Annotated in this window: 54 protein-coding genes, 1 tRNA gene, 2 pseudogenes and 1 riboswitch (1 of these 58 running past the window's edge); of the genes and pseudogenes, 28 read left to right on the forward strand and 29 right to left on the reverse strand. The window is 61.0% G+C overall.

Annotation, left to right across the window (positions count from 1 at the left end):
- Positions 1 to 18 precede the first annotated feature (18 nt).
- The 3 genes from BLT00_RS26075 to BLT00_RS26085 form a co-directional block, all read right to left on the reverse strand.
- Positions 19 to 660 (reverse strand): class I SAM-dependent methyltransferase, encoded by a 642-nt coding sequence (locus BLT00_RS26075; RefSeq protein ID WP_063322507.1) that lies wholly within the window; start codon positions 658 to 660, stop codon positions 19 to 21.
- A gap of 68 nt (positions 661 to 728) precedes the next feature.
- Positions 729 to 2378, reverse strand: coding sequence for a phosphoethanolamine transferase (locus tag BLT00_RS26080; protein ID WP_092148563.1), 1650 nt, complete (start codon positions 2376 to 2378; stop codon positions 729 to 731).
- Positions 2379 to 2721: 343 nt separating this feature from the next.
- On the reverse strand, positions 2722 to 4089 hold the full coding sequence (locus BLT00_RS26085) for a glutamine synthetase family protein (RefSeq protein WP_170862030.1): 1368 nt from the start codon (positions 4087 to 4089) through the stop codon (positions 2722 to 2724).
- A 536-nt stretch (positions 4090 to 4625) separates the two neighbouring features.
- Here BLT00_RS26085 and BLT00_RS26090 point away from each other — a divergent pair.
- Positions 4626 to 5558, forward strand: a complete 933-nt coding sequence (locus tag BLT00_RS26090) for a LysR family transcriptional regulator (RefSeq protein WP_092148569.1) — start codon at positions 4626 to 4628, stop codon at positions 5556 to 5558.
- A gap of 3 nt (positions 5559 to 5561) precedes the next feature.
- On the opposite strand, the gene BLT00_RS26095 is transcribed toward BLT00_RS26090, so the two are convergent.
- The 6 genes from BLT00_RS26095 to BLT00_RS26120 form a co-directional block, all read right to left on the reverse strand.
- Entirely contained in the window at positions 5562 to 5927 is a 366-nt protein-coding gene (locus tag BLT00_RS26095) for a 5-carboxymethyl-2-hydroxymuconate Delta-isomerase (RefSeq protein WP_063322511.1), read from the reverse strand.
- A gap of 103 nt (positions 5928 to 6030) precedes the next feature.
- A complete protein-coding gene (locus BLT00_RS26100) occupies positions 6031 to 6954 on the reverse strand; it encodes a LysR family transcriptional regulator (RefSeq protein WP_092148572.1) in 924 nt (307 codons plus the stop codon).
- Positions 6955 to 7182: 228 nt separating this feature from the next.
- Positions 7183 to 9270 carry a DUF6311 domain-containing protein gene (locus BLT00_RS26105; RefSeq protein WP_092148574.1) on the reverse strand — a complete coding sequence of 696 codons (2088 nt, stop codon included), beginning with the start codon at positions 9268 to 9270 and terminating at the stop codon, positions 7183 to 7185.
- Positions 9267 to 9602: a GtrA family protein gene (locus BLT00_RS26110; RefSeq protein WP_063325150.1), complete on the reverse strand. Its 336-nt coding sequence runs from the start codon at positions 9600 to 9602 to the stop codon at positions 9267 to 9269. Before BLT00_RS26110 ends, BLT00_RS26105 begins: the two co-directional genes overlap by 4 nt.
- A 44-nt stretch (positions 9603 to 9646) precedes the next feature.
- A complete protein-coding gene (locus BLT00_RS26115; protein WP_092148577.1) occupies positions 9647 to 10357 on the reverse strand; it encodes a class I SAM-dependent methyltransferase in 711 nt (236 codons plus the stop codon).
- 2 nt (positions 10358 to 10359) lie between these two features.
- Complete coding sequence (locus BLT00_RS26120) at positions 10360 to 11328, reverse strand: glycosyltransferase family 2 protein (RefSeq protein WP_063322515.1); 969 nt, start codon at positions 11326 to 11328, stop codon at positions 10360 to 10362.
- Positions 11329 to 11629: 301 nt separating this feature from the next.
- Between BLT00_RS26120 and BLT00_RS26125 the strand changes: the two genes are divergently transcribed.
- The 3 genes from BLT00_RS26125 (at position 11630) to BLT00_RS26135 (ending at position 13305) form a co-directional block, all read left to right on the forward strand.
- Positions 11630 to 11821, forward strand: coding sequence for a YegP family protein (locus tag BLT00_RS26125; protein WP_092148580.1), 192 nt, complete (start codon positions 11630 to 11632; stop codon positions 11819 to 11821).
- 205 nt (positions 11822 to 12026) lie between these two features.
- On the forward strand, positions 12027 to 12833 hold the full coding sequence (locus BLT00_RS26130; RefSeq protein WP_092148583.1) for an AraC family transcriptional regulator: 807 nt from the start codon (positions 12027 to 12029) through the stop codon (positions 12831 to 12833).
- A 103-nt stretch (positions 12834 to 12936) separates the two neighbouring features.
- On the forward strand, positions 12937 to 13305 hold the full coding sequence (locus BLT00_RS26135) for a cupin domain-containing protein (RefSeq protein WP_072341306.1): 369 nt from the start codon (positions 12937 to 12939) through the stop codon (positions 13303 to 13305).
- A gap of 11 nt (positions 13306 to 13316) precedes the next feature.
- On the opposite strand, the gene BLT00_RS26140 is transcribed toward BLT00_RS26135, so the two are convergent.
- From BLT00_RS26140 to BLT00_RS32655, 3 genes and pseudogenes are all read right to left on the reverse strand, one after another.
- A complete protein-coding gene (locus BLT00_RS26140; protein WP_092148586.1) occupies positions 13317 to 14063 on the reverse strand; it encodes a phytanoyl-CoA dioxygenase family protein in 747 nt (248 codons plus the stop codon).
- 13 nt (positions 14064 to 14076) lie between these two features.
- Positions 14077 to 14865: a methyl-accepting chemotaxis protein gene (locus BLT00_RS32650; protein WP_371856975.1), complete on the reverse strand. Its 789-nt coding sequence runs from the start codon at positions 14863 to 14865 to the stop codon at positions 14077 to 14079.
- Positions 14866 to 14934: 69 nt separating this feature from the next.
- Positions 14935 to 15711: pseudogene (locus tag BLT00_RS32655) on the reverse strand (MCP four helix bundle domain-containing protein); the annotation flags it as partial.
- A 791-nt stretch (positions 15712 to 16502) separates the two neighbouring features.
- Between BLT00_RS32655 and BLT00_RS26155 the strand changes: the two are divergent.
- Both BLT00_RS26155 and BLT00_RS26160 read left to right on the forward strand, forming a co-directional pair.
- A complete protein-coding gene (locus tag BLT00_RS26155) occupies positions 16503 to 16796 on the forward strand; it encodes a type II toxin-antitoxin system TacA family antitoxin (RefSeq protein WP_092148591.1) in 294 nt (97 codons plus the stop codon).
- Positions 16754 to 17275, forward strand: coding sequence for a hypothetical protein (locus tag BLT00_RS26160; protein ID WP_092148594.1), 522 nt, complete (start codon positions 16754 to 16756; stop codon positions 17273 to 17275). The genes BLT00_RS26155 and BLT00_RS26160 overlap by 43 nt, the downstream gene beginning before the upstream one ends.
- A 240-nt stretch (positions 17276 to 17515) precedes the next feature.
- Here BLT00_RS26160 and BLT00_RS26165 read toward each other — a convergent pair.
- The 5 genes from BLT00_RS26165 to dapA all read right to left on the reverse strand — a co-directional run bounded on the left by BLT00_RS26165 (position 17516) and on the right by dapA (position 21204).
- A tRNA-Ser gene (locus BLT00_RS26165) sits at positions 17516 to 17605 on the reverse strand.
- Between the two features lie 83 nt (positions 17606 to 17688).
- Complete coding sequence (purC, locus tag BLT00_RS26170) at positions 17689 to 18402, reverse strand: phosphoribosylaminoimidazolesuccinocarboxamide synthase (protein WP_025212375.1); 714 nt, start codon at positions 18400 to 18402, stop codon at positions 17689 to 17691.
- A 27-nt stretch (positions 18403 to 18429) separates the two neighbouring features.
- Positions 18430 to 19188 (reverse strand): MBL fold metallo-hydrolase, encoded by a 759-nt coding sequence (locus BLT00_RS26175; protein WP_092148597.1) that lies wholly within the window; start codon positions 19186 to 19188, stop codon positions 18430 to 18432.
- A 4-nt stretch (positions 19189 to 19192) separates the two neighbouring features.
- The gene (gene bamC / locus BLT00_RS26180) at positions 19193 to 20308 is read right to left on the reverse strand and encodes an outer membrane protein assembly factor BamC (protein WP_092148600.1); all 1116 of its coding nucleotides are present in this window, start codon (positions 20306 to 20308) and stop codon (positions 19193 to 19195) included.
- Positions 20309 to 20325: 17 nt separating this feature from the next.
- Complete coding sequence (gene dapA, locus BLT00_RS26185; RefSeq protein WP_092148603.1) at positions 20326 to 21204, reverse strand: 4-hydroxy-tetrahydrodipicolinate synthase; 879 nt, start codon at positions 21202 to 21204, stop codon at positions 20326 to 20328.
- A 315-nt stretch (positions 21205 to 21519) separates the two neighbouring features.
- On the opposite strand from dapA, the gene BLT00_RS26190 reads away from it, so the two are divergent.
- Positions 21520 to 22080 carry a glycine cleavage system transcriptional repressor gene (locus BLT00_RS26190; RefSeq protein WP_003184325.1) on the forward strand — a complete coding sequence of 187 codons (561 nt, stop codon included), beginning with the start codon at positions 21520 to 21522 and terminating at the stop codon, positions 22078 to 22080.
- Between the two features lie 10 nt (positions 22081 to 22090).
- Complete coding sequence (locus BLT00_RS26195; protein WP_092148606.1) at positions 22091 to 22564, forward strand: peroxiredoxin; 474 nt, start codon at positions 22091 to 22093, stop codon at positions 22562 to 22564.
- A 125-nt stretch (positions 22565 to 22689) separates the two neighbouring features.
- Here BLT00_RS26195 and BLT00_RS26200 read toward each other — a convergent pair whose 3' ends face one another.
- On the reverse strand, positions 22690 to 23760 hold the full coding sequence (locus BLT00_RS26200; RefSeq protein WP_063322528.1) for an AI-2E family transporter: 1071 nt from the start codon (positions 23758 to 23760) through the stop codon (positions 22690 to 22692).
- A 29-nt stretch (positions 23761 to 23789) separates the two neighbouring features.
- Complete coding sequence (locus BLT00_RS26205; protein WP_014337032.1) at positions 23790 to 24029, reverse strand: sulfurtransferase TusA family protein; 240 nt, start codon at positions 24027 to 24029, stop codon at positions 23790 to 23792.
- 98 nt (positions 24030 to 24127) lie between these two features.
- Here BLT00_RS26205 and BLT00_RS26210 point away from each other — a divergent pair, with 98 nt between their 5' ends.
- Positions 24128 to 25561, forward strand: coding sequence for a M48 family metalloprotease (locus tag BLT00_RS26210; RefSeq protein WP_063322529.1), 1434 nt, complete (start codon positions 24128 to 24130; stop codon positions 25559 to 25561).
- Between the two features lie 61 nt (positions 25562 to 25622).
- On the opposite strand, the gene BLT00_RS26215 is transcribed toward BLT00_RS26210, so the two are convergent.
- From BLT00_RS26215 to rpoE, 4 genes are all read right to left on the reverse strand, one after another.
- On the reverse strand, positions 25623 to 27053 hold the full coding sequence (locus BLT00_RS26215) for a DegQ family serine endoprotease (RefSeq protein WP_063322530.1): 1431 nt from the start codon (positions 27051 to 27053) through the stop codon (positions 25623 to 25625).
- Between the two features lie 234 nt (positions 27054 to 27287).
- Complete coding sequence (locus BLT00_RS26220) at positions 27288 to 28235, reverse strand: MucB/RseB C-terminal domain-containing protein (RefSeq protein ID WP_092148609.1); 948 nt, start codon at positions 28233 to 28235, stop codon at positions 27288 to 27290.
- A 12-nt stretch (positions 28236 to 28247) separates the two neighbouring features.
- Positions 28248 to 28835 carry a sigma-E factor negative regulatory protein gene (locus tag BLT00_RS26225; protein WP_039010798.1) on the reverse strand — a complete coding sequence of 196 codons (588 nt, stop codon included), beginning with the start codon at positions 28833 to 28835 and terminating at the stop codon, positions 28248 to 28250.
- A 31-nt stretch (positions 28836 to 28866) separates the two neighbouring features.
- Entirely contained in the window at positions 28867 to 29448 is a 582-nt protein-coding gene (gene rpoE / locus BLT00_RS26230) for an RNA polymerase sigma factor RpoE/AlgU (RefSeq protein ID WP_003172477.1), read from the reverse strand.
- 559 nt (positions 29449 to 30007) lie between these two features.
- On the opposite strand from rpoE, the gene nadB reads away from it, so the two are divergent.
- Positions 30008 to 31624, forward strand: coding sequence for an L-aspartate oxidase (gene nadB / locus BLT00_RS26235; RefSeq protein WP_063322532.1), 1617 nt, complete (start codon positions 30008 to 30010; stop codon positions 31622 to 31624).
- Here nadB and BLT00_RS26240 read toward each other — a convergent pair.
- Entirely contained in the window at positions 31593 to 32045 is a 453-nt protein-coding gene (locus tag BLT00_RS26240; RefSeq protein ID WP_092148611.1) for a protein YgfX, read from the reverse strand. The two genes, nadB and BLT00_RS26240, sit on opposite strands and share 32 nt — an antisense overlap.
- Positions 32029 to 32283: an FAD assembly factor SdhE gene (locus BLT00_RS26245; protein ID WP_003184348.1), complete on the reverse strand. Its 255-nt coding sequence runs from the start codon at positions 32281 to 32283 to the stop codon at positions 32029 to 32031. The genes BLT00_RS26240 and BLT00_RS26245 overlap by 17 nt, the downstream gene beginning before the upstream one ends.
- Positions 32284 to 32432: 149 nt before the next feature.
- On the opposite strand from BLT00_RS26245, the gene BLT00_RS26250 reads away from it, so the two are divergent.
- Together BLT00_RS26250 and BLT00_RS26255 are read left to right on the forward strand one after the other, a co-directional pair.
- Positions 32433 to 33374, forward strand: a complete 942-nt coding sequence (locus BLT00_RS26250) for a CAF17-like 4Fe-4S cluster assembly/insertion protein YgfZ (protein ID WP_092148614.1) — start codon at positions 32433 to 32435, stop codon at positions 33372 to 33374.
- A gap of 35 nt (positions 33375 to 33409) precedes the next feature.
- Positions 33410 to 34231 (forward strand): HDOD domain-containing protein, encoded by an 822-nt coding sequence (locus BLT00_RS26255; protein WP_092148617.1) that lies wholly within the window; start codon positions 33410 to 33412, stop codon positions 34229 to 34231.
- 182 nt (positions 34232 to 34413) lie between these two features.
- On the opposite strand, the gene BLT00_RS26260 is transcribed toward BLT00_RS26255, so the two are convergent.
- Both BLT00_RS26260 and BLT00_RS26265 read right to left on the reverse strand, forming a co-directional pair.
- Positions 34414 to 35805, reverse strand: a complete 1392-nt coding sequence (locus BLT00_RS26260) for a sensor histidine kinase (RefSeq protein WP_092148620.1) — start codon at positions 35803 to 35805, stop codon at positions 34414 to 34416.
- Positions 35798 to 36469, reverse strand: coding sequence for a response regulator (locus BLT00_RS26265; RefSeq protein WP_063322537.1), 672 nt, complete (start codon positions 36467 to 36469; stop codon positions 35798 to 35800). Before BLT00_RS26265 ends, BLT00_RS26260 begins: the two co-directional genes overlap by 8 nt.
- A gap of 426 nt (positions 36470 to 36895) precedes the next feature.
- Here BLT00_RS26265 and BLT00_RS26270 point away from each other — a divergent pair, with 426 nt between their 5' ends.
- The 4 genes from BLT00_RS26270 to BLT00_RS26285 are packed head-to-tail and all read left to right on the forward strand — an operon-like array spanning position 36896 to position 40954.
- A complete protein-coding gene (locus BLT00_RS26270; protein ID WP_063322538.1) occupies positions 36896 to 37888 on the forward strand; it encodes a Bug family tripartite tricarboxylate transporter substrate binding protein in 993 nt (330 codons plus the stop codon).
- A gap of 55 nt (positions 37889 to 37943) precedes the next feature.
- Complete coding sequence (locus BLT00_RS26275) at positions 37944 to 38405, forward strand: tripartite tricarboxylate transporter TctB family protein (RefSeq protein WP_063322539.1); 462 nt, start codon at positions 37944 to 37946, stop codon at positions 38403 to 38405.
- A gap of 1 nt (position 38406) precedes the next feature.
- Positions 38407 to 39921 carry a tripartite tricarboxylate transporter permease gene (locus tag BLT00_RS26280; RefSeq protein WP_092148623.1) on the forward strand — a complete coding sequence of 505 codons (1515 nt, stop codon included), beginning with the start codon at positions 38407 to 38409 and terminating at the stop codon, positions 39919 to 39921.
- A complete protein-coding gene (locus BLT00_RS26285; RefSeq protein ID WP_092148627.1) occupies positions 39914 to 40954 on the forward strand; it encodes an AbrB family transcriptional regulator in 1041 nt (346 codons plus the stop codon). The genes BLT00_RS26280 and BLT00_RS26285 overlap by 8 nt, the downstream gene beginning before the upstream one ends.
- A gap of 250 nt (positions 40955 to 41204) precedes the next feature.
- Here the strand turns inward: BLT00_RS26285 and ung are convergent, their stop codons facing one another.
- Positions 41205 to 41897: a uracil-DNA glycosylase gene (gene ung, locus BLT00_RS26290; protein ID WP_092148630.1), complete on the reverse strand. Its 693-nt coding sequence runs from the start codon at positions 41895 to 41897 to the stop codon at positions 41205 to 41207.
- 131 nt (positions 41898 to 42028) lie between these two features.
- Here ung and BLT00_RS26295 point away from each other — a divergent pair, with 131 nt between their 5' ends.
- A complete protein-coding gene (locus BLT00_RS26295; protein WP_092148633.1) occupies positions 42029 to 43141 on the forward strand; it encodes an enoyl-CoA hydratase/isomerase family protein in 1113 nt (370 codons plus the stop codon).
- 92 nt (positions 43142 to 43233) lie between these two features.
- On the opposite strand, the gene BLT00_RS26300 is transcribed toward BLT00_RS26295, so the two are convergent.
- Positions 43234 to 43662: a hypothetical protein gene (locus BLT00_RS26300; RefSeq protein ID WP_092148636.1), complete on the reverse strand. Its 429-nt coding sequence runs from the start codon at positions 43660 to 43662 to the stop codon at positions 43234 to 43236.
- 305 nt (positions 43663 to 43967) lie between these two features.
- A riboswitch (guanidine-I (ykkC/yxkD leader) is annotated at positions 43968 to 44069 on the forward strand.
- 60 nt (positions 44070 to 44129) lie between these two features.
- Between BLT00_RS26300 and BLT00_RS26305 the strand changes: the two genes are divergently transcribed.
- The 11 genes and pseudogenes from BLT00_RS26305 to BLT00_RS26355 form a co-directional block, all read left to right on the forward strand.
- Entirely contained in the window at positions 44130 to 45197 is a 1068-nt protein-coding gene (locus tag BLT00_RS26305) for a putative urea ABC transporter substrate-binding protein (protein ID WP_092148639.1), read from the forward strand.
- A gap of 15 nt (positions 45198 to 45212) precedes the next feature.
- Positions 45213 to 46028, forward strand: coding sequence for an ABC transporter permease (locus BLT00_RS26310; RefSeq protein WP_092148642.1), 816 nt, complete (start codon positions 45213 to 45215; stop codon positions 46026 to 46028).
- Positions 46025 to 46813 (forward strand): ABC transporter ATP-binding protein, encoded by a 789-nt coding sequence (locus BLT00_RS26315; protein ID WP_092148645.1) that lies wholly within the window; start codon positions 46025 to 46027, stop codon positions 46811 to 46813. Before BLT00_RS26310 ends, BLT00_RS26315 begins: the two co-directional genes overlap by 4 nt.
- 12 nt (positions 46814 to 46825) lie before the next feature.
- Positions 46826 to 47551, forward strand: coding sequence for an urea amidolyase associated protein UAAP1 (locus BLT00_RS26320; RefSeq protein WP_063322547.1), 726 nt, complete (start codon positions 46826 to 46828; stop codon positions 47549 to 47551).
- A gap of 11 nt (positions 47552 to 47562) precedes the next feature.
- Positions 47563 to 48204: an urea amidolyase associated protein UAAP2 gene (locus BLT00_RS26325; RefSeq protein ID WP_092148648.1), complete on the forward strand. Its 642-nt coding sequence runs from the start codon at positions 47563 to 47565 to the stop codon at positions 48202 to 48204.
- Between the two features lie 222 nt (positions 48205 to 48426).
- Positions 48427 to 52107, forward strand: coding sequence for an urea carboxylase (gene uca / locus BLT00_RS26330; protein ID WP_092148651.1), 3681 nt, complete (start codon positions 48427 to 48429; stop codon positions 52105 to 52107).
- Positions 52108 to 52129: 22 nt separating this feature from the next.
- Complete coding sequence (gene atzF / locus BLT00_RS26335) at positions 52130 to 53908, forward strand: allophanate hydrolase (protein WP_092148654.1); 1779 nt, start codon at positions 52130 to 52132, stop codon at positions 53906 to 53908.
- Between the two features lie 311 nt (positions 53909 to 54219).
- Positions 54220 to 54837: pseudogene (locus tag BLT00_RS26340) on the forward strand (GGDEF domain-containing protein); the annotation flags it as partial.
- Positions 54830 to 55048 (forward strand): cysteine-rich CWC family protein, encoded by a 219-nt coding sequence (locus BLT00_RS26345; RefSeq protein WP_072347095.1) that lies wholly within the window; start codon positions 54830 to 54832, stop codon positions 55046 to 55048. The pseudogene BLT00_RS26340 and the gene BLT00_RS26345, both read left to right, overlap by 8 nt.
- Before the next feature lie 35 nt (positions 55049 to 55083).
- Positions 55084 to 55776, forward strand: a complete 693-nt coding sequence (locus BLT00_RS26350) for a pseudouridine synthase (protein WP_092148660.1) — start codon at positions 55084 to 55086, stop codon at positions 55774 to 55776.
- 310 nt (positions 55777 to 56086) lie between these two features.
- Positions 56087 to 56247, forward strand: the beginning of a protein-coding gene (locus BLT00_RS26355) for an alpha/beta fold hydrolase (protein WP_063322554.1). 724 nt of this gene lie beyond the right edge of the window; 161 of the gene's 885 nt are visible here — the first part of the coding sequence; the start codon lies at positions 56087 to 56089; its stop codon lies off the right edge, out of view.

A 56247-nucleotide genomic window follows, 5' to 3' on the forward strand; every position in this document is an offset into this window, starting at 1 on the left:
ATAGTCCTACATCAAGACTTAACCGGTCTTACGCAACGCATAAACACGCGTCAGGGCAAAACCGGGCAGGAAATCCTGGTACCAAAGCACGCTGAAACCGGCCTGGCGGAACTCGGCTTCCACATCTGCCTTGTCGGCCAGGCTCCGTCGCGGCGCCTGGCCGATCTTGAGGCGGCCTTCGATTTGCACCGAAACGATCACCGTGTCGCGACTGACCCGATGAAATTCGCGCAACAGCGCCAGGCGATGCTCGCTGGCGCTGACGTGGCGAAACAGTTGCAGACAGAGAATACAATCCACCGCGTTGGCCGACAGCCCGAGGGTGAACGCTGAACTCGGGAAGGTCTTGACCCGTTGGAGCAACGCGCCGCCATGGTGAGTGAGCGCATGTTCGAGCATGTCCGGCGACGGGTCCGCCGCCAGGATCACCCGGTTGGCGTGCTCGGCCAGCACCGGCCAGAACCGTCCCGCGCCACAGGCCACATCCAGCACCAACCCGGGCTCGCCCGCCACCTTCAGGGCATTGCGTACCATGTGCTCGTCGCGCCAGAACGCCAGGCGCAATCGTCGAGGCGTCGGCCCACAGCAGACCTGTGCATGCTCCTGGTCATGCTGCCTGGCGAACTCAAGCTCGACGGTGGATGGGGGTAGCCCGGACATACGAACGGCTCTTGGAGAAGATTGAATGACAGGTTAACCAACACTGCGTGAAAAAAAGGTCCAGGCCATCACTCTCGTGCCAGGACACCGTCAATCACCGCGCCGCGACAGCTGGCGAACAGGTCCAGGTCCCGGTTGTAGACCTGGCTGTTGACTTCCAGCAGCCCGAGCATCGAATGAAACAGGTTGTCCTGGCTCAAAGGCTTTTGCCGACTCAGTTGCAGGCAATGGGTGTCGACCGAGAAAGATTTCTGATAGCTGTCGGAAAACCAGGCAAGCATTGCCACGTGTTTCTGTTGCTCCGGGGCGAGCATGTAGGGCGTGCCATGGAGAAACAGGTTGTATTCGCCCAGGGACTCGCCATGATCCGACAGGTACAGCATGGCCGTGTCGACCTTGTCCTGGTTGGCCCGCAACAGATCGATCAGGGTCGAGAGCACATGATCGGTGTACACCAGCGTGTTGTCGTAGCTGTTGACGATGCTCTCGCGGCTGCAATTGTTCAGCGCGTTGCTTTCGCATACCGGGGTGAAATGCTCGTATTCCTTGGGATAGCGCTTGAAGTATTCCGGCCCGTGGCTGCCCATCTGGTGCAGTACCAGCACGGTGTCCTTGTCGAGTGTGTCGATGAAATGCTGCAAACCCTGGAGCAGGATTTCATCACGGCACTCACTGTTGGCGCACAGGGCCGGGTCCTTGAGATTGCTGACATCCTGCAGCGTGACCCGATCACAGGTGCCCTTGCAGCCGGATTGGTTGTCCCGCCAGATCACCTCCAGCCCGGCGTGCTTGAGCACGTCCAGCAAACCCTCTTCATTCTTGGCCTTGCTGGCGTCATAGTTCTTGCGCCCCATGTTGGAAAACATACAGGGCACAGACACGGCGGTTTCCGTGCCGCAGGAATGCACATCGGTAAAGGCGATCAGGCCGGCCTCTTTGTCCAGTGTCGGTGTGGTATCGCGGTCATAGCCGAGGATGCCGAAGTTCTCGGCCCGGGCACTCTCGCCCACCACCAGTACGGTCAGGGATTTGCGGCCGTGGGTTTGCCAGGCCGGGTTGCGGCTCGCGTCCTCGCCCAGGGTGATGAACGGCTGCTTGGCCGACGCGACCTGCTCACGCAAATAGCCGAGCGACGCACCGATGTAGTTGCTCGGCACGACCATCAAACGCAACTCGTGGTGGTTGCGAAACAACGAAGACAAACCTTGGTAGTTGGCCAAGGCGACCATGCCGATTACCGCGGCCGACGCCACGCCGACCAGCAACTTACTTAATAACTCTTTGGGCCAGCGACGATAGCTGATCGGGGTCTTGAATAACAACCAGCAAGGCAACACCCCCAATAACCCGAGGTAGATAAACAACTTCAGCGACAACAGATCACGAACTTCCGTGGCATTGGTTTCAGCAAAGTTGCGCAACATGCCCGCATCGATCAATACACCGTATTGGGCCATGAAATACGCCACGCCAGCACTGATCAGGAACAATAGCATCAGCACGGGCTTGAGCAGCGGACGGAAGGCCACGAGCGTCAACACCAGGTTGAACGCGCAGAAAATCATCAGGCCAAACGCCACGCACATCAGCAGGCCACGAGCGTCAGCCGTGGTGATCGCCAGCAAGTGTTGCCAGAGAACGAGGTTGAAACCCACTAACAAAAAGGCACTGGCGGCCAGTGTCACCCACTCGGGGCGCACCGCTTTAATGGTCAGCATGATGGTTGACGATTTCCTGAAAGTTGCTCTTTTAAAAAGAAGTGCCGCAGGAAAATGTGAAAACTTCATTTCCTACGGCAGCACAAACTTTAGGTAGCCCACCATCAATTTTTCGTGAAAAAGTTGCTATTAAATAATTATTTAAGCGGCAAGCTCGACCCAGCTTGCAGTGCTAAAGAAAAGTGATGCGTGGTGAGGGAGCTTGCTCCCGCGGGGCTGCGTAGCAGCCCCTTTTTGTGAGTGCTTCGCACTCAAGCGGGAGCAAGCTCCCTCGCCACGTTTTTTCGACTGCCCTAAGTGAGCAGTCTTTCTTTGCCAATCAGCTTGCAGCTTGAAGCTATTCTTAAGCCTGATTCAGATACCAGCGCCAGTCCTGCTCCCCGACTTCCGCCATGAATTGGCGGTATTCGGCGCGCTTGACCGCCAGATAAACGCCAAGAAACTCATCGCCAAACGCTTCCCGCGCCCAGGCCGATGCCTCAAGGGCACGCAGGGTGGTGAGCCAGTCGGTGGGCAGCAACTCGGCCGCCTGGGCGTAGCCGTTGCCTTCGACAGGTTTCCCGGGATCGCACTGTTCACGTAGGCCGCGATGAATGCCGGCCAATATCGCCGCCGCAGCCAGGTAAGGGTTGGCATCGGCACCGCAGATACGATGCTCGATGTGCCTCGACAACGCCGGGCCGCCCGGCACCCTCAGGCTCACGGTGCGATTGTCCACGCCCCAGGTCGCCGCCAGCGGTGCGTAGCTGTTGCTTTGGAATCGCCGGTAGGAGTTGGCGTTCGGACAAAACATCAACAGCGAATCGAGCAAGGTGTCGAGCATCCCACCCACCGCATGGCGCAACAGCGGCGTGCCGTCGGCGGCTTCACTGGCAAACAGATTGTGGCCATCGCGATCCGCCAGGCTGACATGCATGTGCATGCCGGAGCCCGCCAAGTGATCGAACGGCTTGGCCATGAAGCAGGCCTGCATGCCGTGCTTGTGGGCCACGCCCTTGACCAGTCGCTTGTAGCGCACCGCTTCATCCATGGCTTGCAAGGCATCGCTGCGGTGTTCAAGGGTGATCTCCACTTGTCCCGGTGCGTATTCGGAAATGGCGGTCCGGGCCGCAATGCCTTGCAGCTTGCACGCAGCGTACAGGTCGGCCAGGAACGGCTCGATCTGCTCCAGCTCGCGCAAACCGTAGACCTGGGTGGCACGCGGTCGGCCACCGTCGGCGTCCCGCGCTGGCTGTGGCCGGCCTTGGCTGTCGCGTTGCGCGTCCAGCAGATAAAACTCCAGCTCCGCCGCCATCACCGGGTAATAGCCGTCGGCCTGTAAAGCCTCGATCACCTGGCTGAGCAGATAACGCGGATCGGCGATGGTCGCCGGCATGCCCTCCTGGGGATGCATGCTGACCTGCACGGCGGCCGTAGGAATCAATCGCCACGGCATACGTTGCAAGCTGCCGCTGAGGGGGTAGGCACGGCAATCGATGTCGCCGACGTCCCACACCAGTCCGGAATTTTCCACATCATCGCCATTGACGGTGAGCCCGAGAATCGTACTGGGCAGTGGCCGGCCACTTTCGAAAACCGCCAGCAACTCGTCCCGATGCAACAACTTGCCCCGGGGCACGCCGTTGTTGTCGAGGATGAACAGCTCGAACAGTTCGATATCAGGGTTCTGCGCAAGGAACGCCTCGGCGTGTTGCACGGGAGCGAAAGAAATCTTGGCAAGGCTCATGAGAAGGCTCGTATTTCCATGTCGGACGGGCGACAAGGCACCGTCAGTCTGTGCTCGCCATTGAGCGAGCACTGCGAATGATCAACAGGTAATACGAGTATCTGGAGGACGGGCGTGACGGCAATGCCAGAGCGCCCAAAAGGCCAGCTCGGAGGGCAACGCACTGAGGGTTGGGGCCATGGCAGGCGTGAACCGGCCGACCGGATCGACCGCGGCAGATGAAGGGTATTGGAATGCCAGGGGCCAACCGTTCATGAGCGCATCACAGGAAACACATCGGACAAGCGTCCCACGCTACCCTGGGAGGTTAAACCTGGATTTGATGGAGCTTGGATCGCAGCCAACTAAACATAGGCAAACCAAACAGTCGTTGATCGACACGTCGTGTTCCCTACATTATCTGTCCCGTTCCCGACCATGAAAGCGCCTGCCTGGCATTCTCTTGGCACGATCGTTCCGTTAGGATCATCGGCCTGGTTTGCGCAAAATCCGCGCAAGGAGCACAGCGAGAGACAGAACGGATGCTGAACAGTAACTCCCTCAGAAAGCTCGACATGCAAGACCTCATGGTGTTTAGCGCCGTGTACGAGCAAAGCAGTGTCACCGGCGTGTCCGAGGCATTGTGCGTCAGTCAGTCAACCGTCAGTTATTGCCTCAAGAAACTGCGAACCTGTTTCGAAGACGAGCTATTCATCAACACCCGCACCGGCATGCGCCCCACCTATAAGGCCGAGGGCATGTACGAGCATGTGCGCGCCATTTTGCAAAGCATCAACCTGTGCCATGCCGGTACACCCACCTTCGATCCGACCCGGCAAGCCATTACCTTCAATATTTGCGCACCGGAATATTTCGAACAGTTGATCCTGCCGCAACTGCTGCAAGGCTTCGATTACGCCAATCTGCCGGTGGCGGTGAACGTGCACAAGCTCGAAGCCGACATCCCCGCCGAAGAGTTGCGCGACGGCAGCCTGGACCTGGTGATCTGCTTCGGCCCGAACTTCCACAGCAACCATGCCGATTTCAAATCCCGGCAGTTGCTGGAGGAGGACCTGGTTTGTGTCGTGGATAAACGGGCGACGCCACTTGAACCGCAACTGAGCCTTCAGTCTTTCGTACGGCGCCGACACGTGTTTCCGACGCCCTGGTCGTCAGCGACCAACATGGTGGACGGCTGGCTGTCGCAGCAGGCACAACAACGCCAGATTGCCGCCCGCGCCAACAGCTACAGTGCCGCACTGAAGATGATCACCGGCACCGACTTCATCCTGACCCTGCCCCGCCGTATCCAGAAATTGCTGGCCAACGAGGCAATCTTCAATCATCACGAAGCGCCCCAGGGCCTGCCGGGGTTCACCCTGAACATGCAGTGGAGCCTGGCCGTCGATCAGGACAGTGCCAACGCCTGGCTGCGCGAACAGATCATCAAGGCCTGCGCCGCCCGCGACACCTGAACGTCATTGACCGATCAAGGCCTTGGCATACGGGCCTCGATCGATGTCGAGGATTTCCACGCACAGTTGCACGCTAACGTCGGCCGGCCATGGCCCCAGTTCCTGGATCACGGCCAGCAGGCTATCGGCCAGTTGCTTCTTGATTTCCGTCGAGCGACCGCTTAGCAAGGCCAGCTTCACATGCACGAAACCTCGCTCGCCCAGCCCCGTGCCCACCCGGAACGTCTCGAGCTTCACGGCCCGGCTCTTGATGTCCAGCTCGGCCGCGAATTGACCAGAAGCCACCAGCGCATTGTTCAGGCGCAGCAATGCAACATCGGCCTTCAGCTCGGGCAGGTTGGCGGTGTACTCCATGTGCAGGTGAGGCATGTGTTCGACTCCGATTCGAAAATATGACAAGGGGATTTCAGCCGTCACAACCTTACCCCGACTTTAAACGTTGGGGCAGTTTTTGTTTCGCTGCGGGCCGGTGTCAGGGTTGTACCGAGAGCCCACGCTCGCCCATGAAGGCCTCCAACCGCGACCGCAACCAGCGCTCGGCCGGGTCACTGTCGACATGGCTCAGCCAGACCATGGACAAATCCAGGGTCGGGGTCTTGAAAGGAAAGGGTTCGTTGAACAATTGCCCCGAAGCTGCCATGGCGGCGGCGGTATAGTCCGGCAAGCTGGCGATCAGGTCAGTGCCGGCCAGCAATGCCGGCAATGCGCTGTATTGCGGCACCGACAGCACGACCTGGCGTGTGCGTCCGATCTCGGCCAGCCATTCATCGACAAACCCGGCGACGTTCGCGGTATGGGACACCAGCACATGAGGTCGCGCGCAATACTCGTCCAGGGTCAGCGGCGTGTCCGACGCATCGGCGCGCAACACGCGGGGCTGGATGTGTCGCAACAATTTGCGCTTGGCGTTGGCCGGCAGGCCGCGAGTCTGGCTGATGCCCACGGTGATGTCGCCCGATGCCAGCAAATCGGGGATGCGCCAGTAATCGACGTGCTGGACCACGAACACAATTTTCGGCGCCTCTTGCCGCAGGCTGCTCAACAGGGGCGGCAAGAGGCCGAACTCGACGTCGTCCGACAGGCCGATGCGAAACGTCATGGTGCTGCTGGTGGGGTCGAAATCGTGGGTCAGGCTCAAGGCCACCGACAGCGAATCGAGCGCCGGAGACAGATGCCGAATGATTTCTTCAGCCCGGGCCGTCGGCTCCATGCGGTGACCGACGCGAATGAACAACGGGTCGTTGAACATTTTGCGCAAACGATTGAGGGCCGAGCTGATGGTCGGTTGGCCCAGGAACAGTTTTTCCGCCACCCGTGTCACGTTACGCTCAAGCATCAGCGTTTCGAAAACCACCATCAGGTTGATGTCGGCCTTGCGCAATTCGTTGCGGTTCATCCACTGCCCTCCATCCCTTGATTGGCTGCAGTGTAGAAACGCCAGGGGTTGTGCGTCTATGCGCAAAAAGGTTAAGCGCCTGCGCAATACCGTCGAAGAAATTGGGAGCGGCACCCTGCTTTTGTGGCGAGGGAGCTTGCTCCCGCTGGGCTGCGAAGCGGCCCCAAGATTTTGCGGTTGCTGCGCAACCGAGCGGGAGCAAGCTCCCTCGCCACAATGAAAAAAACCCTACCTCACGATCAGCGATTTCAGCCCCAGCGCCATGACTCGCTCATCACCTCCCAGCCCCAGCGCCTTGGGGCTGATGGCATCGGGTAAATGAAAATGCACGCGCAACGACCCATCCGTGCCCATCGTTTCACGAATAGCCGGTGTCAGGGGCAGTTCAAGGGTGTTGTCTTGCAGGCGCGTGAACTGCGTCGACAACGCCGCCACACCGTTGATCGAGACGTCCACTCGCTGGCGCGTATGCAGGGGGGGCTGCACGAACGCCGCCGCGTCTATCGAGAGGACGCGCGCTTCTGGCGCAATGCGCAAGACAATCTCAGCCTCGGTCCCTTCCGACCAGATGCCCCAATCCTCGACGCGTCCCCAGCCACTGGCCAACATCGGGTTGATTCGGCTGAACACCTGGCGCTCGCCGATCTTCACCTGCACGTCCAGCGTCTCATCGGCAAACGATGGGCATTGGACACATGACTTCCAACCCGGCGCCAGCACCACGAGGCCATCGATACGGGTCAACAGGTCGGTCTGGCGATTGACGGTCTTCGCCGCCTGGAGCGCGGCGCCAGGGTCGAGGATGTACAGCGAATCCGCTGCATATTCGCCGCTGGCAAGCATCTGCGCGGCGCGTCGCTGGGCTTGTTCGATCTCCCGGGTGCCCATGCGTCCCAGGTACACGCCATCGGTTTCCAATCCATGCTTCAGGGCGTATTGGCTGGTCAGCAGCCAGTTGTCCGGCTGGTTCTGCGGCAGCAGCGTCCGGACTTTCGAATAGTGGCTGGCCGCACTGGCCCAGAATGGATCATTCATGGAGGTGGACCAACTGGAGGCGGCCGGCATCATCCGGCTCTGGCGCAGGCCTGCCCATCCAGCGCGGGTATCCAGGACTTGCACCAGCAGGGCGATGGCCAACAGACACGCCGCCGCCCGTGGTTTGTTGCCGCGGATCACCAGGAAAATGACGGCAAATACGATGGCGTAGAACGCTGGCCAGAACATCCGGCCAGACGCGCGAAAGACATTCGCCAGCTTCTCCAGGCTTCCGGGCAGCCAGTAATGCACATCCAGCACGCCGATACCGAGGGTGTTGGTCAGCGAAAACAGCGTTAACCCGAACAGCGCCCACAGCAACAACCCTCTGTGGCGCACGGCACTCACCAGACCGGTATTGCCTTGCAGCAGTGCCACAGCGGCACAGATCGCCAGGATCAGGACTCCCAGTCCCAGGTAATTGAACCCTTCATAGTCCCCGGGCCCCTCGGGCAGGTCCCGCACGATGTAGGACCAGCCACTGGGGTCGACCAGCGACAGTACATTCAAGCGGTACAGGCCATAACCACCCGATACGGTCCCGCCACCCACACTGAAATAACCGGCCTGCCAGCAACAGAACGCAACCAGCAAAAACAAACCGCTCAGCTCGATCAAGGCATCGCGTCGGGACAAGCGACCCTTGATGGCCTGGTTGGCGAGGTCGGCCAGCCAGATCAACGCCACCATGGCCAACAAGTAGGCATGCACCAACGCTGTCGCGGCCAACAGCACGCCCCAGGCCAGCCGTCGCTTCTGCAAACCAGGACGCAGCGCCAGGTACAAGGCCGCCAGAATCAGGAAATGCCCGGACAACGACAAATGCCCGCCCATGCGCAGAAACATCGGCGGCGAAAACACAAACAACCCGGCGCCCAACAGCCTGATCCACAGTGACGGCGTCAGCAGGCCGAGCAGTTTCCAGGCGAACCAGGCTTGCAGGATGAAACAGGCCAGCAACCACAGGCCAAAATACTGGAACGTCTCGGGCAGCCAGCCGCTGAAGGGCTTGAACAGGAACGCCAGCAACGGATTGGAATCGGAAAAAATGATGCCGTTGCCCAACTCCAAACCATAGGAAGGGTTCATGCCCAACGGAAAGGTCCAGGGTGAACTGCGGAAAAACGCCCAGCCCAAGTAATGGGTTGTCGTATCGCCCTCCCCCAGCCAGGCGATGTTCGTGGGGTCCAATACCCGTGGCCCGATCACCAGCAGGAATGCCAGCGCGCCCAACAGGATGGGCAATAAGCAGCCCCAGTAACGCTCACCACGAACGGTCATCGATACGTCCAGAAATTATGCAGGATGAAGGTGAACACCGGGATAATCAGCGCCACGGCGGCGATGCCCGCCAGGTAATCCAGGCCGACGCGCTGGGCGCCCCAGGCCACCAGCATCGCCAGCCCGAACCCGCCGATCGATACCACCACGAAACGGCCAAGGGTACGGCCATGCAAGCGACTGGAAAAGCTCCATAGGGTGTTGACCAGGTACGACACCACGGTCGCCACGACAAAGGCGAAACCATTGGCCAGTGGCGGGTTTGCCAGGATCAGGTGCACAAACAGCACGGCAGCCACCACATGGACTACGGTGACAACCAAACCCGTCATGGCAAAGCGCAAGGCACGGCGCAGCAACGGCGAGTGCGTCCAGGTCACGGCTTCTGCGCCAGGCAGAACACCGTCAGGCCGACCATACGATTGGCGCCCATGAACGGACGCTCCAGGCTGCACAGTGACCTCAACACGCCATTGACCAGCGGATGATGACGCGCAAGCTGCGACTTGGCCGAGGCGCCGGACGCCTTGCGCTGCAACAGGCGCAGGGCGGCGGCAATGGGAAATACCAGGGCGAAGTAATACGCACCTTGCTGGACCTGCAAACCCGCCTGCGCCACGACACTTTCCAGCTGTTTGAGGGTGTAGCGGCGCTTATGCTCGAGAAAATCATCATGCCCGCTCCAGAGAAACTGGAACGCCGGCACGGTGATCAGGAAGCGGCTGCCCGACGGCACTTTGTCGACGTAGGCCTTGAGCAGCCCCACGTCATCATCCACATGCTCCAGCACGTCCATCAGCAACACCAGGTCAGCGTCCAGCGTGTCGATGGCACGGCGGTAGCGGACCGGTTTACCGGCGGTACTGGCGTCGGAGTCGGCCGGATAACTGATGTCCACGCACCAGGCCTGGGCCGTTGCGGTATGGGTCAGCAGGTGATGGGAAAAAAAGCCCGACCCGGCCCCCACGTCCAGCAGCGTACTGGCCGAGGTGCCCTTGAGCATGTGCAGCATGGCGCGCGCTTTCGACCGGTAGTACCAATGCTGCTCGATATCGGGACCGAGGATATCGGTTTCCTTGAGGTCCATGGTCAGTCCTTGGCGTCATAGAGGCGCCGCACCAGGAAAATCGGTCGGCGCTTGGATTCGATGTAGGTGCGGCCCAGGTACTCACCCAGCACGCCGATGCCGATCAGTTGCAACCCACCCAGGAACGTGACCGCCACCATCAGCGAAGCATAGCCCGGCAGGTCCACCCCGGAAATCAGGGTTCGCAGTACGATGAAGATGGCGAACGCAAAAGACACCAGCGAGACGCAAAGCCCCAGGTACGTCCAGATACGCAGCGGTTCGGTGCTGAAGCTGGTGATGCCTTCAAGAGCAAAATTCCACAGGCGCCAGCCATTGAACTTGCTTTCACCGGCGGCCCGTTCAGGCCTGACGTAATCCACGTAGGTGGTGCGGAATCCTACCCAGGCAAACAGCCCTTTCATGAAGCGGCGAGATTCAGGCAGGGTTTGCAGGGCATCGACCACGCAGCGATCCATCAAGCGAAAATCGCCGACATTCTCCGGCAGCTTGTGGTCGGCGATCTTATTGTGCAGCCGGTAGAACCCGTTGGCGGAAACCTGCTTGGCCCAGGAGTCGGAGTCGCGGTTGATCCGATGGCCCAGCACCACTTCGGCACCGTTGCGCCAGTGGGCAATCATTTCCAGGATGACTTCGGGAGGGTCTTGCAAATCGACATCGATCGGCACCACCGCCTGGCCACGAGCGGCTTGCAGGCCGGCACTCAACGCCGCCTCCTTGCCGAAGTTGCGACTCAGGTCGACGACTCGGATGCGCGGATCGGTCTTCTGCCGTTCCAGCAGCAGCACCAATGTGTCGTCCACGCTGCCGTCGTTGACGAACACCAGCTCCAGGCTCACCAGCGACTCATGGGCAAAGACCTGGTCGATCCTGGCCATGAACACATCGATGGACTGGACTTCGTTGTAGACCGGAATGACAAGCGAAAGCGCTAGACGACCTTGCAGATCCGTTCCTGGATATTCAGTCACTTGATAGCTCTTTTTCTTATAGTGTTTTCAGTCCCATCGGCTTGCGGCCCTAGGCGTCGAAACGTATTAAGCAGGACCGAGCAGGGCAACGCAAGGATCAAACCGGAACTTCATCTGACTGCTTGTTCGTAACATGACTTTTTTCCTACAGAAAGTCGAACCCTCTTTCCAGGCTCATGCCCAGCAATATTTAATAACCAATGGAAACGAATTTCCCGTAGCCAAAACCCGCCACTTGGCTAGGCTGGCAGCCACATGTCCAACGCATGTCTTGACTGAATGAATCGCAGGGAGCGAACCGATGTATTTTGAAATCTATCGACAGACCCGAGGCACCCCGAGCACTGGAAAAGGCCTATGGCGCTGGCGCTTGAGAGCCGGCAACCACGAAACGATCGCCAGCGGCGAATCCTATGTGAACAAGAGTGACTGCCTTCACGTCATCAGGCTGATCAAGAATGTCCAGGGCGAAACGCCTGTGAAGGAGATCTGAACCGAATCATTGTGGCGAGGGAGCTGGCTCCCGCTGGGCTGCGAAGCGGCCCTATGATTTTGCGGTGGCTGCGCAACCGAGCGGGAGCAAGCTCCCTCGCCACGGGTTCAATCGCCTCAAGTGAGCTGTTTGCAGCCTGAGCTTTTTTTGCTGTAACGAAGGTTTTCAGGCAGGTAGGGTATGCGGACAAAAGGAGGCTGGTGCAATGACTCGATCAAACCATAATCGCGACTGGCTGGTGCGGGCGCCCGAATCGAGGAAAATGGAACGCATCGAGGCCTATTTCAGCGGGCATGGCTACACCACCCATCGCCACGACACCTACGCCATCGGAATCACACTTTCCGGCGTGCAGAGCTTCAACTATCGCCACAGCAAGCGCCACAGCCAGCCTGGCGGCACCATCGTCCTGCATCCGGACGAGGTGCACGATGGCGAAGCCGGGACGAGCGAGGGTTTTCGCTACCGGATGTTCTACATAGAACCGTCGGTGATCCAGCAAGTGCTGGGGGGCAAGCCATTGCCCTTCATCGAAGGAGGATTGTCCAACGACCCTCGCCTCAACATCGCGACCCGTCGACTATTGAACGGCCTGGATCATCCCCTCGATCCGCTGGAGGAAGAGGACGCCATCTACGATGTGGCCCAGGCACTCGACATCGCGGCCGGCAGCCGACCTGGGCGGCGGCTGATCGACTACCCGGCGGCGGAGCGTGCCCGCCTGTTCATCCATGATGCCCTCCACCAGACGATCACACTGGACGACCTGGTGCAGGCCAGCGGCCGGGATCGATGGAGCCTGTCCCGGGATTTCCGGGCACTGTATGGCACCAGCCCCTATCGTTACATCACCCAGCGCCGCTTGAACGAAGCCCGGCGCCTGGTATTCCATGGCATGCCGCTGAGCGAAGTAGCCCTGGCCTGTGGTTTTTTCGATCAGAGCCACATGACCCGACTGCACACCCAGGCCTTCGGTATTTCACCGGCACGCTGGCTGAAAATGCTGCGCTGAAGGCACAGGCTGGGCACGACAAAAAGCTGCACGATCATCCAATACGACACCCAGGCCCCGACAGTAAGGTACAGCTCACCACCCACCTGAGGAGCATGCCTCGATGACCCACTACGCCCCCATCAACTTCGCTCAGAAATACGCACTGTTCCACGAACAATGGGCACCGAAAGTCGTGGCCGAAATGAATGACTACCAATTCAAGATCGCCCGGCTCGAAGGCGAATTCATCTGGCACACCCACGCCGACACCGATGAAACCTTCATCGTGCTGGAGGGCCAGTTGCATATCGATTTTCGCGACGGTGCGGTGACCATAGGGCCAGGCGAAATGTACGTGGTCAAAAAAGGTGTCGAGCACAAGCCCAGCGCCGCACACGAAGTGAAACTGCTGCTGATCGAACCACGTGGTGTCCTCAATACCGGCGAACAAACCAATGAGCGAACGGCAGTCAATGATGTGTGGATCTGACTGAGCCAGGCTCAATCGTATTCAGCTTCCTGGTGATCGCCCAACAACCGCCGCTGACGAGGTGTCGCGGCGACCAAGACCACAGGATTGAACTGCCAATGCAGATAAGGTGAGAACTTCTGCGCGACCATCCGCCGACCATAGTGCACCTGAAGCATGTAACGCGTGCGGTCGGCGGTCCGGTTATCGCTACCGGCGTGCCATAACTCACTGCGCAGTATCAGCACATCGCCCGCCTGGCACAGCACGGGCTGCGCGGGGCGCCCTTGCCACTGCGTTTCGCCCTTCACGGGTGCCCGGCCGGCTTTGTGGCTGCCCGGAATGACCTGGGTCGGGCTCAAGTCGGCGTCGATGTCATCCAGGTAAAACTGCGCGGTAAAGACCTGCATCGGCAGTTCAAAGGCAGGGTCGGCCAACAGCCCTGGCGGCAATTGCATCGCCAGATAATCCAGGTGCAACGGTGCCCCGGTAAAACCGGGATGGCAGCGCCAGGCCGTTTGGCCGATGACATGGCAATCGTCGCCCAGGGCTGCCTCGGCCAGCTCGATCACCCCGGCCACATCCAGGAACGGCAGCCAGAACGGATCGCGATTGAACACACATTTGTAATGATCGATGACACCGCTGTAGTCCCAATGCTGGGGCTTCAACTGGTCGATGGCATGGCGCAGGTCGGCGATCTGTCGGGCATCCAGCACGCCGGGCATCAGGACAAAACCGTCCTGATGCAGCGCGCGGAGCTGATCGTCAGTGGACACGACACCCCCTGCGTCAGGTGCGGAAACGGCCAGTCAGTTCTGCCAGGTTTCTCGACAGGCTGGAAAGCTGTTGGCTGGCCTGCATGCTCTGGGCAGAGTTCGCTGCCGCTTCGTTGGACAAGTCGCGGATATCGGAGATGTTGCGGGCGATCTCTTCGGTGACGCTGCTTTGCTCCTCGCAAGCGCTGGCGATTTGCGCGGCCATGTCATTGATCTGCTGGATCGAACCGCCGGTACCGCTAAGCACCTGATCGACACCCGCGGCACGTTCGACGCTATCGCGGGCCTTGGTGCTGCCCACGTGCATGGCTTGTACAGCCTTGGCGACACCGCTCTGCAACCGCTCGATGCGAACCTGAATGTCCTTGGTCGAATCCTGTGTGCGCGCCGCAAGCGCCCTCACTTCATCGGCCACCACGGCAAAACCACGGCCCTGCTCACCGGCCCGCGCGGCTTCGATGGCAGCGTTCAGCGCCAACAGGTTGGTCTGTTCGGCAATGCCACGGATCACCTCGAGCACGGCGCCAATACTGGAGGTTTCCTGGGCCAATGCCTCGATCGTGCCCGAAGCGCTCTCCACTTCCTGGGCCAACTGACGGATCGATTCGATGGTACTGCTGACCACCTCGGCACCGTCACGAGACTGGCTGCTCGCCTGTTGCGCGGCGCCCGAGGCGTTCGCCGCGTTATGCGCGACTTCATGCACCGCTGCGCTCATCTGGGTCGCAGCGGTGCTGACCTGATCGAGCGCCGCATGTTCGCTGCTGATCAACCGGTCATTCGTCGCGGCCATATCGGCCATGGCGCGGGCGGCGGAATCTACTTCACCTGTCACCCGTCCAACCTCGGCGATCAACGGCTGCAACTTGTCGAGAAAGCGGTTGAAGGCGCTGCCGAGCTGGCCCAACTCATCGGCCGAGCGTACCTCCAGACGCCCTTTCAGATCGCCGCCGCCCTCGGCAATCTGCTCGACGCGGTGCAGCAGTCGACGCATAGGGCTCAGCACCACAAGTGGCAGAACGACAAGCACCAGGATGCAACCAAGCAAGCCGACCAGCAGAATCACGCCTTGATGCACGCCGACCGTCTCACCGTTTTCAATCGCTGCGTCGCCTTCGCGATGCGACGCCGCATCCTCTAGCTCACCCAGCTTGTCGATAGAGTCGCGCATGGTTTCGAAGAGGCGCTCACTGTCACCAAAACTCAGGGCACTGGCGCCCTGCGGATCGCCTACAGACAGTTCGAGGACCCGCCGCGACACCTGCATCCATTTCCCGAAGCTGTCATTGAACTGACTGACCAACGCCTGCGCCTCGGCACCGGGCTGCATCGCGGCATATTTCTGCACGCGGTCATAAGCCTGCTTCGCATTCTCGCCATGACTGGTGCTCAGCGCTTTCAAATGCTCGTTTGCATGAGCATCCAACAGGCTGCGCTCGGCGACGAAAGCCTGATAAAGATCACGGTCGGCGTTGAGCAGCAGGCTGATCGCCGGCAGATAACGCTTGGTCAAATGCGTACTGGATTCAGTCACCTGACCGATACCGCGCATGCCCGCCCACCCCATCAGCACCAGCAACACAGCCAGGAATGCGATCGGAAGGGTGATTTTCCAGCGAAAGCCCAGATCGGCAAAAAACCGCAGCATGGGGTGTCACTCCTTTCATGGGGATTAACCTACCTATCGGCAGCCATGCCTTGAGCTATAGACCATTAGTCCAATTGTTACAAAGCTTCGGGTCTGGCAGACACCGGGGTTATGCAGGTCACTGAGGGGAGTTGGCGGGATAAAAAAAGGCGGGGGGAGGCAATAGCTGCGGGAGTTTTCTGACACTTCCCGCCCACATAATTTAGGGAGTTTTCTGACTCATCATCTGATTGATGATTTTTCCAGAAGGGCTCTATAGTCCAAGCGTCGTTCGTAAGAGCGGCTTGGGTTTGGCGACGATCGGGGTTCCTCGGGATTCGTACAGAGTCTAGCGCTTGGCGGACGCAATACCTCCCGCGTCTCACTCGATCCAATGGTCTCGGCCCGCGAATGCCTGGGCTGCCAATACTCTATTGGCAAACAAAGCCGGCACCCAGATCGCTATGGGCTGTACCACTTTCGTCGCTCACCCGAACGGATGGGATCAGATGGCTGAGCCGCATCGAGCGGTTGAAAATGGTGGGGGGTCTCGGACTGGATGCGACCACCCTTGCGAAGGCTTTCAGTGCCCGGAACGCCCGTTGATACGCGGGTCGCGGAGCGGGTTTGACGGGGTTGCCAGCGGCGCAGCCCGTATAGCCAAACGATACACGCGTATAGACAATAGCTACACGCTGATATAGTGTTAACCACGAAGCCGACTCAACGGCATCGAATCTAAATCGATAGATCTTTCCAACGACTGATCACATTAAGCGAAGCACCGAGGCACCTCCAAGGCGGGAATCAACATGACCGTAAATATTGAAAAAATCGAAAGATCCAAGCCCGTCCCCATCAACATGAGGGCGGATGAAAAAAAACGGAACCTGATCGATTTGGCAGCTGCCCTGTCTGGTCGTGATCGAACCAGCTTTATCTTGGAAGCTGCTTGTCAGAAAGCAGAGGAAGTCATCCTTGATAAGCGGCTGTTCCTTCTCGATGACGTTGCATTTGACGCATTTGAACAGGCCTTGGAAGCCAATCCGATTCAAGGTAACAAATGTCTGCTTCAACTTCTCGAAAGGCCCAAACCGTGGAGCTGAGGGCTCCAGAAAAGCTGAACGACGACCACATCCTGGACGAATTCGATTCAGGCGTAGCGTCGATCAACGATTATCTTCAAAAAACGGCGCGTGAAGCCCAAGCCGCCAAGCAAGCCGTTGTGTACGTTGTCTGTCGCAAGAACACGTTGGTCGTCATGGGCTATTACACACTGTCGAGTGGATCGATTGCTCGGGAGAATGTCGTTCCGAAAAGCCGTCAGCGCAATTCCCCAAGTGTGCACCCAGTGACCTTGTTGGGACGCATGGGCGTCACTGAGGCAGCACAAGGCCGGGGCTTCGCTATCGGCTTGCTTCAAGATGCGGTTGAACGAGCAATTATCGCGTCTGAAGCCATCGGCTCTACTGCAATGATTGTCCACCCGCTTGACCAGCGTCTGTCGGACTTTTATGCCAAGCACGCAGGATTTATACCGTGCCCAGGGCTTTCACCTATTACGCTGATGTTGCCACTCCTATAGCTTTTTGACGGACCACGCCCCATCCCAAGGTCCACAGTATATCGACGGCTTAGCATGTTCATCCGCACCGCATCAGAGTGCCGGGGATCGGCGCTTTTGCGAATTGCTCATGCTGTCCAAGCGAAACAGGGCCTGTCCCCGTTTTCCCGATGGGTTCCAGTCATGCCCCGGACCAAACGCCAGAAACGAAAAAGCCCCTGAAATGTTCAACCATTTCAGGGGCTTAGTCGTATTCAATAATGGCGGAGAGATAGGGATTTGAACCCTAGGTACTGTCGCCAGTACAACGGATTTCGAATCCGTCCCGTTCGGCCACTCCGGCATCTCTCCAGTGGCGCGCATCATACCAGCACATTCGCCGGAAGCGAACCCCCGAGCGAAATTTTTTCCGTGCTATCAGATGCTTGCGTCGATTACAGCGGCACACCCAGACGCTGGGCGACTTCTTCGTAGGCTTCGATGACGTCACCGAGGCCCTGGCGGAAGCGGTCCTTGTCCATCTTCTTCTTGGTGTCCTTGTCCCAGAGGCGGCAGCCGTCCGGGCTGAACTCGTCGCCCAGGACGATGGAGCCGTCGCTGAACACGCCGAATTCAAGCTTGAAGTCCACCAGCAGCAGGCCGGCGTCGTCGAACAGCTTGGTCAGCACTTCGTTGACCTTGAGGGACAACTCCTTCATGCGGGCCAGTTGCTCGGCGGTGCCCCAACCGAATGCCACGACGTGGGATTCGTTGATGAACGGGTCGCCCTTGGCGTCGTCCTTCAGGAACAGCTCGAAGGTGTAGGGGTTGAGCTTCATGCCCTCTTCCACGCCCAGGCGCTTGACCAGGCTGCCGGCGGCGTAGTTACGCACGACGCATTCGACCGGGATCATGTCCAGCTTCTTGACCAGGCATTCGTTGTCGCCCAGCAGCTTGTCGAACTGGGTCGGCACGCCGGCGGCTTCGAGCTTCTGCATGATGAAGGCGTTGAACTTGTTGTTCACCATGCCCTTGCGGTCCAGCTGTTCGATGCGCTTGCCGTCGAACGCCGAGGTGTCGTTGCGAAACAGCAGGATCAAGCGGTCAGCGTCGTCGGTCTTGTAAACCGACTTGGCTTTGCCGCGGTAGAGTTCTTCACGTTTTTCCATGATGGGCTCCGCTTGCTAAGTAGTGGGCTAGGCGATATGTCGCCAGTCGAGCCCTGAATCTTGATCGGCCAGTTGCAGCCAGTCCGGGTCGCACCCGAGGGTGTCGACAAAACATTGCCGGGCCAGCTGCGGCAGGTTGTTCTTGCTGCTCAGATGGGCCAGGACCAGGTGTTGCAGGCCTTGCCAGCCCAACTCGGCCACCAGGAACGCTGCCTGGTGGTTGTTCAAATGCCCGTGTTCCCCGCCTACCCGCTGCTTGAGGAAGTACGGGTAGTAACCACGCGCCAACATGTCGCGGCAGTGGTTGGACTCGATCATCAACGCATCGAGGTCCCGATAACTGTCCATCACCCTGTCGCAATACGACCCCAGGTCGGTCAACAGCCCAAAGCGCCGCTCGCCGTCGCTGAACACATATTGCGTCGGTTCCCGGGCATCGTGCGCCACGCTGACCACGCTGATATCCAGGCAACCGATGCGCAGTTGCTCGCCACCGACCACGAAGCCGGCCGGCTCGATGGGCTTGCGCAGGCCTGCCAGTGTCCCACGGCTCAGGTACACCGGCAGATTGTAGCGCCGAGACAGCAAACCCACGCCATGCACGTGGTCGGCATGTTCGTGGGTCACGAGTATCGCGCTCAGTTGCGCCGGGTGCACACCCAGGCGCAACAGGCGCTTCTCGGTTTCCCGCAGGGAGAAACCACAATCGACCAACACATACGTGCCGGCGCTGGCTACCAGCGTGCCGTTCCCTTGGCTACCGCTGCCGAGAACGGAAAAACGCATCGGATCAGCCCAGGTTGTCCTGAATCACGCCCAACACCTTGCGGGCCACATCAGCCGGCGCCACGGTATTGATGTTCTTCTCGACAGTGACCTGGACGTTGTCGCCGACCTTGCTCAGGCGAACCTGATAACGCTCGGCGCGCGCCTCGATTTCTTCCTTGTCCGGCTTGCTGCCGAACAGGCCACTGAAGAAGCCAGGCTTCTCGTCTTTCTTCTCGGCCTTTTCAGCGAGGTTGATGTAGTACAGGCCCAGGCTGCGGTTGATGTCTTCAACGCGCCACTCGCCCTGCTCCAGCGCGCGACCAACGCTCGACCAGGCACGGTCCAGGTCGGAGCCGACGTTGAGCACCGGGTTGCCGCTGCCGTCTTCGCTCAGGCTGACGCGACTCGGCGCATCGAACTCCTTGGACGCCAGCATCGAGACCGAACCGCCCTGCTCCGCGTTACGACTCATGCTGGCGAGCATGTCGTCCACCAGCGCAGCGTCGAGGCCGGTATTGACCGAGCGGTTGGTGAAGGCCACGTCGGCGGTGCTGCCGGCAGGTCGCTCGGCGCTGACCACATAGACCTCACTGGTGTTGCGCTGCACGCCCGGCTCGATACGCACCCGCACGCGGGTTTCGCTGTCGGCCGCGACACCGGCGGCGCTCATGCGCTTGGCCATGGCAGCAGACAGTTCATCGGAGCGCTGCCAGGTGGTGGTGAATTCGCCAGTTTGTGGGCGCTGTTCGTCCAGGCGGAAACCGTTGTCCTGGAAGAACTGGATCGCCACTGGCCAGACTTCGGCCGGTGGATGCTGGCCCATGACCCAGCTGGAGTCGCCGCTCTTCTGCAGGGTGTAGTCGCTGGCATCGGCCACGGCCGACAGCGGCTGTGGACGTGGGACGATGTATTCGCCCTTGACGCTGTCGTCGGCGACGTTGCGCGGGATCGGCAGCAGCGGATCAAGGCGCTTGGCGACGCTGACGTCTTGCGGCAGTTGCATCGGTGCAGTCTGTTGCGCCTGCAGGTAATCGCTACCACGGTCGCGGAAGTAACCTTCCGGTCCCCAGATCCATCCGCAGCCGCTGGTGCTGGAGATAATCAAGGCAAGTGCGGAAAGTCCGGCCATTCGCTTCATGCGTTGTACTTCCTCAATTAAACCAGGACGCCGGACCGGCGCATGGCCTGCCGCAGCGGTTCGTGACAGGGGGTGCTCAGCCAGGTCAGTGGCAGGCGGATGCCTTCGTGCATCAGGCCCATTTCAACCAAGGCCCACTTCACCGGAATCGGGTTGGCCTCGATGAACAGGTCCTTGTGCAACGGCATCAGTTTTGCGTTGATTGCCCGCGCAGTCTCGGCGTCGCCCTTGAGCGCGGCCTCGCACAGGTCGGCCATTTCGCGCGGAGCAACGTTGGCGGTGACGGAGATGTTGCCCTTGCCGCCCAGCAGGATCAGCTCGACCGCTGTCGGATCATCACCGGACAGCACGATGAAGTCCTTGCTCACGCCATCGAGGATGGCCTTGGCGCGCTTCATGTCGCCGGTGGCTTCCTTGATGCCGATGATGTTCGGCACGGTGGACAGGCGGATCACGGTCTCGGCCTGCATGTCGCAGGAGGTGCGGCCGGGAACGTTATAGAGGATCTGCGGGATATCGACGGCTTCGGCAATGTGCTTGAAGTGCTGGTACAAGCCTTCCTGGGTCGGCTTGTTGTAGTACGGAACGACCAGCAGGCAAGCGTCGGCACCGGCTTCCTTGGCGTTGCGGGTCAGCTCGACGGCCTCGCGGGTCGAGTTGGCGCCGGTGCCGGCGATGACGGGGATGCGACCGTTGACCTGCTTGACCACGGCACGGATGACTTCGATGTGCTCATTGACGTCGAGGGTTGCCGACTCGCCGGTGGTACCGACAGCGACAATGGCATGGGTGCCGTTCTCAAGGTGGAAGTCCACGAGTTTGCTGAGGCTGGCCCAGTCAAGATGCCCTTGTGCATCCATGGGTGTGACCAGTGCCACCATACTGCCCGCAATCATGAAACCGCTCCTGCCGGAAAAAGAGAGCGGTAATGGTACTGGCGCCAAGATGCTTGTACAAGCGAACTACCATTCCCCTTGGCGATGGTTTTCGCTACCCTTCAGGCTTTGATCGGTACCGACAAGCTCATATGCCGGTTTCCAGCCTCCGTTTTCGTCGCCGCAAGCCCCGATCCCGGGTTTGTCCCGGTGCGTTCCAGCTGTCGTGGAATGCAGCGCAACCCCGGGCACAAGGCTTGAGCCGTTCGTTTTTCCGGGCCTGGCGCTGTATCGAGCGGCAAAAGTACCGACCGCTCATCGCTTTAGGAATGCTGCATGTCCACCCCCACAGTCCGCGAACAATTCCTTGTTATCAGTGCCCTTGGCGCCAACCCCATGGAGCTGACTAACGTCCTGTGCCGCGCCAGCCATGAAAATCGCTGCGCCGTCGTGACCTCACGTCTGACCCGTCACGGCGAATGCAGTGCGCTCGTGCTCGAGATCTCCGGCAGCTGGGACGCCCTGGCTCGCCTGGAAGGCAGCCTGCCGGTGCTGGCCAAGAAGCATGCCTTCACCGTCAACGTGGTGCGTAGCGCCGCGCTGGAGAACCGTCCCCAGGCCCTGCCCTACGTGGCCTATGTGAGCTCGGCCTACCGTCCGGACATCATCAACGAGCTGTGCCAGTTCTTCATGGACCATCACGTCGAGCTGGAAAACCTGACCTGCGACACCTACCAGGCCCCGCAGACCGGCGGCACCATGCTCAATGCCACGTTCACCGTGACCCTGCCGGCCGGCACCCAGATCAGTTGGCTGCGCGATCAGTTCCTGGATTTCGCCGATGCGATGAACCTCGATGCCCTGATCGAACCGTGGCGCCCACAAAACCCAATGTAAGGAAGCGTTCATGGCCGTTGCAGTCGACCAGCCGGTTAGCGATTTCCAGGCACCCGCCACCAGCGGACAGACCATCAGCCTCGCCGCCCTCAAGGGCAAACAGGTGGTGATCTACTTCTACCCCAAGGACAGCACCCCGGGCTGCACCACCGAAGGCCAGGGTTTTCGGGACCAGTATGCGCAGTTCCAGGCCGCCAACACCGAAGTGTTCGGCGTCTCCCGGGACAGCCTCAAGTCCCACGAGAATTTCAAGTGCAAGCAGGAGTTCCCGTTCGAGCTGATCAGCGACAAGGACGAGGCCGTCTGCCAGCTGTTCGACGTGATCAAGCTGAAAAAACTCTATGGCAAGGAATACCTGGGCGTTGATCGCAGCACCTTCCTGATCGACAAGAACGGCGTGCTGCGCCAGGAATGGCGTGGCGTGAAGGTGCCGGGGCATGTGGATGCGGTGTTGGCGGCGGCTCAGGCCCTCGACAAGGGCTGAAATTCTCGCTGCCTGTACTGGCGCCATCGCGAGCAAGCTCCCACATGGGATCTGTGATGTTCAATAGAACCCTGTGGGAGCGAGCTTGCTCGCGATGAGGCCATCAGCCCCAACCGATGGATCAGCTACAACAACGGCGCGACAACCGGCTCCTTGCTCGGCCACGCATCCAGCACCGCCTTGAACAGGGTCGCCAGGGGGATCGCGAAGAACACACCCCAGAACCCCCACAGCCCGCCAAACAACAGCACCGCACAGATGATCGCCACCGGGTGCAGGTTCACCGCCTCGGAGAACAGCAGCGGGACCAGCACGTTGCCGTCCAGCGTCTGGATAATCCCGTAGACCGCCATCAGGTAGATGAACTGATCGCTCCAGCCCCACTGGAACAGCGCAATCAAGGCCACCGGCACGGTCACCACCACGGTGCCAACGTAAGGCACCACCACTGAAATGCCCACCAGCAGCGCCAGCAGGGCGGCGTAATTGAGCCCCATGGTCACGAAACCGATATAGGTCACGCCGCCGCAGATGAAAATCTCGATGACTTTTCCGCGAATGTAATTGGCGATCTGCCGATTCATCTCCTGAGCCACTCGGGTAATCAGCGCCCGCTCACGCGGCAGGTAGCCTCGGACCCAACGACCGATCATTTCCCGGTCCTTGAGGAAGAAGAACACCAGGATCGGCACCAGCACCAGGTAGATCATGATGTTGACCAGAAGCGGCAGGCTGGACAGCGAAAACGTCAGCGCCCATTGGCCGAACTTGCCGATCTGGCCGCGCACGACTTCAATGGCTTGCAACACCTGCTCGTCGGACACCAGATGCGGATAACGCTCGGGCAACAGCAACAGCACGGACTGCCATTTGGCAAGCATCCCCGGCAACTCGTTGAAGAGCGTCACCAACTGGTGCCAGAGCAGCGGCACGATCACGATTATGAACACCAACAACAAGCCCATGAACAGGGCGAACACCAAGCCCACCGCCACCGCACCCGGCAACCGCAAGCGCTCCAAAGTCGTGACCAAACCTTGCATCAGGTACGCCAGCACCATCCCCGCCAGCACCGGCGCGAGCATGCCGCCCAGGGTGAGCACGGCGGCAAAGGCCAGGAACAGCAGCACCGCCAGGACCACAGCTTCTTCATCGGAGAAGTAGCGCTGGATCCAGTCGCGTAACACTTTGAACATTAAAAATCCTTAAGAGACGCTGTGGGTTTTCAGGCCTTTTTCAGCCAGTAACGGTAGACGCCGTTATCGTCTTCTTCACGCAGCAGCGTATGACCGGCCAATCGGGCGAAGGTGCGAAAATCACGTTGCGAGCCCGCATCCGTGGCGATCACCTTGAGCACACTGCCGCTGGCCAGGCGATTGAGTTCCAGCTTGGCCTTGAGCAACGGCAACGGACAGTTCAGGCCGCTGGCGTCCAGTTCGGCATCGTGGGCTACAGCATCGGTCATGGGTTCACTCCGCGGCAGATCGTTGAGCGGCCTAGAATATCTGGTCCCGGGCCCGGTGTCCGGCTACAGTAAGGTCTTTGTCGACTAAGGCTTCGTGCATGACATTTCTGCGCCCCACCCTGCTGACGCTCGCTTGCCTGCTTGCCTCACCGGGCTTCGCCGACGACCTGCCGTCACTTGGCGATGCCAGTTCTGCCATCGTCTCGCCAGAACAGGAGCACCAACTGGGCCGCGCCTGGCTGGCCCTGCTGCGCAGCCAGGTTTCACAGCTCAACGATCCACAGCTCAAGGACTACGTCGAATCCAGCGTCTATAAACTGGTGGAAACCAGCCAGGTCAACGACCGACGCCTGGAGTTCATCCTGATCAACAGCCCGCAGCTCAACGCCTTCGCCGCACCTGGAGGAATCGTCGGGGTCAACGGCGGCCTGTTCCTCAATGCGCAGACCGAAGGCGAATACGCCTCGGTCATGGCCCACGAACTGGCGCACTTGTCACAACGCCACTTCGCCCGCGGCGTCGAAGCCCAGCAGCGCATGCAAGTGCCAATGATGGCCGCACTGCTGGCCGGCATCGTGATTGCCGCCGCCGGTGGCGGTGACGCCGGGATTGCGGCCATCGCCGGGACCCAGGCCGCGGCCATCCAGGAACAACGGCGTTTCTCGCGCCAGAACGAACAGGAAGCCGACCGCATCGGTATCCAGAACCTTGAAAAGGCCGGCTACGACCCGCGGTCCATGCCGACCATGTTCGAGCGCCTGATGCGCCAGTACCGGTTCGACGCCAGGCCCCCGGAATTCCTGCTGACTCACCCGGTGACCGAATCCCGGATCGCCGACACCCGCAACCGCGCCGAACAGGCCAAGCCGGGCGGTATCGAGGACAGTGTGCGCTACCAACTGATTCGCGCACGGGTCCAGTTGATCTATGAAGAAACCCCGGGCCTGGGCGCCAAGCGCTTCCGGGCGCAGCTGGACGAGAACCCGAAGAACGACGTGGCGCGCTATGGCCTGGCGATCGCGCAGATCAAGGGTGGCCAGTTGAATGAAGCACGGGAGAACCTCAAGCCGTTGCTGGCCAAATCGCCCAACGAGATCATCTACAACCTCGCCCAGGTGGACCTGGACATCACCAGCAACAAACTGGCCGACGCTCAATCCCGCGTCGACCGGATGCTGGGCCAATACCCGGGCAACTATCCGCTCAACCAGGTGCGCGTCGACCTGCTGCTCAAGCAGAACCGCCCCGCCGACGCCGAGAAGGCCCTGGAAAACTTGCTCAAGACCCGTCCGGACGATCCGGATGTCTGGTACATGGTGGCCGAGACCCGCGGGCTGTCGGGCAATATCATCGGCCTGCATCAGGCCCGTGCCGAGTACTTCGCACTGGTGGGCGACTACCGTCAGGCCATTCAGCAGTTGGACTTCGCCAAACGGCGCGCCGGCACCAATTTCCCCCTGTCGTCACGCATCGACGCCCGGCAGCGGGAACTCATGGAGCAGGAACGCATGGTCAAGGACATGATGGGCTGAGCATTTGCCAGACAATAAAAAACCGCCTCTATCGAGGCGGTTTTTTTGAGCCGCTAACCGGTCATTCGGCCAGCTTGAAGGTGATGAAGCTCGCACGCCCCTGGCGCAGGACCCGCATCGAGACCGAACGATTCTTCGGCAACGCCTTGGCGATGTCGGTGAACTCCTTGGCGGAACCGATGGCCTGGTTGTTCAGGTGCGTAATGATATCGCCCGGCTGAAGACCGATCAGGGCGGCAGGACCATCCTGCACCTCCTTGATCACCACACCGCCCTGAAGCTCCAGGGTGCGCTTCTGCTCTTCGGTCAGCTCGGCCACAGCCACGCCCAGACGGTTGCTGCTGCGCTCGACGCCAGACTTGGGCAGCGAATCCAACTCCTTGCCTTCTTCAGGAATGGCGCCGACGGTCAATTCGACGTTCTTGCGCTTGCCTTCACGAATCACTTCCAGATTGGCCTTGGCACCGGCCTTGAGGGCACCTACCAAGTGCGGCAGGTCGGCGGACATGACGATCGGCTGACCATTCATGCTCAGGATCACGTCACCCACTTGCAGGCCGCCCTTGGCAGCCGGGCCACCTTCCTGGATCTGCGCCACCAGCGCACCGGCCGGTTTTTCCAGCCCGAACGACTCGGCCAGATCCTTGTTCACTTCCTGAATGACCACGCCCAACCAGCCGCGGCTCACCTTGCCTTCGCTTTTCAGTTGATTGGACACGTCCATGGCAACGTCGATCGGAATCGCGAAGGACACGCCCATGAAACCACCCGAACGGGTATAGATCTGGGAGTTGATGCCGACGACTTCACCCGCGAGGTTGAACAGCGGGCCACCGGAGTTACCCGGATTGATCGGCACGTCGGTCTGGATGAACGGCACGTAGTTTTCGTTCGGCAGGCTGCGACCGATGGCGCTGACAATACCCTGGGTCACGGTGTGGTCGAAGCCGAACGGCGAACCAATGGCCACGACCCATTGGCCGGCTTTCAGGTCCTGGGATTTGCCCAGCTTGAGCACGGGCAGATCCTTGCCTTCGATTTTCAACAGCGCCACGTCGGAACGCGGGTCGGTGCCGATCAGCTTGGCCTTGAGCTCACTGCGATCGGCCAGGCGTACCAGGATTTCGTCGGCATCGGCGATCACATGGTTGTTGGTCAGGATGTAGCCATCAGACGAAATAATGAAACCCGACCCCAGGGATTGCGCTTCGCGCTGGCGACCACCGCCAGGCGAACGGGGTTGTTGCGGCATGCCGCGTTCGAAGAACTCACGCAGCATCGGCGGCAAACCTTCCAGGTCTGGCATTTGCTGGTCCGACACGCGGCGATCCGGCAGTTTCTGGGTCGTGCTGATGTTCACTACGGCGGGCGACGCCTGCTCGACCAATTGCGTAAAGTCGGGCAACTCGACCGCCACGGCAGGAACGGCCTGGCCGAGCACAAGCACGGTGGCAAGGATAGAGAGATAGGTTTTCAAGCGTGGTATCGACATACGGCTCCCGTTACGACGAGCATGGTTAAGCGATATGGAGCAAGGAATACCAGGAAAAGATACGCCGGTATTTTTGTTCCGGAAACAGACAAGGCCAGGGCCGAGCGGCTCTGACCTATAGAAAAAAAGCTGGGTTTTTGCAAATGAAAATACTGACAGGAAGTTTCGGCATTTCGATCAAGCCCTGGCATCATCAGCCTCTCGCACAATCGAACCACCCATCCAGCCAGCAGGCTATTGAGTTGCCGTGACGTCGGAGCGCATGGAAAGCGCAATCCGTTCCGCCGTACCGATAGGAATCTCGCCGACCACCGTGACCATCATCTCGCCCTGGGGCGTCGTGAGCCTGCGGGAGACGGCAGCCGTCGGGCCGAGCTGAGTACGGGTATCAGTGGCGTTGGCACCGTTCAACGGCTCCAGGAACACCGAGAAGCGCGCCAGGCCATCGTCGTACATCAAGCTGTTGACCTGGACCTGAGTGTCCGGGTCCTTGCGCACGGCACTGCTGGACAGCTCGAACCCAGGCGGAAGCCAGTCCGAGTGCCAGGCGGCTTTCACCGCGACGACCTTGGCGGAATCCTGCGTGACAGCCTTGCATTCGGCGCTGGCTTGCAGATCACCGTCTGTCGGCGCGGCGACATTCAAGCGGGTGAACTGGAAACGTTCGAGCAACTGGCCCTTGTCATTGAGCAACAGGGACTTGAGCGGCAAGCCGGTCTCTTTATCCAGGTGCAGCTCAAAACCATAGCGATGCTGGTCCTTTGGCGTCATCGCCACAATGACCGCTTGACGCCCGGCCACGCGCGACTTACCAATGACGGCCAAGTCATACCAATTCTTGAGTTTTTGCGGATCGAGCGCACGTGAGGTGCCGTCAGGCGTATTGCCCAGCCCCGCGATCAAGGAGCCACTGACGCATTGAGTATGCCCATCAATGCGCAGGACTTCCTGTGCCGAGCCGTCGAGCTGGAGTAACCGCTCGCGGACTTTGCCATCCTGGACGCGATGCCAGATGTTATGGGTAGAAAAACTACCGTTGCGCTCGTAAACGAAAGTGCCCTGGAAGCTCTGCTGCTGCTCGGCTTGACTCAGGCGATTCAACCAATCCTGAGCCTCATCGGCATGGGCTGGAATCGCACACCAGCCACCAAGCAGAAGCGTGAATAGAGGTATGGCGCGCAATGGTTTTCCTTATTAACGATTTTCCATGCTGGCTGCACGGGCGTAAGGCAGTGCGCTTTCAGTACCTTTCAGGGCAGCTTGCTGAGCATGCTGACGCAGGTAGTTGGGCAGACGCTGATCATGCCAGCCAGGTTGGCCTTGCAGAACACCATTGACCATTGGGCCTGCGGTTTCCGAGCCTTCGCTGTAACCGGCCAGTACCGCTGGGCCCTTGACCTGTGGAGCGGCCAGGCCAGGCTGGTTGGATTGCTGCGCCATCTGCACGCCGGCAATCTCATCCTGGTTGTACAGGCGCACACCGGCCAGTACGGCCACGGTGACCGAAGCGGCGACTGCCAGGCGACCCAGGCTGCGCCATGGTCCGCGAGAGGCTTTAGCCGGTACGGCTTCGTCAGCCAATGCAGCGGAAACGGCCGCAGCGATGTCCAGGCGTGGAAGCAACAAATCCTTGTGCATCACGGCCCGGGCGATCTGGTAACGAGCCCAGGTCTCACGGGTTTCAACATCGTCGAAGGCATTCAATACCCGACGCAATTCCAGTTCGTCCGCTTCGTTATCCATCACTGCGGACAGCGATTCCTGCAGGGCTTCACGACTCATGGCGTTCCTCTCTTGGCTGTCGCCGCTGTCTCTAGTTTTCCTGCAACAAAGGTTGCAGGGCTTTATCAATGGCCTCCCGGGCGCGGAAGATCCGGGAGCGCACGGTGCCTACAGGACATTGCATGACGCTCGCAATGTCTTCGTAACTCAGACCGTCGAACTCGCGTAAAGTTAAAGCCGTACGCAAATCTTCGGGCAATTGCTGGATGGTTCGATGGACGGTGCCTTCGATCTCATCCCGCAGCAACGCACGTTCTGGTGACTCGAGATCCTTGAGGCCATGATCGCCATCATAGAACTCGGCATCCTCAGAACTTACATCGCTATCCGGCGGCCGGCGGCCGCGTGAAACCAGATAGTTTTTCGCCGTGTTGATGGCGATGCGGTAAAGCCACGTATAAAACGCGCTGTCCCCGCGAAAATTACCAAGTGCGCGGTAGGCCTTGATGAAGGCTTCCTGAGCGACATCCTGCGCTTCATGGGTGTCGTGCACGAAACGCACGATCAACCCGAGAATTTTGTGCTGGTATTTAAGCACTAGCAGATCGAAAGCTCGCTTGTCGCCGCGTTGGACGCGCTCGACCAGCTGCTGATCCTCTTCCTGGGTTAGCATGAACACTCCTCGATAAGCTCGAAGGAGGCTTGCATTACTAATTGACCGGGCTTGCAAACATAGACTCGGGCTTTTCGCAAAAGTTCTCCCCCTTCCAAGCAAGTTTCCGGCGCGCTCTGATCTCGGCACGCACGAAAAACGCAGCAGGAGATTCCCCGGCTGCGCGAATAATCTGTCACCGGGCCTGACGGCAGAGACTCCAATCGAAATCTTGCACCAACCCGACGCTGCTCCCTTTTGCAGACAACCGTCTATTGAACGTAGGCGCTTGGCAAAAGTTCCCGCTATCTATAGCGCTGTACACTGAATATCAGGCAACCGTGACGAGATAAACAGCGTTCTATCCTCGAAACGGCGGCCTTATCGACGTTGTACCCAAACCGGCAATCCGACGAAGCGTGTCGCTTTTCCGTCACGCTGGTTTCACATTGCCATGAATGCCCGGCTATTGTGCCGATCCCCCCCTCTATATACTAGTGGGCTGCGTGGCTGCCTGACCCGTTGAAGCGGTGTCTTGCGCCAACCCCGACCCGGGTCGCCTTGAGCGGAAACCATTCGAATGAGCCAACAGTTTCAACACGATGTTCTGGTAATCGGCAGCGGAGCCGCCGGATTGAGCCTTGCGCTGACTTTGCCTGCGCATTTGCGCATTGCAGTACTGAGCAAGGGCGACCTGGCCAACGGTTCGACCTTCTGGGCCCAGGGCGGCGTCGCAGCCGTACTGGACGATACCGACACCATTGAGTCCCATGTCGACGACACCCTCAACGCCGGTGGTGGCCTTTGCAATCCACAGGCGGTGCGTTTCACCGTGGAACACAGCAGGGAAGCCATCCAGTGGCTGATCGACCAAGGCGTACCGTTTACCCGTGACGAACAATCGGGCACCGAAGACGGCGGTTTCGAGTTCCACTTGACGCGCGAAGGCGGTCACAGCCATCGACGCATCATCCATGCGGCCGACGCCACCGGTGCAGCGATCTTCAAGACCCTGCTCGCCCAGGCGCGACTGCGGCCGAACATCGAGTTGCTGGAACAGCGCGTCGCGGTCGACCTGATCACCGAAAAACGCCTGGGCCTGGACGGCGATCGCTGCCTCGGTGCCTACGTGCTCAATCGCGGCACCGGTGAAGTCGATACCTACGGTGCGCGCTTCGTCATCCTGGCGTCCGGCGGCGCAGCGAAAGTCTACCTTTATACCAGCAACCCCGACGGCGCCTGCGGCGATGGCATTGCCATGGCCTGGCGTTCGGGTTGCCGGGTGGCGAACCTGGAGTTCAACCAGTTTCACCCCACCTGCCTCTATCACCCGCTGGCCAAGAGTTTCCTGATCACCGAAGCCCTGCGTGGCGAAGGGGCCCACCTGAAACTGCCCAACGGCGAACGCTTCATGCAACGCTTCGATCCGCGCGCCGAACTGGCGCCGCGCGACATCGTCGCCCGGGCCATCGACCACGAAATGAAGCGCCTGGGTATCGATTGCGTTTACCTGGACATCAGCCACAAGCCCGAAGCGTTCATCAAGAGCCACTTCCCGACGGTGTACGAACGCTGCCTGGAGTTCTCCATCGACATCACCAAGCAGCCGATTCCGGTGGTGCCGGCAGCGCATTACACCTGCGGTGGCGTGATGGTCGACCAACAGGGCCGCACCGACGTGCCTGGCCTGTACGCCATTGGCGAAACCAGCTTCACCGGCCTGCATGGCGCCAACCGCATGGCCAGCAACTCGCTGCTGGAATGCTTCGTCTACGCCCGCTCGGCGGCGGCAGACATCCTGGCGCAATTGCCGCAGATTGCCGTTCCAGCCGCCCTGCCCTCGTGGGACGCCAGCCAGGTCACCGATTCGGATGAAGACGTGATCATCGCGCACAACTGGGACGAACTACGGCGATTCATGTGGGACTACGTGGGCATCGTGCGCACCAACAAGCGCCTGCAACGAGCACAACATCGGGTGCGCTTGCTGCTGGATGAAATCGACGAGTTCTACAGCAACTATAAAGTCAGTCGCGACCTGATCGAACTGCGCAACCTGGCCCAGGTGGCCGAACTGATGATTCGCTCGGCCATGGAACGCAAGGAAAGCCGGGGGCTGCATTACACCCTCGACTACCCGAACCTGCTGCCCGAGGCACTGGACACTATCCTGGTGCCGCCCACCTACGCCGACTGAACCTGAGCTGCACCCGCAGGCGCCGATGAACATCCGGCGCCAGCGCGTCGCGCGGCACACACACCGACCGGACCCGCCGTTCACCCTGCACGCGAAAACGCAGCACGACGATCATCGGCAGCGCCAGGCTATCGGGGCGCAGTTGCACAGCCCGCCACCCATCGGCCCGGCTCCAGAGTTGCCAGCCAGCGGCATTACGACGCAACCCGCAGAAAGCCCGGCGATGGGTCAGCACGACATATCGGGGGATCACCCAGGCACCATGGGCCAGGCACAATACAATGCCAAGCGCTGCGAACGAGGATGGGACGGACAACAGGCACAACGAACCCAGGGCGAACACCTGGGCCAGCAGATAAGCCGCCAGCAGTTGCCCGGAGGCCTGCCAGCGGCATTCGAAGCGATTACTTGGGCTGGACACGGTCCAGAATCATCCGGACCATGCGCTGCAACTCAGGGTCTTCGGATTCACTGCGCTCCATGAACCAGCCGAACATGTCCTGATCCTCGCATTCGAGCAGGCGGACATAGCACGCGCGGTCCACTTCATTGAGATGGGGATAGACCTCTTTGACGAATGGCACCAGCAACACGTCCAGCTCAAGCATGCCGCGGCGGCTGTGCCAGTAGAGGCGATTCAGTTCAACATCTTCGACCATGGAGCGCTCCTCAAATAGAGCGCAAGTATACAGGCCCCGCCGCAGTGGAACAGACAGCTTTGGTCGGGCACCACCGATCCTTTGTGAACTACCCATTTCAAGGGCGCCCCCTTATGATGTCTACCAGACCTTTTATCCTGCGATGACCCATGGCTGATTCCGCTTTTTTCTGCACCCTGTCCCACGAAGGCGTCCTCGCGGTCCGCGGCGTGGATGCCAGCAAATTCCTGCAAGGCCAATTGACCTGCAACCTCGACTACTTGAGCGACAGACGAGCCAGCCTCGGCGCCCGCTGCACCCAGAAAGGCCGGATGCAATCGAGTTTCCGCATTCTGCTTGAAGGTGACGGTGTATTGATGGCCATGGCCACCGAGTTGCTCGAACCGCAACTGGCCGACTTGAAAAAATATGCCGTGTTCTCCAAGTCCAAGCTCACCGATGAAAGCGCGGCCTGGGTTCGCTTCGGCCTGGAAAACGCCGACAAGGCGCTGACCGACCTGGGCCTCGAACTGCCGAGCGACACCGACAGCGTGGCTCGCCATGAAGCCTTGATCGCCATCCGCGTATCTCCCGGTCGCGCCGAATTGTGGGCCCCTGCCGAACAGGCACAGACGCTGCGAACCCGCCTGGGCGCAGAACTGGCCGAAGCGGACCTGAACCCCTGGCTGCTGGGCCAGATCCGCGCAGGAATCGGCCAGGTCATGCCGGCCACCCGCGAACTGTTCATCCCACAGATGCTCAACCTGCAAGCCGTCGGCGGCGTGAGTTTCAAGAAAGGCTGCTACACCGGCCAGGAAATCGTCGCCCGCATGCAATACCTGGGCAAGCTCAAGCGACGCCTGTATCGCCTGCAACTGGACGCCAGCGAACTACCGGAGCCCGGCACAGCGCTGTTCTCCCCCACGCATGGCAGTTCCATCGGCGAAGTGGTGATTGCCGCCCGCGGCGAAGGAAATATTGAACTGCTGGCAGTATTGCAGGCCGAAGCAGCAGAAGATGACAATCTGCACCTCGGTGCCTTGGAAGGCCCACGCCTTCAACTGTTGGACCTGCCTTACGAACTGGATCGCGACCGCGAAATCCAGCGCTGATCGCAGCATTTGCCGCAATACCCTAGAGAACCGAAATGAGCGATTTGGCGGATAAGGTCCAACGGGATTTGGTGCAAGCCATCGATAACGATGACTTGGTTCTGCCGACATTACCGGAAGTGGCCCTGCAGATTCGCCGGGCCGCCGAAGACCCGGAAATCAGCGTCAGCAACCTGAGCAAAGTGATCGGCCGCGATACGGCCCTCTCGGCACGCCTGATAAAGGTGGTCAACAGCCCACTGCTGCGCGCCACCCAGGAAGTCACCGACCTGCACACGGCCATCACTCGATTGGGCGTCAACTACAGCAGCAACCTGGCCATCGGCCTGGTCATGGAGCAAATTTTCCACGCCCGCTCCGAGGTGGTGGAACTGAAGATGCGCGAGGTCTGGCGCAAGAGCCTGGAGATCGCCGGCGTCAGCTATGCGCTGTGTCGCGGTTACACCCAACTCAAGCCCGACCAGGCCGCGTTGGGTGGGCTGGTGCACCAGATCGGCGTGTTGCCGATCCTGACGTATGCGCAAGACAACAATGAATTGCTGTCGGACCCGGTCAGCCTCAACCACGTCATCGAAACGATTCACCCGGTGCTGGGGGACAAACTACTTAGCGTCTGGGAGTTTCCGGAGCGGTTGGTGAAGCTGCCGGGGCTGTATCTGGATTTCACCCGGGATTCCAAGCAAATCGATTATGTCGACCTGGTGCAGGTCGCGGCGCTGTATTGCTACAAGGACACCGATCACCCGCTCAGCCGAATTGATGTGTTTTCAGTCCCGGCTTTCAAGAAACTGGGGATCGACCCGGACAACAAGGCCCGCTGCGTGGATATCGAAGAAGCGCGGTCGATGTTTTATTAAGCCCAGCCTGACAAGCAGGAAATCTGGGCCAGATGCTGACCTGTGGTGAGGGGATTTATCCCCGTTGGGCTGCGAAGCGGCCCCCAACGACCGAACAGACACACCGCAGTGATAGCAAATCCTGGGGCGCTGCGCGCCCGACGGGGATAAATCCCCTCGCCACAACAGTGTTCGGCCTTGGCTCAATCTGAACCTGGGATAAAACTCACCCGCACCTTCAACCCCCGCTCAAGCCCATCATGCAAGGTAATCTGCGCCAAGTGGGCACGGCAGATTTCACCCACGATCGCCAACCCCAGGCCGGAGCCGGCCACTTGCTGGTTGCGTCGATAGAAGCGCTCGAACACCCGATCCCGCTCGTGCAGCGGAATGCCGGGGCCATCGTCCTCGACCTCCAGCACGGCCGGCGCAGAAACCCGCAAGATTACATTGCCGCCCGACGGGGTATGGGCCAGGGCGTTGTCCACCAGGTTGCTCAACAACTCGTTCAACAAGGTCGGCTCGCCCCGCAACCACACAGGCTCGTCGGCTTCCAGGGCCAGCGCCACCCCTCGGGCATGGGCCAGCGGGGCCATGGCCATGCCCAACTCACGAGCCAACTGGCTGAGATCAAGCAGTTGCGCGCCGCCCTCGGCAATGGCCCGGGCGCCGTTTTCCACACGCGCCAAGGACAGCAATTGGTTAGCCAGGTGGGTTAACCGGTCAGTACCTTGGGCCGCAGTTTCCAGGGTCTCACGCCAGGTCGCCGGTTCGCTGGCTCGCAAGCCCAGCTCAAGGCGGGCCTTGAGTGCAGCCAGGGGCGTACGCAATTCATGGGCGGCATCGGCAATGAATTGCGCCTGGCGTTCGAATTGCCCGCGCAGACGCTCGGTGAAATGGTTGAGGGCGCGCACCAACGGCCAGAGTTCATGCTGCACTTCCACCAGGGGCAATGGCCGCAGGTCATCCGACTGGCGCTCTTCCACCGCCGTGCGCAAGCGTTCCAACGGGCGCAATGCCGCGCTGACTGCAAACCACACCAACAGCAGCGCGCCCACGGCCAGCATGCCCAGGCGCAACAGCGTGTCGGCCATCAGCCCGCGGGCCATGCTGACCCGCGCCTCTTCAGTCTCCGCTACACGAATTTCCGCCATGCCGTTCATGTTCGGCTCGCTCACGGCCTTGAGCAGGCTCACCACCCGCACGTTCTGGCCCTGATAGCGAGCGTTGTAAAAGCGCGCCAGGGCTGGGTAATCGTCCGTGCGCGGCGTGCCGGGCGGCGGACCGGGGAGGTTTTCATAGCCGGAAATCAGCTTCTTGTCGATGTCATTGACCTGGTAATAAATGCGTCCGGCGCTGTCGTAGGCGAAAGTATCCAGGGCCACGTAGGGCACATCCGCACTGAGGCTGCCGTCACGCGCCGAAAGGCCCGCAGCGATGGTCCGGGCCGAAGCCAGCAGGGTCCGATCGTAGGCGGTGTCGGCAGCCTCGCGACCGTTCCAATAGGCGCTCAAGCCGCTGGCGAGCATCAATACCACCAGCAGCAGCGCGAGGTTGCGAAGCAGCCGCCAGCGCAGGCTGTCGGGCTTATGCATTGCGATTTTCCAGCAGGTAGCCCAGGCCGCGGAACGTCACGATCGCCACCGCATGACCATCGAGTTTCTTGCGTAGGCGATGAACGTAGATTTCGATGGCGTCGGGGCTGGCCTCTTCGTCCAGGCCGAACACCTGGGCCGCCAGTTGCTCCTTGCTCATCACCCGCCCCGGCCGGGCGATCAACGCCTCCAGCACGGCTTGCTCACGGGAGGTCAGCGTCAACAGTTCATCGTCGAGGGTAAACCGGCGGGTGTCCAGGTCATAGACCAGCCCGCCACAGCGCTGCTGGCGCTCGCCGCCCAGTACGCTGCGGCGCAACAGTGCCTTGACCCGGGCCTCCAGCTCAGTGAGCTCGAATGGCTTGGCCAGGTAATCGTCGGCGCCGAGGTTCAGGCCATGGACGCGGTCCTTGACGTCGCTGCGAGCGGTCAGCATCAGTACCGGCAAGGTCTTGCCACGGGCCCGCAGACGCGCCAACACCTCGAAGCCGTCCATGCGCGGCAGCCCGACATCCAGGACCGCCACGGCGTATTCCTCGCTGCTCAAGGCCAGGTCGGCCGCGACGCCGTCGTGCAGCACGTCCACGGTCAAACCGGCACTCTTGAGCGCTTGGGCAACGCTTTCGGCGAGCTGCAGATGGTCTTCGACGAGCAGAACACGCATGGGTTTTTCCTCGATTCAGGGATGGCCGACGCCATTCTTTGGCGCGGAGTTTACAGCCGCATCCGCCACTGTGAAGCCAAAAAACACGCTGAAAGCTTTTGAAAGGTTAGCGAAAGGTTGGGCCGTTAGAGTCCCTTTACGGATAGTTTCGACTGACCGTCGCGGCGCCCGATCGCGAATGAAAAATGCCACGAAGCATTTTCGTCCTGAATAAGAAGAATAAAAGCGGAGTATTCACCATGCTGTCCATGCAGCTACAGGCCCCAGCGCCTGCTCGCCCTTCTCGCTTCAACCAGACCGCCTTGGGCGGTGTCGCCCTGCATTCAATCCCGGTAATGACCTGCGCGCCCCGTCAGCGATGACTTGGGCGGGATCTGTCAACGACACATTTTCACCACGCATAACAACAATCCTGTGGAGACAACAATGAACCTTTCACTGCGTAAAGTAGCCCTGGCCGCCGGATGCCTGATGTTCGCCGGGCAGTTGCTCGCCGCTGATCCATCCAAGGAGCCCAAGCGCCCCGAATGCATCGCCCCAGCCTCTCCCGGCGGCGGTTTTGACCTGACCTGCAAACTGGCGCAAAGCGCGCTGGTCAATCAAAAACTGCTGACCAAACCGATGCGCGTCACCTACATGCCGGGCGGCGTCGGCGCAGTGGCCTACAACGCAGTCGTCGCTCAGCGTCCGGCCGACGCCGGCACGCTGGTGGCCTGGTCCAGCGGCTCGTTGCTGAACCTGGCCCAGGGCAAGTTCGGTCGCTTCGATGAAAGCGCCGTGCGCTGGCTGGCCGCCGTCGGCACCAGCTATGGCGCCATCGCCGTGAAAAGCGATTCCCCCTACAAGAACCTCGACGATCTGGTACAGGCCCTGAAGAAAGACCCGGGCTCCGTGGTCATCGGCTCTGGCGGCACCGTCGGCAGCCAGGACTGGATGCAGACCGCCCTGATCGCCAAGGCCGCCGGCATCAACCCGCGCGACCTGCGTTACGTGGCCCTCGAAGGCGGCGGTGAGATCGCCACCGCGCTGCTGGGCGGCCACATCCAGGTCGGCAGTACCGACATTTCCGACTCCATGCCTCACATCCAGAGCGGCGACATGCGCCTGCTGGCCGTGTTTGCCGAGAAGCGTATCGACGAGCCGGAGATGAAAGACATTCCAACCGCGAAAGAACAAGGCTACGACATTGTCTGGCCGGTGGTTCGTGGCTTCTACCTCGGGCCAAAGGTCAGCGACGAAGACTACGCCTGGTGGAAAGACGCGTTCGACAAACTGCTGGCTTCCGAAGAGTTCGCCAAGTTGCGCGACCAGCGCGAGCTGTTCCCGTTCGCCATGACCGGCCCGGAACTGGATGCCTATGTGAAGAAACAAGTGGCTGATTACAAGGTGCTGGCCAAAGAGTTCGGCCTGATCCAGTAACCGTCTCTGTTCTCGCGGCGGCGCCGGCACTGTCGGCGCCGCCCAGGAGTTAGTCATGCTCACCATCCAACGTATTTTTGCCGCGGTGCTGCTACTGGCCTGTATCGGCCTGGCACTGATGGCCTGGCCCTATCAAGCGGCCTTTTCCTACGAACCGGTCGGCCCGCGCGCCTTCCCCTTGCTGATGCTCGGGCTGATGGGGCTGGCATTGCTGTACATGCTGTTTCGCCCGACGCCCATCGTGCATAGCGACGAAGACCCGCACCTGGACCGCGAAACCTTGCAGAAAATCGGTATCTGCGTGGTGCTGCTGCTGGTCTTCGCCGGCACCTTCGAACCCTTGGGCTTCATTCTTGCCAGCATCCTGATCGGCGTGCCGATGGCGCGCCTTTACGGCGGTCGCTGGGTGCCCAGCGTGGTGATCATCAGCCTGATGGCCATCGGTCTTTACCTGTTGTTCGACAAGCTGATGGACGTGCCGCTGCCCCTGGGCCTGCTCGACGTCCTGGAGAATTGATATGGATACCCTGAATTATCTCGGCCAGGGTTTTGGCGTTGCACTGACCCCCTACAACCTCGTCACAGCACTGACCGGCACCCTGATCGGCACCGTGGTCGGCCTGCTGCCGGGCCTGGGCCCGATCAACGGCGTGGCGCTGCTGATCCCGATTGCCTTTGCCCTGGGGCTGCCGCCGGAATCGGCGCTGATCCTGCTGGCCGCGGTGTACCTGGGTTGCGAATACGGCGGACGTATCAGCTCGATCCTGCTCAACATCCCGGGTGAAGCTTCCACCGTGATGACCACCCTCGATGGCTATCCAATGGCCCGCCAAGGCCTAGCCGGCGTGGCGTTGTCGCTGTCGGCGTGGAGTTCGTTCATCGGCGCGTTCATCGCCACCTGCGGCATGGTGTTGTTCGCACCGTTGCTGGCCAAATGGGCGATTGCCTTCGGGCCGGCGGAATATTTCGTCCTGATGGTGTTCGCCATTGTCTGCCTCGGCGGCATGGCCGGCGACCGACCGCTCAAGACCTTCATCGCGGCGCTGATCGGCCTGTTCCTGTCCAGTGTCGGGATCGACGCCAACAGCGGCGTGTACCGTTTCACCGGGGACAACATCCACTTGACCGACGGCATCCAGTTCGTCGTGCTGGTGCTGGGCCTGTTCTCCATCAGCGAAATCCTGTTGCTGCTGGAAAAAACCCATCGCGGCCAGGAGGCGGTGAAAGCTACCGGGCGAATGATGTTCAACTTCAAGGAAGCCGCGTCGGTCTTCACTGTGAACCTGCGCTGCGGCGTGCTCGGTTTCATCATGGGCGTGCTGCCGGGTGCTGGTGCGACCCTGGCCAGTGCCGTGGCCTATATGACGGAAAAACGCATTGCCGGCGCCGGTGGCACGTTCGGCCAGGGCGACAAGCGCGGCCTCGCCGCCCCGGAAACAGCCATCGGTGGCGCGGCCTGCGGTGCGCTGGTGCCAATGCTGACCCTCGGTGTTCCCGGCTCGGGCACCACCGCGGTGATGATCGGCGCGCTGTCGCTGTACAACATCACGCCCGGTCCACTGCTGTTCCAGCAACAGCCGGACATCGTCTGGGGCCTGATCGCGTCGTTGTTCGTCGCCAACATCATGCTGGTGATCCTCAACATCCCGATGATCCGCATCTTCACCCGGATCCTGGCGGTGCCGAACTGGGCACTGGTGCCGGTCATCGCGATCATCACCGGGATCGGCGTCTATGCGGTGCATGCCACCACGTTCGACCTGTTCCTGATGATCGGTATCGGCATCTTCGGCTATATCCTGCGCAAGCTGGACTTCCCGCTGTCGCCAGTGCTGCTGGGCTTCATCCTCGGTGGCCTGATGGAGCAGAACCTGCGGCGTGCGCTGTCGATTTCCAACGGTGCACTGGAGATCCTCTGGTCGAGCCCGATCACGTTCGGCTGCTGGATCCTGACAGCGATCATGCTGTTCATGCCATTGCTGCGAATCTGGCGTCGCCGCGCCGCTCAACGTCGCGCCCTGGCCAATGTCTGAGGCGATATTCAGACAATGGTGGGGAACACCGCTGGTCGGCCTGGCCGGCGGTTACCTGGCCAGCCTGATCGGCTGGCCTTTGCCCTGGATGGTCGGCTCGTTGCTGGCGATCATACTGGTGCGCTGTCTTACGCCGTGGCAACTGATGGAAATCCCCGGCGGCCGTAAGTGCGGCCAATGGGTGGTGGGCATCGGTATCGGCCTGCACTTCACTCCTGTGGTGATGGAGCAGGTGCTGAGCCACTTCGGCCTGATCTTCTTCGGTGCGCTGATCACCAGCGTGTCCAGCGTGGTGAGTGTCTGGCTCATGCGTCGCACTGGCGAGGAGCGCGCCACCGCGTTTTTCTCGAGCATGCCGGGCGGTTCCGGCGAAATGGTCAACCTCGGCGCCCGCAACGGCGCGGACCTTAGTCGTGTTGCAGCAGGCCAGAGCCTGCGGGTGCTGGTGGTAGTGTTGTGCGTGCCGGCAGCCTTCAAGTACCTGTTGGGCGAAGGCTCGCCGGTGCAACACGCCACGACGGTGGACTGGCTGTGGCTGGCGATCCTGTTCCCGGCGGGCGCCCTGCTCGCCTGGGTCTGGGAGCGATTGCGCCAACCCAACCCCTGGTTGTTCGGCCCCTTGCTGGTAAGTGCGGCGGTGAGCGTCGGTTGGGACCTGCACATCGGCCTGCCCAACGGCGCCAGCCAGGTCGGCCAGTGGTTGATCGGCAGCGGATTGGGTTGTCATTTCAACCGGCAGTTCTTTCGTCGGGCGCCGTCGTTCATGGGGCGTACCCTGATCGGCACGGTGTTGACGATGCTGATCGCCACGCTTGCAGCCCTAGGCTTGAGCACCTTGACCCATCTGGATCTGCGTTCACTGACACTCGGTATGATGCCCGGCGGCATCGCAGAAATGAGCCTGACGGCGGAAACATTGCAACTGTCAGTGCCATTGGTGACAGCGTTGCAGGTGATGCGATTGCTGTTTGTGTTGTTTCTGGCGGAGCCGTTGTTCAGGTATTGGATGCGCAAGCCGGGTTCGGACTTATAGACCAAGTTGCCTTCATCGCGAGCAAGCTCACTCCCACAGGGACTTTGGTCGAGCTCCAATTTCGGCTCCACACAAACCCAATGTGGCGAGCGAGCTTGCTCCCGCTGGCCTGCGAAGCAGGCCTCTGCATTTTTTCAGCCGGACCGCATGATCCGATTTTGCGACTGCTGCGCAGCCGAGCGGGAGCAAGCTCCCTCGCCACGGGTTTTGGGTTGTCTGGGCTCGCGATGGGGCCCTGACTGCCGACCACTTAAAGCGGCGGCAACCGCCAATCAATAGGCGCCTCGCCATGTTGCTCGAGGAACTTGTTGGCCCGACTGAAATGCCCGCACCCCAGAAAACCCCGATAAGCCGACAACGGTGACGGGTGAACCGAGGTCAGCACCAAGTGCTTGGTAGCGTCGATCAGTTTCTGCTTGCTCTGGGCATGGGCGCCCCATAACAGGAAGACCAGGTTCTGTTGGTGTTCGCTGACCACTTCGATGACCCGGTCGGTGAAATGCTGCCAGCCCTTGCCTGCGTGGGCGTTGGCGTTGGCACGCTCCACGGTCATGGTAGTGTTGAGCAGCAACACGCCCTGGTCGGCCCAGCTTTGCAGATAGCCGTGGTTGGGCATGTCGATGTTCAGATCGCGCTTCAACTCCTTGTAGATATTGACCAGCGACGGCGGCGCCGGCACACCCGGTTGCACCGAGAAACACAAGCCATGGGCCTGGCCCGGGCCGTGATACGGATCCTGGCCGAGGATCACCACCTTGACCTTGTCCAGCGGTGTGGAATTGAGGGCATTGAAAATCAGCGGTGCCGGTGGATAAATTTCCTTGCCGGCGGCGTACTCCCGACGTAGGAATTCGCGCAACTCCGCCATGTAGGGCTGGTCGAACTCGGCACGCAGTGCCTGCTTCCAGCTCGGTTCGAGTTTGATACGGTCGTCGGCAGTCATGGTTGCATCCGGTAAAAACAATGGGCGCACCCTAGGAAAGCCTACATGGCTTGTCAATTGATCTGACGCAGAACCAGCACTTTCCCACGCAGCGGTCATACTGATTATTCAAATTTCTGATCGAGGTCACGATGAATCTGCACTTCGAAGAGCTCACCGGCATCGACGGTGCCCGTATCGGCATCGCCACCCTGGACGCCGAAAAATCCTTGAATGCCTTGTCCCTGCCGATGATCAACGCCTTGCGTGATCGTCTCGATGCCTGGGCCCGGGAGCCACAGGTCGTGTGTGTGCTGTTGCGCGGCAATGGCGCCAAGGCCTTCTGCGCCGGCGGTGAAGTGCGCAGCTTGGTGGAAGCCTGCCGCGCCCATCCCGGTGAAGTACCGCCACTGGCTGCACAATTCTTCGCCGCGGAATACCGCTTGGACTTCAACCTGCATACCTACCCCAAACCCCTGCTGTGCTGGGGCCACGGTTATGTACTGGGCGGCGGCATGGGCCTGCTGCAAGGCGCCAGTACCCGCATCGTCACGCCAAGCAGTCGCCTGGCCATGCCGGAAATCAGCATCGGCCTGTACCCGGATGTCGGCGCCAGTTGGTTCTTGTCGCGCCTGCCCGGCAAGCTCGGGCTGTTTCTCGGCCTGACCGGCGCCCACATGAATGCCCGGGACGCCATCGACCTGGACCTGGCCGACCGCTTTTTGCTGGATGAACAACAGGACGACCTGATCGAAGGCCTACTGCAACTCAACTGGCAGGAACAGACCGAGGTGCAGCTCAACAGCCTGCTCAAGGCCCTGCAACAGGAAGCGGTCGGCCAAATGCCCGAAGCCCAATGGCTACCACGTCGGCAGAAAATCGATGAATGGCTGGATGTCAGCGATGTGCGCTGCGCCTGGAAAGCGCTCAGTTTGTTGGTGGACCACCCGGACCCGTTGATCGCCCGCGCGGCCAAGACCATGAGCGAAGGCTCCCCGCTGACCGCTCATCTGGTCTGGGAACAGATCGCCCGTGCCCGGCATTTGTCCTTGGCCGGCGTGTTCCGGATGGAATACACCTTGAGCCTCAACTGCTGTCGCCATCCGGAATTCAGCGAAGGCGTGCGCGCGCGGCTGATCGACAAGGACCACAAGCCCCGTTGGCACTGGCCGGACATCAACCATGTGCCCGAGGCGGCGGTCGAGGCGCACTTTCACAAGGCGTGGGAAGGTCGGCATCCGTTGGCGGATTTGTCTAACGAGTAACGAGTCAGCAACTCCCACAAGAGCTATCCCATCGGGTTTATTGCAGGCACAAAAAAGCGGCGCTTTATGCGCCGCTTTCTGTTGCCCTGGGATCAGCGGTGACTGCCCCGTCCATCGTGATCGCCGCGTCCCCGATGATCACGTCCGCCTCGACCGCGTCGGTCGTCATTCCAGCCGCCCCGGTCATGGCCGTCCCAGCCACCCCGATTCGGATAAGACCGGTACGCCGCTCGCGGTGGCGAGTAGTAGCGTGGGCCTTGCTGGTAGTAACGCGGTGCCGAGTAATGGCGCGGCGCCGGTTGGTAGTAACGCGGTGCCGAGTAATAGCGCGGCGCCGGTTGGTAATACCGCGGGGCGTAATAGCCACGCGGAGCCGAATAATAACTCCCGCCACCGTAATAGACCGGTGCCGGTGAGGTATAGACCTCGGAACGGTAGTAGCTCGAGTCTCCGTCGTAGTAAGGCACGCAGGCCGAAAGAGTCAAACCGAGAAACGCAATGAGGAGCAGTCGTCGATACATGGCGGCCTCCTGGACCGCGAATGAGCCGCATCAGCGACGCTGATGGGCGGCAGCCAACTTTGTGTGACTGACGCATATTCAGACAGCAAAATCGGAATCTGGTGCGACCTGGCAACAACTAGAAACATGTCGCTCGTCGCCCTCTTCCGGTGCGCGACGGCACCACAAGCAAGCACAAATCCGCCCCCAAGCATTCTCTCCCCAACACCTGCCCTCTCTAACCCGGGCCTTTGCCCGAATTGGCACGGCTCTCGCTTTAACAAACCCCGTGCAGGAGTCATCACAGGTTCGCGGCACCACAATTTGCAATGGCTGACTAGGGTTCCGGCTCGCCTCTGGCGAGTGACTGGTCCGAGAGTTGGCGACCTCCAGTTGAGGTTACACGGCGGGACAAAAGCCCGGGAGACAAGCCACCGTTCGCGGTGCCGCGTTGCTCCTGTCCGCCCTTGATCAACTGGAGAACCACCATGTTCAAGCTTCGTCTGTCCGCCCTGCTCCTCGCCGTCCTCTCGGCCCTCGTGAGCTTCTCATCCGCCGCTGCTCAAAAAGACCACTTCAGCGTCTGCTGGACCATTTATGCCGGTTGGATGCCCTGGGAATACGCCGGTAGCCAAGGCATCGTCGACAAATGGGCGAAAAAATACGGCATCAAGATCGATGTCGTGCAGCTCAACGATTACGTCGAATCCATCAACCAGTACACCGCCGGTCAGTTCGACGGCTGCACCATGACCAACATGGACGCCCTGACCATTCCCGCCGCCGGTGGCGTGGACAGCACCGCGCTGATCGTCAGCGACTTCTCCAACGGCAACGACGGCATCGTCCTCAAGGGCGAAGGCAAGAAAGTCACCGATCTCAAGGGCATGGACGTCAACCTGGTGGAACTGTCGGTGTCCCATTACCTGCTGGCCCGCGCCCTGGATTCGGTTGGTCTCGCCGAGAAAGACCTGAAAGTCGTCAATACCTCCGACGCCGACATCTCTGCCGCCTTCAACACCGACCAGGTCAAGGCCGTCACCACCTGGAACCCGATGCTCTCGGACATCAAGGCCCAGCCCGGCGTGAGCGAAGTGTTCAATTCCAGCCAGGTCCCTGGCGAAATCATGGACATGATGGTGGTCAACACCCAGACCCTGCAGGACAACCCGGCCCTGGGCAAAGCGTTGACCGGCGCCTGGTTTGAAGTGGTGGCGCTGATGAACGCGAAAAACGCCGCGAGCAAGACCGCGTTGGAGCACATGGCCAAGGCCTCGGGCACCGACCTGGCCGGCTTCCAGGCGCAACTGGACACCACCAAGCTGTTCGCCACACCCAAAGAAGCCCTGGGTTTCGCCACCAGCGAACAACTGCCCGCCACCATGGGCAAAGTCGCCAACTTCTCGTTCCAGCACGGCTTGCTGGGCGAAGGTGCCAAGGACGCCAACGCAGTCGGCATGTCGTTCGCCAATGGCGTGACCCGCGGCGACAAGGCCAACCTCAAGCTGCGCTTTGACCCGACCTACGTACAGCTGGCCGCCGACGCCAAGCTGTAAACCGGAGGACCTGGCATGCGCCTGATCAACCGCTACCCGGATCGTCCCAGCCGCTTGTTGCTGGTGATCCTGCCCTTCGCGCTGGTGTTGCTCGCCTACTTCATGGGCTCGGCCGAACGGTTGACGGACAACCCCAACGACAAGCTGCTGCCCAGCGCCGTGCAGATGGCCGAGGCGGTCAAACGCCTAGCGTTCAGCGCCGACGCCCGCAGCGGCGAATACCTGCTCTGGCAGGACACCGCGTCGAGCCTGCGTCGGTTGACCATCGGCCTGGGCATCAGTGCCCTGGCAGGGCTGTGCCTGGGCATTGCCGCCGGCACGTTGCCGCTGTTGGGCGCGCCGTTATCGCCGCTGCTCACCGTGGTGTCGATGGTGCCGCCGCTGGCCATCCTGCCAATCCTGTTCATCGTCTTTGGCCTGGGGGAATTGTCGAAAGTCATGCTGATCGTGATTGGCATCACACCGTGCCTGGCTCGCGATCTGGAACAGCGCGCCCGGGAAATTCCGCCCGAACTGCTGATCAAGGCCCAGACCTTGGGCGCTTCGACCTGGACCCTGATGCTGCGGGTGGTGCTGCCGCAATTGCTGCCGCGCCTGTTGATTTCCCTGCGGCTGATGCTCGGTTCAGCCTGGCTGTTTCTGATCGCGGCCGAAGCCATCGCCTCCACCGATGGGCTGGGCTATCGGATTTTCCTGGTGCGTCGTTACCTGGCGATGGACGTGATCTTGCCGTACGTGGTGTGGATCACCCTGCTCGCCTGGCTGATGGACTGGGGCCTCAAGCGCCTGACCCGGCAAGCGTTCCCCTGGTATGAGGGGGCGAAGGCATGAGCTTCATTACGGTGAACAACGTCTGGCAACAATATGCCGATCAGGTGGTACTGGAGCGTTTGAACCTGAGGGTCGCCGAAGGTGAGTTCTGCACCCTGGTGGGTGCCTCGGGTTGCGGCAAGTCGACCTTCCTGCGGTTGCTGCTGGGCCAGGAACGCGCCAGCCGCGGACAGATTTTCCTGGATGGCGAACCCTTGGCCGGCGAGCCGGATGCCAGCCGGGGCGTGGTGTTCCAGCGTTATTCGGTGTTCCCGCACCTGGGCGTGCTGGACAACGTGACCCTGGGCCTGGAGTTGCCGCGCTCAGCGCTTTTGGGGCGGCTGTTCGGCAGCGCCAAGCGCCAGGCCCGCGAAGAAGCCGCGCAACTACTGGACAAAGTCGGCCTCGGCCATGCGCTGGATAAATACCCGGCGCAACTGTCCGGGGGCATGCAGCAGCGACTGGCGATCGCCCAGGCACTGATCATGAAGCCGCGTGTCCTGCTGCTGGACGAGCCCTTCGGCGCCCTCGACCCGGGTATTCGCAAAGACATGCATGCCTTGTTGCTGGAGCTGTGGCGCGAAACCCGGCTGACGGTGTTCATGGTCACCCACGACCTGTCCGAAGGTTTCAGCCTCGGCACACGCCTGTTGGTGTTCGACAAGGTCCGCGTCGATCCCCACGCCCCCGGCGCCTATGGCGCACGCATCACCTACGACATCCCATTGAACAGCGACCGCCGCACCGCCCGTGCCGCCGTCGACGCCCTGCCCGCCGAACTGGCCGGCACGTTGCGTATTGCTTGAACGGAGTTTTTCATGACCGACTCGACCCACTTGTTTACGCCCTTCGCCGAAGAATTGCTGCCCGGTGGCGGCCACCGCTCCTTCGTGCTCAAGCGCGGCCAACTGCTGCGCCTGACCGACCTGCGCGGCGGCGCCAACGTGAGCCTGACGCTGCTCAATGCCAACGAGAAAACCGAACGCCTGAACCTGCCCGATAGCCTCAAATGCCAACACACCGCCAAACTCACCGCCGGCCATTGCCTGTACTCGGACATGGGCCGAGTGCTCGCCGCCATCACCGCCGACACCTGCGGCTGGAGCGACAGCCTGGGCGGTGTGCTCTGCGCCGAGGAAGTCGCGCAAAAATACGGTCAGGGCCGCTACCAGGAACTGCGTAACGGCTTCTTTCGCAACGGCACCGACAACCTGTTGGTGGAACTGGGCAAATGGGGACTGGGCCTGTCCGACCTGCTGATGACCCTCAACCTGTTCAGCCGGGTCGATGTCGATGAGGCCGGAAACTTTCACTTCGTCGAGGGCAATTCCCTCACCGGCGACTACATCGAGTTGTACGCGCCGATGGACACCCTGGTGGTGCTGACCGCGCTGCAACACCCGATGGACCCGAACCCGCAATACGCCCCGCAACCGCTCAAGCTCAGCTGGATGAATGCCGATGCCAGCGTCGCCGAGCACTGCCGCCTTTCGCGTCCGGAAAACCAGCGCGGCTTTATCAACACCGACCGCCTGTTCGCCTGAGGATCGCTGCCATGTCAATCGCCATCGCCACCGCACACAAGCAACCCGATACCGCCGTCTACCGTGCCACGATTCCCGCCGGGGAACCCTGGCTGGTGGAGGTCAAGAAGGGCCAGACCCTGCGCATCCTCGACCTGGAAGGCAACCAAGCGGTCGACACGCTGTTCTACAGCCTGGCCAATCCCAAGGAACGCTACGACGTGCAGCGCACCCTGCGCCGGCAAAACAGCGTTTATTTGAGCACCGGCAGCGTGCTCTATTCGAACCTCGGCCACCCGATGCTGACCATCGTCGAAGACACCTGCGGGCGCCACGACACCCTCGGCGGCGCCTGCGCACAGGAAAGCAACACCGTGCGCTACGCCCTGGAGAAACGCTACATGCACAGCTGCCGTGATAACTACCTGCGGGCCTGTGCCCACGACGGTCGCCTGGGCAAGGGCGATATCGGGCCGAACATCAACTTCTTCATGAACGTGCCAGTCACCGCCGCTGGCGGGCTGACCTTCGAAGACGGGATCTCGGCGCCAGGCAAATACGTCGACCTGCGGGCCGAGATGGACGTGATCGTGTTGATCTCCAACTGCCCGCAACTGAACAACCCGTGCAACGCCTACAACCCCACGCCTGCGGAGCTTTTGATATGGAACTGAAACTCACCCGCCTGCGCCGCTGGCTGTTCGCGTTGTGCCGGAGCCGGTCGGGGCAGTGCATCAAATAACGCCCTGATCCCTTGTGGGAGCGAGCAAGCTCGCACAAGGGGCGCAGTGATGTTTGGAAATTTCGCCACCTGGGACGACCCCGGCGGCCATCGAAAACTGCGGGACGGCCCGCATCCCAATTCAGGCAGACCTGCATGCCTGAGGGGTAATGCCATGTTCGAAAAAATCCTGATTGCCAACCGTGGCGCCATCGCCTGCCGCATCCTGCGGACCTTGCGTGAGCTGAAGGTCGAGGGCGTTGCGGTGTATTCCCAGGCCGACGCCGCCAGCTTGCATATCCTCCAGGCCGATGAAGCCCACTGCCTGGGCGAAGGCGCGGCGGCCGGTACTTACCTGGCGGTGGACAAGCTTTTGGCGATCGCCAAAAGCTGCGGCGCGACGGCGATTCATCCCGGCTACGGCTTTCTCTCGGAAAACGCCGCCTTCGCCGAAGCTTGCGAAGCGGCCGGTATTGCCTTCATCGGTCCGACGCCAGAGCAACTGCGTGTGTTCGGCCTCAAGCACACCGCCCGCGACCTGGCGCGCCGGCACGGCGTGCCACTGCTCGAAGGCACCGAACTGCTCGACAGCCTCGACGCCGCACTGTTGGCCGCAACCCGGATCGGTTATCCAGTGATGCTCAAAAGCACCGCCGGCGGCGGCGGCATCGGCATGCGCGTGTGTCGCAGCGCCGCTGAGCTGAGCGAATCCTTCGAAGCGGTCAAGCGCCTGTGCCAGAACAACTTCAGCGATGCCGGAGTGTTCATCGAGAAGTACATCGAACGCGCACGGCATCTGGAGGTACAGGTGTTCGGCGACGGCCAGGGCCAGGTGATCGCCCTGGGCGTGCGCGACTGCTCGGTGCAACGGCGCAACCAGAAAGTCCTCGAGGAAACCCCGGCGCCGAACCTGCCCGAGGGCATGGCCGACGAACTCTGCGCAGCGGCGATCCAACTGGCCCAAGCCGTGAACTACCGCAGCGCCGGCACTGTGGAATTCGTGTTCGACAGCGACGCCGGGCGCTTCTATTTCCTGGAAGTGAACACCCGCCTGCAAGTGGAGCACGGCGTCACCGAGCAGGTGTGGGGCGTGGACCTGGTGCGCTGGATGGTGCAATTGGCGGCCGGTGATTTACCGCCACTGAACGAGCTGGGCCAAGGTTTGAAAGCCGAGGGCCACGCGATCCAGGCGCGCTTGTATGCCGAGGACCCAGGCCGGGATTTCCAGCCAAGCCCGGGGCTGCTGACCGCCGTGAAATTTCCCCAGGCCGACGGCAAAGCACTGCGCATCGACACGTGGGTCGAGGCCGGTTGCCAGATCCCGCCCTACTTCGACCCGATGATCGCCAAGGTCATTCGCTGGGCGCCGACCCGCGAGCAAGCGCGCCTGGGCCTTTATCAAGCACTGGATGAAAGCCTGCTGTACGGCGTCGAGACCAACCGCCAATACCTGCAACAAATTCTCCTCGACACACCGTTTGCCAGCGGCCAGCCCTGGACCCGTTGCCTGGAGACGTTGGTCTATCGTGCCCACACCGTTGAAGTGCTCAGTCCAGGCACCCAGACCAGCGTCCAGGACTATCCCGGCCGCCTCGGTTATTGGGCGGTGGGGGTGCCGCCGTCGGGGCCGATGGACAGCCGTTCGTTGCGCCTGGGCAATCGCCTGCTGGGCAATGAAGAAGGTGCGGCGGCATTGGAAATCACCATGAACGGGCCGCTGCTGCGTTTTAACTGCGCCGCCCGAGTGGCGGTGACCGGTGCGGTGATTGCCCTCACGCTCGACGGTGAAGCGGTGCCGATGAATACACCGTTGTCGATTGCTGCCGGCGCCACCCTCGCGATCGGCAACATCTCTGGCGCCGGGGCACGCAGTTACCTGTGCCTGCAAGGCGGCGTGCAAGTGCCGGATTACCTGGGCAGTAAAAGCACCTTCACCCTCGGCCAGTTTGGCGGCCACGGCGGACGAGCGTTGTGTACCGGCGACGTGTTGCACCTGACACCGCTGGATGAGCACACGACACTGCCGCCAACGAGCGCACCGGACCTGGAACTGCCGAGCGTGCGCCAGATCCGCGTGATCTACGGCCCCCACGGCGCGCCCGAATATTTCACCGAGCGCTACATCCAGACCTTCTTCGACACGGCCTGGGAAGTGCATTTCAACTCCAGCCGCACCGGCGTGCGCCTGATCGGGCCGAAACCCGAATGGGTCCGCGCCGACGGCGGCGAGGCCGGGCTGCACCCTTCCAATATCCATGACAACCCCTACGCCATCGGTGCCGTGGATTTCACCGGCGACATGCCCGTCATCCTCGGCCCCGACGGCCCGAGCCTGGGCGGTTTCGTCTGCCCGGTGACGGTGATCGAAGCGGACCTCTGGCAGTTGGGGCAACTCAAGGCAGGGGACAAGGTGCGGTTTGTGCCGGTGGACATATCGACCGCCCGCTCACTGGCGACACACATCCCTTGTGGCGAGGGAGCTTGCTCCCGCTCGAGTGCGCAGCACTCGCCAGACAATGATCCTACCGATAAAGAGTTGGGGCCGCTTCGCGACCCAGCGCGAGCAAGCTCGCTCGCCACAGGTTTTGGGTGCACACAGAAATGGGGGTCGCCTGTGGTATTGGATATCGGCCAGGACGATACCCGCCTGGTGGCAAGGCTATCCGGCGACACCCACCTGCTGCTGGAAATCGGCGCCCCCGAACTGGACCTGGTGCTGCGCTTTCGCGCCCACGCCTTGATGCAAGCGTTGGAACACAAACACCTGCCCGGCGTGATCGACCTGACGCCGGGCATTCGCTCGCTGCAAGTGCACTATCAACCCGAGCAAATACCCCTGGCCGATCTACTGTCCATCGTCGCCGGGGAATGGGACGCCGTGTGCGCCGCGCAGGACCTGCAAGTGCCGTCGCGCATCGTTCACCTGCCGCTGTCCTGGGATGATCCGGCCTGCCAGCTGGCCATCGAAAAATACATGACCACGGTGCGCAAGGACGCGCCCTGGTGCCCAAGCAACCTGGAGTTCATCCGACGCATCAACGACCTGCCCAACCTCGATGAGGTGCAACGCACGGTGTTCGATGCCAGCTACCTGGTCATGGGCCTGGGGGACGTCTACCTTGGCGCACCGGTCGCCACACCGCTCGACCCACGCCATCGCCTGGTGACCACCAAATACAACCCGGCCCGCACCTGGACCGCGGAAAACTCGGTAGGCATCGGCGGCGCCTATATGTGCGTGTACGGCATGGAAGGCCCGGGCGGCTATCAGTTCGTCGGGCGCACGTTGCAGATGTGGAACCGTTATCGGGACGTCGCCGCCTTCGACGGCAAGCCGTGGCTGCTGCGGTTTTTCGACCAGATCCGCTTCTACCCGGTCAGTGCCGATGAACTGTTGCGCATCCGCCGGGACTTCCCCCTGGGCCGCTTCGACCTGACGATCGAGCATAGCCAGCTCAATCTCGCTGACTACCAGCGTTTCCTGGCGCAGGAGGCTGACAGCATCGCTGCGTTCCGTCACCAGCAACAAGGCGCCTTCGACGCCGAGCGCGAGCGTTGGATCGCCAGTGGCCAGGCGCACTTCGACAGCGAAGAACCGGCCATCGCCCCGAGCGAAGATTCGCCGCTGACTGACGGTCAACTGAGTGTCGACAGCCACATCGCCGGTAACCTCTGGCAGGTCCAGGTGGAGGTTGGCGCTCGGGTCGCCGCTGGCGATGTGCTGGTCATCCTGGAGTCGATGAAGATGGAAATCCCGGTGCTGGCACCCGTGGCCGGCGTGGTACGCGAGGTGCGCGTCCAGCCTGGTTCGGCGGTGCGCGCCGGACAGCGCGTCGTGGTGCTGGAACGTGACTGAACTCAATCAAAGGATTAACCCCATGAACCTTTCGCTTCGCTTGGACGACCTGCGCAATGCCTACCGCAGCGGCGAACTGACGCCTCGGACATTGCTGTTGGAGCTGCGGGAAAAAGCCGCGGCGCTGAACCCGGACTATCACCTGTTCATCCACCTGCTGACGGCCGAGGAACTGGAACCCTACCTGGCCGCGCTGGAAGGCCGCGACCTCGAGAGCCTGCCGCTGTACGGCGTACCTTTTGCCATCAAGGACAACATCGACCTGGCCGGCATTCCCACCACTGCCGCCTGCCCTTCGTTTGCCTACGTACCGCCACGTTCGGCCACCATCGTCGAACAGTTGCTGGCACTGGGCGCGATCCCCCTGGGCAAGACCAACCTCGACCAATTCGCCACCGGGCTCAATGGCACTCGCTCGCCCTACGGCGCCTGCCGCAACAGCGTGCTGCCCGACTACCCGGCGGGTGGCTCGAGCGCCGGCTCGTCGCTGGCCGTGGCCCTGGGCGTGGCGAGCTTTGCCTTGGGCACCGATACCGCCGGCTCCGGTCGGGTGCCCGCCGCGCTGAACAACCTGGTGGGATTGAAAGCCACCCTGGGGCTGATCTCCACAGCGGGCGTGGTCCCGGCCTGTCGCACGCTGGACTGCGTCACGACCTTCACGGCGACGGCCAAGGAAGCCAGCCAGCTGTTGGCGCTGACGGCCCGTCCAGACCCTCGTGACGACTACAGCCGCCACAACCCGCAGTGGAACGATGGCACCGCGTTCGGCGCCCCCCGGCGCTTTCGCTTCGGTGTGCCGCGCCAGCAAGACCTGGCGTTTTTCGGCTGCCAGGAAGGTCCGCAACTGTTTCAGGAAGCCGTCGAACGGCTCGAACGCCTGGGCGGCGAAGCCGTGGAACTGGACCTGTCGCCGTTCCTGGAAGCCGCACGGCTGCTTTATGAAGGCCCGTGGGTGGCCGAACGCTACAGCGTTGCCGGCCCATTGATGGAGCGCGAGCCCGACGCCGTACTGCCCGTCATCCGTGCCGTATTGGCGAAAGCGCCTACGGTGGATGGCGTACAAACCTTCCGTGCCCGCTACCGTTTGCAAACGCTCAAAGCCCAATGCGACCGGGCCATGGAGGCGCTTGATTGCGTACTCACACCGACCATCGGCCGACCGGTGACCCTCGCCGAACTGGCCGCCGAACCGGTGCTGCGCAACTCGGAGCTGGGGTACTACACCAATTTCATGAACCTGCTGGACTACGCCGCCGTCGCCGTGCCCAGCGCATTCATGGCCAACGGCTTGCCTTGGGGCGTGACGCTGTTCGGTCGAGCGTTCACCGATCAATACCTCTTGAGCATGGCCGATGCCTTGCAGCGTCAACAGGACAAGACCTTGCCTGTTCCCGCCCACCCGGCGCGCCACGACCGGGCACGGCTGGTCGTGTGCGGCGCACACCTGGACGGGTTGGCGTTGAACTGGCAGCTCAAGCAACGCGGCGCGCGGCTGATCGAGGCCACCCAGAGCTCACCGGACTACCGTCTCCATGCCTTGGCCGGCGGCCCACCCCTGCGCCCCGGCATGCTTCGGGTCAGCGAGGGCGGCGTGGCGATCGAGGTGGAAGTCTGGGAACTGCCGAGCAGTGAACTGGGCTCGTTCCTGACGGGCATCCCCGCACCGTTGGGGCTGGGCAAGGTGCAACTGGCCGATGGGCGCTGGGAAAGCGGATTCATTTGCGAGGCCTATGGTTTGGAGGGCGCGCAGGACATCAGCCATCTGGGGGGATGGCGGGCTTATCTGCGTAGCCTGGAATAAAGCTGAACCTGTGGCGAGGGAGCTTGCTCCCGCTCGGCTGCGAAGCAGACGCTTTCGGGGCCGCTTCTCGGCCCAGCGGGAGCAAGCTCCCTCGCCACGGTCCCACAAACCTGCAAATTCGACTGCCTTTTCCCACAAGGCCACTAAACTGACTTCATTGGGTCTGCGCCAAGGGAATCGCCATGTCGCTCCGTTCGCCGTTGTATTCCCAGCGCAAGCCGCTCCTGGCCGTGGTGGCGCTGCTGGGTACCGGATTCCTGATCATTGCCTTGCTGGGCTATTACGCAGCCCATGCCTCGGTACGCGATAACATCCTCAAGACACTGTATCTGAACCTGTTGATCGGCATACTCGTGACGCTGGCTGTCCTGGCAATCCTTTATCGGTTGATCAACAGCTACCAACAACGCATCGACGCCCAAGCCACCCTCGACAGCCTGACCGAATTGCCGAATCGCCGTGGCTTCGATCTGCTGGCCGTGCAAGCCCTCCATGAAGCCCAGCGCGAACCCAAACCCTTGACTGCGCTGCTGATGGAACTGGACGATTTCAAGCGGTTGGACACCACCCATGGTCATGTCGCCACCGATCAACTGCTGGCCGGGTTCGCCCGCGACCTGACACAAAACCTGCGGCATTCGGACATCGTGTGTCGCTGGAGCACTGAAGCCTTTGTCGTCCTGCTCAAGGACATCGATGGACAGACCGGTCTGAAGATCGCAGAGAAAATTCGTCAGCACATCGAAAAGCAGCGCTATTTCTGCAGTGGAAAACAATTGCTGGTCACCGTCAGTCTCGGCCTCACCACCTTGCAGGACGAAGACACCTTGCACAGCCTGCTGTCGCGGACCGATCATGCGCTGCAACGCGCCCGGCAGACCGGGCGCAATCGAACCTGCGTGGAAATGCCTCATTCCAGTTATGAATAAACCCGATCTTTGCCCGGCCTGCGGCGGTGCCAATGACTGCACCCTGGCCGACCCACGAACCGCCGACCGCGCCTGCTGGTGTTACGGCGTGAGCATCGACCCGGCCGTGCTTGAAGCATTGCCAGCCGAGCTGCGTGATCAATCCTGCCTGTGCCCACGCTGCGCCCAGGTCCAAGCCCAGTTGCGCGCCAAGCCTCAGCCGATCGCGTAAGATGCCTGCCCTCCGTTGCCTTGCCTGAACTGCCCATGCGCGTCGACCGTTTCCTCAGTAATCTGCCGCGATTCAATCGCCAACAAGTGCGCCTGTTGCTGGTGGAACGCCGGGTGCGGATCGACGGCCAGACCGTCAGCGATCCCCATGCACAAGTCCGCGAATTCAGCCGTGTAGAAGTCGACGACGAAGTGCTGCAAGCAGGCCGGCCAGCGCGCTACTTCATGCTGCACAAGCCGCCCGGCTGTGTCAGTGCAACCCGCGACCCGCAACACCCCACGGCGCTCGACTGGTTGGACGAACCGGACAAGGACGACCTGCACATCGCCGGACGCCTGGATTTCAACACCACCGGGCTGATGCTGATCACCAATGACGGCGCCTGGTCGCGGCGCCTGACCCAACCGCAGACCAAACTGCCCAAGGTCTACTACGTTGAAACCGAGCAAATCATCACGGCCGAATACGCCGACACTTTCGCCCGGGGCCTGTACTTTGCCTTCGAAGACCTCACCACCCAACCTGCTGAGCTGACGCTGCTGGGGCCCAGATCGGCGCGCTTGAGCATCGTTGAAGGGCGCTATCACCAGGTCAAGCGCATGTTTGGCCACTTCAACAACAAGGTGCTGCGCCTGCACCGCGAGCGCATGGGCCCACTGACACTGGACGCCCGTCTCGAGCCGGGCCAGTACCGCGCCTTGAGCCTTGAAGAAGTCCATCTCATCTGAACCTGCTACCGCTGGGCAGAAGTGTCGAACAATTTTCCGATAGGTACTTGCGCAACGCTCGCCCCCCTGCTTGAATCAAACCGTCGGCCGAAATGTGACCGATGAGTCACAACATACTTCCAAGAAACTTTTTGCCGGCTGGAACCCTCAGGTTCCGCCTTGTCCCGCCGGCGAACTGCCCGCCTATAACAACACCCGTCGACCTTTTTTTTGGATCGACATGGGCCTTATCTTCCAGGCGTATGCCTACCTGTCACATTGCCCGTGCAATCTCATTGCGCGCATACCCGCTTGCCAGGAGTCTTATGACATGAGGCCAGAAATCGCTGTGCTGGATATACAGGGTCAGTATCGGGTTTACACGGAGTTCTATCGCGCAGACGCCGCACAAAAGACCATCATCCTGGTCAACGGCTCAATGGCCACCACCGCGTCGTTTGCACAGACCGCCAAAAACCTCTACCCGCAATT

The organism is Pseudomonas sp. NFACC51, from assembly GCF_900103575.1.
Lineage (GTDB): Bacteria > Pseudomonadota > Gammaproteobacteria > Pseudomonadales > Pseudomonadaceae > Aquipseudomonas > Aquipseudomonas fluorescens_Q.

What these genes read in the sequence shown, in the direction of transcription:
- BLT00_RS26075 (WP_063322507.1), bottom strand. Translation starts at nt 660, where the DNA reads ATGTCCGGGCTACCCCCATCCACCGTCGAGCTTGAGTTCGCCAGGCAG.
- BLT00_RS26080 (WP_092148563.1), bottom strand. Translation starts at nt 2,378, where the DNA reads ATGCTGACCATTAAAGCGGTGCGCCCCGAGTGGGTGACACTGGCCGCC.
- BLT00_RS26090 (WP_092148569.1), top strand. Translation starts at nt 4,626, where the DNA reads ATGCTGAACAGTAACTCCCTCAGAAAGCTCGACATGCAAGACCTCATG.
- BLT00_RS26095 (WP_063322511.1), bottom strand. Translation starts at nt 5,927, where the DNA reads ATGCCTCACCTGCACATGGAGTACACCGCCAACCTGCCCGAGCTGAAG.
- BLT00_RS26100 (WP_092148572.1), bottom strand. Translation starts at nt 6,954, where the DNA reads ATGAACCGCAACGAATTGCGCAAGGCCGACATCAACCTGATGGTGGTT.
- BLT00_RS26105 (WP_092148574.1), bottom strand. Translation starts at nt 9,270, where the DNA reads ATGACCGTTCGTGGTGAGCGTTACTGGGGCTGCTTATTGCCCATCCTG.
- BLT00_RS26110 (WP_063325150.1), bottom strand. Translation starts at nt 9,602, where the DNA reads ATGACGGGTTTGGTTGTCACCGTAGTCCATGTGGTGGCTGCCGTGCTG.
- BLT00_RS26115 (WP_092148577.1), bottom strand. Translation starts at nt 10,357, where the DNA reads ATGGACCTCAAGGAAACCGATATCCTCGGTCCCGATATCGAGCAGCAT.
- BLT00_RS26125 (WP_092148580.1), top strand. Translation starts at nt 11,630, where the DNA reads ATGTATTTTGAAATCTATCGACAGACCCGAGGCACCCCGAGCACTGGA.
- BLT00_RS26130 (WP_092148583.1), top strand. Translation starts at nt 12,027, where the DNA reads ATGACTCGATCAAACCATAATCGCGACTGGCTGGTGCGGGCGCCCGAA.
- BLT00_RS26135 (WP_072341306.1), top strand. Translation starts at nt 12,937, where the DNA reads ATGACCCACTACGCCCCCATCAACTTCGCTCAGAAATACGCACTGTTC.
- BLT00_RS32650 (WP_371856975.1), bottom strand. Translation starts at nt 14,865, where the DNA reads ATGGCCGATATGGCCGCGACGAATGACCGGTTGATCAGCAGCGAACAT.
- BLT00_RS26155 (WP_092148591.1), top strand. Translation starts at nt 16,503, where the DNA reads ATGACCGTAAATATTGAAAAAATCGAAAGATCCAAGCCCGTCCCCATC.
- BLT00_RS26160 (WP_092148594.1), top strand. Translation starts at nt 16,754, where the DNA reads ATGTCTGCTTCAACTTCTCGAAAGGCCCAAACCGTGGAGCTGAGGGCT.
- purC (WP_025212375.1), bottom strand. Translation starts at nt 18,402, where the DNA reads ATGGAAAAACGTGAAGAACTCTACCGCGGCAAAGCCAAGTCGGTTTAC.
- BLT00_RS26175 (WP_092148597.1), bottom strand. Translation starts at nt 19,188, where the DNA reads ATGCGTTTTTCCGTTCTCGGCAGCGGTAGCCAAGGGAACGGCACGCTG.
- bamC (WP_092148600.1), bottom strand. Translation starts at nt 20,308, where the DNA reads ATGAAGCGAATGGCCGGACTTTCCGCACTTGCCTTGATTATCTCCAGC.
- dapA (WP_092148603.1), bottom strand. Translation starts at nt 21,204, where the DNA reads ATGATTGCGGGCAGTATGGTGGCACTGGTCACACCCATGGATGCACAA.
- BLT00_RS26190 (WP_003184325.1), top strand. Translation starts at nt 21,520, where the DNA reads ATGTCCACCCCCACAGTCCGCGAACAATTCCTTGTTATCAGTGCCCTT.
- BLT00_RS26195 (WP_092148606.1), top strand. Translation starts at nt 22,091, where the DNA reads ATGGCCGTTGCAGTCGACCAGCCGGTTAGCGATTTCCAGGCACCCGCC.
- BLT00_RS26200 (WP_063322528.1), bottom strand. Translation starts at nt 23,760, where the DNA reads ATGTTCAAAGTGTTACGCGACTGGATCCAGCGCTACTTCTCCGATGAA.
- BLT00_RS26205 (WP_014337032.1), bottom strand. Translation starts at nt 24,029, where the DNA reads ATGACCGATGCTGTAGCCCACGATGCCGAACTGGACGCCAGCGGCCTG.
- BLT00_RS26210 (WP_063322529.1), top strand. Translation starts at nt 24,128, where the DNA reads ATGACATTTCTGCGCCCCACCCTGCTGACGCTCGCTTGCCTGCTTGCC.
- BLT00_RS26215 (WP_063322530.1), bottom strand. Translation starts at nt 27,053, where the DNA reads ATGTCGATACCACGCTTGAAAACCTATCTCTCTATCCTTGCCACCGTG.
- BLT00_RS26225 (WP_039010798.1), bottom strand. Translation starts at nt 28,835, where the DNA reads ATGAGTCGTGAAGCCCTGCAGGAATCGCTGTCCGCAGTGATGGATAAC.
- rpoE (WP_003172477.1), bottom strand. Translation starts at nt 29,448, where the DNA reads ATGCTAACCCAGGAAGAGGATCAGCAGCTGGTCGAGCGCGTCCAACGC.
- nadB (WP_063322532.1), top strand. Translation starts at nt 30,008, where the DNA reads ATGAGCCAACAGTTTCAACACGATGTTCTGGTAATCGGCAGCGGAGCC.
- BLT00_RS26245 (WP_003184348.1), bottom strand. Translation starts at nt 32,283, where the DNA reads ATGGTCGAAGATGTTGAACTGAATCGCCTCTACTGGCACAGCCGCCGC.
- BLT00_RS26250 (WP_092148614.1), top strand. Translation starts at nt 32,433, where the DNA reads ATGGCTGATTCCGCTTTTTTCTGCACCCTGTCCCACGAAGGCGTCCTC.
- BLT00_RS26255 (WP_092148617.1), top strand. Translation starts at nt 33,410, where the DNA reads ATGAGCGATTTGGCGGATAAGGTCCAACGGGATTTGGTGCAAGCCATC.
- BLT00_RS26260 (WP_092148620.1), bottom strand. Translation starts at nt 35,805, where the DNA reads ATGCATAAGCCCGACAGCCTGCGCTGGCGGCTGCTTCGCAACCTCGCG.
- BLT00_RS26265 (WP_063322537.1), bottom strand. Translation starts at nt 36,469, where the DNA reads ATGCGTGTTCTGCTCGTCGAAGACCATCTGCAGCTCGCCGAAAGCGTT.
- BLT00_RS26270 (WP_063322538.1), top strand. Translation starts at nt 36,896, where the DNA reads ATGAACCTTTCACTGCGTAAAGTAGCCCTGGCCGCCGGATGCCTGATG.
- BLT00_RS26275 (WP_063322539.1), top strand. Translation starts at nt 37,944, where the DNA reads ATGCTCACCATCCAACGTATTTTTGCCGCGGTGCTGCTACTGGCCTGT.
- BLT00_RS26280 (WP_092148623.1), top strand. Translation starts at nt 38,407, where the DNA reads ATGGATACCCTGAATTATCTCGGCCAGGGTTTTGGCGTTGCACTGACC.
- BLT00_RS26285 (WP_092148627.1), top strand. Translation starts at nt 39,914, where the DNA reads ATGTCTGAGGCGATATTCAGACAATGGTGGGGAACACCGCTGGTCGGC.
- ung (WP_092148630.1), bottom strand. Translation starts at nt 41,897, where the DNA reads ATGACTGCCGACGACCGTATCAAACTCGAACCGAGCTGGAAGCAGGCA.
- BLT00_RS26295 (WP_092148633.1), top strand. Translation starts at nt 42,029, where the DNA reads ATGAATCTGCACTTCGAAGAGCTCACCGGCATCGACGGTGCCCGTATC.
- BLT00_RS26300 (WP_092148636.1), bottom strand. Translation starts at nt 43,662, where the DNA reads ATGTATCGACGACTGCTCCTCATTGCGTTTCTCGGTTTGACTCTTTCG.
- BLT00_RS26305 (WP_092148639.1), top strand. Translation starts at nt 44,130, where the DNA reads ATGTTCAAGCTTCGTCTGTCCGCCCTGCTCCTCGCCGTCCTCTCGGCC.
- BLT00_RS26310 (WP_092148642.1), top strand. Translation starts at nt 45,213, where the DNA reads ATGCGCCTGATCAACCGCTACCCGGATCGTCCCAGCCGCTTGTTGCTG.
- BLT00_RS26315 (WP_092148645.1), top strand. Translation starts at nt 46,025, where the DNA reads ATGAGCTTCATTACGGTGAACAACGTCTGGCAACAATATGCCGATCAG.
- BLT00_RS26320 (WP_063322547.1), top strand. Translation starts at nt 46,826, where the DNA reads ATGACCGACTCGACCCACTTGTTTACGCCCTTCGCCGAAGAATTGCTG.
- BLT00_RS26325 (WP_092148648.1), top strand. Translation starts at nt 47,563, where the DNA reads ATGTCAATCGCCATCGCCACCGCACACAAGCAACCCGATACCGCCGTC.
- uca (WP_092148651.1), top strand. Translation starts at nt 48,427, where the DNA reads ATGTTCGAAAAAATCCTGATTGCCAACCGTGGCGCCATCGCCTGCCGC.
- atzF (WP_092148654.1), top strand. Translation starts at nt 52,130, where the DNA reads ATGAACCTTTCGCTTCGCTTGGACGACCTGCGCAATGCCTACCGCAGC.
- BLT00_RS26345 (WP_072347095.1), top strand. Translation starts at nt 54,830, where the DNA reads ATGAATAAACCCGATCTTTGCCCGGCCTGCGGCGGTGCCAATGACTGC.
- BLT00_RS26350 (WP_092148660.1), top strand. Translation starts at nt 55,084, where the DNA reads ATGCGCGTCGACCGTTTCCTCAGTAATCTGCCGCGATTCAATCGCCAA.